General features: G+C 58.3%; 52 protein-coding genes and 1 tRNA gene (1 of these 53 running past the window's edge). 30 read left to right on the forward strand and 23 right to left on the reverse strand.

Going from position 1 to position 57671, the window contains the following annotated elements:
* Together ACR0FG_RS16010 and ACR0FG_RS16015 are read left to right on the forward strand one after the other, a co-directional pair.
* Window positions 1–388: TRAP transporter large permease subunit (locus ACR0FG_RS16010; protein ID WP_480894028.1), on the forward strand; the 388-nt coding region annotated here is incomplete at its 5' end.
* 9 nt (window positions 389–397) lie between these two features.
* Window positions 398–2011, forward strand: a complete 1614-nt coding sequence (locus ACR0FG_RS16015) for an N-acyl-D-amino-acid deacylase family protein (RefSeq protein WP_480894029.1) — start codon at window positions 398–400, stop codon at window positions 2009–2011.
* Window positions 2012–2064: 53 nt separating this feature from the next.
* Here ACR0FG_RS16015 and ACR0FG_RS16020 read toward each other — a convergent pair whose 3' ends face one another.
* Window positions 2065–3642, reverse strand: a complete 1578-nt coding sequence (locus tag ACR0FG_RS16020) for a bifunctional metallophosphatase/5'-nucleotidase (protein WP_480894030.1) — start codon at window positions 3640–3642, stop codon at window positions 2065–2067.
* Window positions 3643–3750: 108 nt separating this feature from the next.
* Here ACR0FG_RS16020 and ACR0FG_RS16025 point away from each other — a divergent pair, with 108 nt between their 5' ends.
* From ACR0FG_RS16025 to arsC, 4 genes are read left to right on the forward strand one after another with little or no spacing between them, the layout of a single operon-like run.
* Window positions 3751–4089, forward strand: a complete 339-nt coding sequence (locus ACR0FG_RS16025; RefSeq protein WP_170713510.1) for a DUF952 domain-containing protein — start codon at window positions 3751–3753, stop codon at window positions 4087–4089.
* The gene (locus ACR0FG_RS16030) at window positions 4086–4517 is read left to right on the forward strand and encodes a DUF1330 domain-containing protein (RefSeq protein WP_480894031.1); all 432 of its coding nucleotides are present in this window, start codon (window positions 4086–4088) and stop codon (window positions 4515–4517) included. The genes ACR0FG_RS16025 and ACR0FG_RS16030 overlap by 4 nt, the downstream gene beginning before the upstream one ends.
* Window positions 4514–5572, forward strand: a complete 1059-nt coding sequence (locus ACR0FG_RS16035; RefSeq protein WP_480894032.1) for a quinone-dependent dihydroorotate dehydrogenase — start codon at window positions 4514–4516, stop codon at window positions 5570–5572. Before ACR0FG_RS16030 ends, ACR0FG_RS16035 begins: the two co-directional genes overlap by 4 nt.
* Window positions 5569–5910 carry an arsenate reductase (glutaredoxin) gene (arsC, locus tag ACR0FG_RS16040; RefSeq protein WP_480894033.1) on the forward strand — a complete coding sequence of 114 codons (342 nt, stop codon included), beginning with the start codon at window positions 5569–5571 and terminating at the stop codon, window positions 5908–5910. Before ACR0FG_RS16035 ends, arsC begins: the two co-directional genes overlap by 4 nt.
* Here the strand turns inward: arsC and ACR0FG_RS16045 are convergent.
* The 3 genes from ACR0FG_RS16045 to ACR0FG_RS16055 are packed head-to-tail and all read right to left on the reverse strand — an operon-like array spanning window position 5907 to window position 8165.
* Window positions 5907–7223, reverse strand: a complete 1317-nt coding sequence (locus tag ACR0FG_RS16045; RefSeq protein WP_480894034.1) for an MATE family efflux transporter — start codon at window positions 7221–7223, stop codon at window positions 5907–5909. The two genes, arsC and ACR0FG_RS16045, sit on opposite strands and share 4 nt — an antisense overlap.
* A 2-nt stretch (window positions 7224–7225) precedes the next feature.
* Window positions 7226–7744 carry a PaaI family thioesterase gene (locus tag ACR0FG_RS16050; RefSeq protein WP_480894035.1) on the reverse strand — a complete coding sequence of 173 codons (519 nt, stop codon included), beginning with the start codon at window positions 7742–7744 and terminating at the stop codon, window positions 7226–7228.
* 1 nt (window position 7745) lies between these two features.
* Window positions 7746–8165 carry a PaaI family thioesterase gene (locus ACR0FG_RS16055; RefSeq protein ID WP_480894036.1) on the reverse strand — a complete coding sequence of 140 codons (420 nt, stop codon included), beginning with the start codon at window positions 8163–8165 and terminating at the stop codon, window positions 7746–7748.
* Window positions 8166–8280: 115 nt separating this feature from the next.
* On the opposite strand from ACR0FG_RS16055, the gene ACR0FG_RS16060 reads away from it, so the two are divergent.
* The 8 genes from ACR0FG_RS16060 (at window position 8281) to ACR0FG_RS16095 (ending at window position 16148) form a co-directional block, all read left to right on the forward strand.
* Window positions 8281–8649: a MerR family transcriptional regulator gene (locus ACR0FG_RS16060; RefSeq protein WP_480894037.1), complete on the forward strand. Its 369-nt coding sequence runs from the start codon at window positions 8281–8283 to the stop codon at window positions 8647–8649.
* A gap of 186 nt (window positions 8650–8835) precedes the next feature.
* Complete coding sequence (locus tag ACR0FG_RS16065) at window positions 8836–9237, forward strand: MerR family transcriptional regulator (protein WP_170713493.1); 402 nt, start codon at window positions 8836–8838, stop codon at window positions 9235–9237.
* 42 nt (window positions 9238–9279) lie between these two features.
* On the forward strand, window positions 9280–11061 hold the full coding sequence (locus ACR0FG_RS16070; protein WP_480894038.1) for an acyl-CoA dehydrogenase C-terminal domain-containing protein: 1782 nt from the start codon (window positions 9280–9282) through the stop codon (window positions 11059–11061).
* A gap of 52 nt (window positions 11062–11113) precedes the next feature.
* A complete protein-coding gene (locus ACR0FG_RS16075; protein WP_170495439.1) occupies window positions 11114–11326 on the forward strand; it encodes a hypothetical protein in 213 nt (70 codons plus the stop codon).
* Between the two features lie 277 nt (window positions 11327–11603).
* The gene (locus tag ACR0FG_RS16080) at window positions 11604–12242 is read left to right on the forward strand and encodes a glutathione S-transferase (RefSeq protein WP_170713489.1); all 639 of its coding nucleotides are present in this window, start codon (window positions 11604–11606) and stop codon (window positions 12240–12242) included.
* Window positions 12243–12254: 12 nt separating this feature from the next.
* Window positions 12255–13466, forward strand: coding sequence for an acetyl-CoA C-acetyltransferase (locus tag ACR0FG_RS16085; RefSeq protein ID WP_480894039.1), 1212 nt, complete (start codon window positions 12255–12257; stop codon window positions 13464–13466).
* The gene (locus tag ACR0FG_RS16090; protein WP_480894040.1) at window positions 13466–13954 is read left to right on the forward strand and encodes a cupin domain-containing protein; all 489 of its coding nucleotides are present in this window, start codon (window positions 13466–13468) and stop codon (window positions 13952–13954) included. Before ACR0FG_RS16085 ends, ACR0FG_RS16090 begins: the two co-directional genes overlap by 1 nt.
* The gene (locus ACR0FG_RS16095; RefSeq protein ID WP_480894041.1) at window positions 13947–16148 is read left to right on the forward strand and encodes a 3-hydroxyacyl-CoA dehydrogenase NAD-binding domain-containing protein; all 2202 of its coding nucleotides are present in this window, start codon (window positions 13947–13949) and stop codon (window positions 16146–16148) included. Before ACR0FG_RS16090 ends, ACR0FG_RS16095 begins: the two co-directional genes overlap by 8 nt.
* A 58-nt stretch (window positions 16149–16206) precedes the next feature.
* Here ACR0FG_RS16095 and ACR0FG_RS16100 read toward each other — a convergent pair whose 3' ends face one another.
* Complete coding sequence (locus ACR0FG_RS16100; RefSeq protein WP_480894042.1) at window positions 16207–16896, reverse strand: Hint domain-containing protein; 690 nt, start codon at window positions 16894–16896, stop codon at window positions 16207–16209.
* Between the two features lie 414 nt (window positions 16897–17310).
* Here ACR0FG_RS16100 and ACR0FG_RS16105 point away from each other — a divergent pair, with 414 nt between their 5' ends.
* The gene (locus tag ACR0FG_RS16105; RefSeq protein ID WP_480894043.1) at window positions 17311–18324 is read left to right on the forward strand and encodes a hypothetical protein; all 1014 of its coding nucleotides are present in this window, start codon (window positions 17311–17313) and stop codon (window positions 18322–18324) included.
* Window positions 18325–18326: 2 nt separating this feature from the next.
* On the opposite strand, the gene upp is transcribed toward ACR0FG_RS16105, so the two are convergent.
* The 7 genes from upp to ACR0FG_RS16140 all read right to left on the reverse strand — a co-directional run bounded on the left by upp (window position 18327) and on the right by ACR0FG_RS16140 (window position 24649).
* Window positions 18327–18959, reverse strand: a complete 633-nt coding sequence (gene upp, locus ACR0FG_RS16110) for a uracil phosphoribosyltransferase (protein WP_480894044.1) — start codon at window positions 18957–18959, stop codon at window positions 18327–18329.
* Window positions 18956–19942 carry an adenosine deaminase gene (locus ACR0FG_RS16115; protein WP_480894045.1) on the reverse strand — a complete coding sequence of 329 codons (987 nt, stop codon included), beginning with the start codon at window positions 19940–19942 and terminating at the stop codon, window positions 18956–18958. The genes upp and ACR0FG_RS16115 overlap by 4 nt, the downstream gene beginning before the upstream one ends.
* Complete coding sequence (locus ACR0FG_RS16120) at window positions 19939–21150, reverse strand: phosphopentomutase (RefSeq protein ID WP_480894046.1); 1212 nt, start codon at window positions 21148–21150, stop codon at window positions 19939–19941. Before ACR0FG_RS16120 ends, ACR0FG_RS16115 begins: the two co-directional genes overlap by 4 nt.
* Window positions 21147–22454 (reverse strand): thymidine phosphorylase, encoded by a 1308-nt coding sequence (locus ACR0FG_RS16125; protein ID WP_480894047.1) that lies wholly within the window; start codon window positions 22452–22454, stop codon window positions 21147–21149. The genes ACR0FG_RS16120 and ACR0FG_RS16125 overlap by 4 nt, the downstream gene beginning before the upstream one ends.
* Before the next feature lie 4 nt (window positions 22455–22458).
* Window positions 22459–22851 (reverse strand): cytidine deaminase, encoded by a 393-nt coding sequence (locus tag ACR0FG_RS16130; RefSeq protein WP_480894048.1) that lies wholly within the window; start codon window positions 22849–22851, stop codon window positions 22459–22461.
* 102 nt (window positions 22852–22953) lie between these two features.
* Entirely contained in the window at window positions 22954–24051 is a 1098-nt protein-coding gene (locus tag ACR0FG_RS16135) for a cupin domain-containing protein (protein WP_480894049.1), read from the reverse strand.
* The gene (locus ACR0FG_RS16140) at window positions 24020–24649 is read right to left on the reverse strand and encodes a hypothetical protein (RefSeq protein WP_480894050.1); all 630 of its coding nucleotides are present in this window, start codon (window positions 24647–24649) and stop codon (window positions 24020–24022) included. The genes ACR0FG_RS16135 and ACR0FG_RS16140 overlap by 32 nt, the downstream gene beginning before the upstream one ends.
* A gap of 245 nt (window positions 24650–24894) precedes the next feature.
* On the opposite strand from ACR0FG_RS16140, the gene ACR0FG_RS16145 reads away from it, so the two are divergent.
* From ACR0FG_RS16145 to ACR0FG_RS16155, 3 genes are all read left to right on the forward strand, one after another.
* Window positions 24895–27168, forward strand: a complete 2274-nt coding sequence (locus ACR0FG_RS16145) for an NADP-dependent malic enzyme (RefSeq protein WP_170713468.1) — start codon at window positions 24895–24897, stop codon at window positions 27166–27168.
* 262 nt (window positions 27169–27430) lie between these two features.
* A complete protein-coding gene (gene prpE / locus ACR0FG_RS16150; protein ID WP_480894051.1) occupies window positions 27431–29320 on the forward strand; it encodes a propionate-CoA ligase PrpE in 1890 nt (629 codons plus the stop codon).
* 155 nt (window positions 29321–29475) lie between these two features.
* Window positions 29476–30909 (forward strand): amidase family protein, encoded by a 1434-nt coding sequence (locus ACR0FG_RS16155; protein ID WP_480894052.1) that lies wholly within the window; start codon window positions 29476–29478, stop codon window positions 30907–30909.
* A gap of 270 nt (window positions 30910–31179) precedes the next feature.
* Here the strand turns inward: ACR0FG_RS16155 and ACR0FG_RS16160 are convergent, their stop codons facing one another.
* Window positions 31180–31941 (reverse strand): NAD kinase, encoded by a 762-nt coding sequence (locus ACR0FG_RS16160; protein ID WP_480894053.1) that lies wholly within the window; start codon window positions 31939–31941, stop codon window positions 31180–31182.
* A gap of 166 nt (window positions 31942–32107) precedes the next feature.
* On the opposite strand from ACR0FG_RS16160, the gene glyA reads away from it, so the two are divergent.
* Window positions 32108–33403 carry a serine hydroxymethyltransferase gene (glyA, locus tag ACR0FG_RS16165; protein ID WP_480894054.1) on the forward strand — a complete coding sequence of 432 codons (1296 nt, stop codon included), beginning with the start codon at window positions 32108–32110 and terminating at the stop codon, window positions 33401–33403.
* 64 nt (window positions 33404–33467) lie between these two features.
* Here glyA and ACR0FG_RS16170 read toward each other — a convergent pair whose 3' ends face one another.
* Window positions 33468–33842, reverse strand: a complete 375-nt coding sequence (locus ACR0FG_RS16170; RefSeq protein WP_480894055.1) for a hypothetical protein — start codon at window positions 33840–33842, stop codon at window positions 33468–33470.
* A 47-nt stretch (window positions 33843–33889) separates the two neighbouring features.
* Here ACR0FG_RS16170 and ACR0FG_RS16175 point away from each other — a divergent pair, with 47 nt between their 5' ends.
* A complete protein-coding gene (locus ACR0FG_RS16175) occupies window positions 33890–34690 on the forward strand; it encodes an alpha/beta fold hydrolase (protein ID WP_480894056.1) in 801 nt (266 codons plus the stop codon).
* A 103-nt stretch (window positions 34691–34793) separates the two neighbouring features.
* On the opposite strand, the gene ACR0FG_RS16180 is transcribed toward ACR0FG_RS16175, so the two are convergent.
* The 6 genes from ACR0FG_RS16180 to ACR0FG_RS16205 all read right to left on the reverse strand — a co-directional run bounded on the left by ACR0FG_RS16180 (window position 34794) and on the right by ACR0FG_RS16205 (window position 43866).
* Entirely contained in the window at window positions 34794–34982 is a 189-nt protein-coding gene (locus tag ACR0FG_RS16180) for a hypothetical protein (protein ID WP_480894057.1), read from the reverse strand.
* A 106-nt stretch (window positions 34983–35088) separates the two neighbouring features.
* Window positions 35089–35460 carry a rhodanese-like domain-containing protein gene (locus ACR0FG_RS16185; protein WP_480894058.1) on the reverse strand — a complete coding sequence of 124 codons (372 nt, stop codon included), beginning with the start codon at window positions 35458–35460 and terminating at the stop codon, window positions 35089–35091.
* Window positions 35461–35544: 84 nt separating this feature from the next.
* Window positions 35545–36891, reverse strand: coding sequence for an HlyD family type I secretion periplasmic adaptor subunit (locus tag ACR0FG_RS16190; protein ID WP_480894059.1), 1347 nt, complete (start codon window positions 36889–36891; stop codon window positions 35545–35547).
* Window positions 36888–39194 carry a type I secretion system permease/ATPase gene (locus tag ACR0FG_RS16195; protein WP_170713459.1) on the reverse strand — a complete coding sequence of 769 codons (2307 nt, stop codon included), beginning with the start codon at window positions 39192–39194 and terminating at the stop codon, window positions 36888–36890. The genes ACR0FG_RS16190 and ACR0FG_RS16195 overlap by 4 nt, the downstream gene beginning before the upstream one ends.
* 38 nt (window positions 39195–39232) lie before the next feature.
* Window positions 39233–41191, reverse strand: a complete 1959-nt coding sequence (locus ACR0FG_RS16200; RefSeq protein ID WP_480894060.1) for a type I secretion protein — start codon at window positions 41189–41191, stop codon at window positions 39233–39235.
* Between the two features lie 128 nt (window positions 41192–41319).
* Complete coding sequence (locus ACR0FG_RS16205; RefSeq protein ID WP_480894061.1) at window positions 41320–43866, reverse strand: hypothetical protein; 2547 nt, start codon at window positions 43864–43866, stop codon at window positions 41320–41322.
* A gap of 617 nt (window positions 43867–44483) precedes the next feature.
* Between ACR0FG_RS16205 and ACR0FG_RS16210 the strand changes: the two genes are divergently transcribed.
* A complete protein-coding gene (locus tag ACR0FG_RS16210; protein ID WP_480894062.1) occupies window positions 44484–45245 on the forward strand; it encodes a response regulator transcription factor in 762 nt (253 codons plus the stop codon).
* On the forward strand, window positions 45238–45735 hold the full coding sequence (locus ACR0FG_RS16215; protein ID WP_170713453.1) for a hypothetical protein: 498 nt from the start codon (window positions 45238–45240) through the stop codon (window positions 45733–45735). Before ACR0FG_RS16210 ends, ACR0FG_RS16215 begins: the two co-directional genes overlap by 8 nt.
* 27 nt (window positions 45736–45762) lie before the next feature.
* On the opposite strand, the gene ACR0FG_RS16220 is transcribed toward ACR0FG_RS16215, so the two are convergent.
* Window positions 45763–45848, reverse strand: a tRNA-Leu gene (locus ACR0FG_RS16220).
* 303 nt (window positions 45849–46151) lie between these two features.
* On the opposite strand from ACR0FG_RS16220, the gene ACR0FG_RS16225 reads away from it, so the two are divergent.
* The 7 genes from ACR0FG_RS16225 (at window position 46152) to ACR0FG_RS16255 (ending at window position 54368) form a co-directional block, all read left to right on the forward strand.
* The gene (locus ACR0FG_RS16225) at window positions 46152–47297 is read left to right on the forward strand and encodes a M24 family metallopeptidase (protein ID WP_480894063.1); all 1146 of its coding nucleotides are present in this window, start codon (window positions 46152–46154) and stop codon (window positions 47295–47297) included.
* A complete protein-coding gene (locus tag ACR0FG_RS16230; RefSeq protein WP_480894064.1) occupies window positions 47294–48007 on the forward strand; it encodes a maleate cis-trans isomerase family protein in 714 nt (237 codons plus the stop codon). The genes ACR0FG_RS16225 and ACR0FG_RS16230 overlap by 4 nt, the downstream gene beginning before the upstream one ends.
* A 132-nt stretch (window positions 48008–48139) precedes the next feature.
* A complete protein-coding gene (locus ACR0FG_RS16235; protein ID WP_480894065.1) occupies window positions 48140–49240 on the forward strand; it encodes an ABC transporter ATP-binding protein in 1101 nt (366 codons plus the stop codon).
* A gap of 102 nt (window positions 49241–49342) precedes the next feature.
* Complete coding sequence (locus tag ACR0FG_RS16240) at window positions 49343–50434, forward strand: extracellular solute-binding protein (RefSeq protein ID WP_170713393.1); 1092 nt, start codon at window positions 49343–49345, stop codon at window positions 50432–50434.
* A 70-nt stretch (window positions 50435–50504) separates the two neighbouring features.
* Complete coding sequence (locus ACR0FG_RS16245; RefSeq protein ID WP_480894066.1) at window positions 50505–51779, forward strand: ABC transporter permease; 1275 nt, start codon at window positions 50505–50507, stop codon at window positions 51777–51779.
* A gap of 5 nt (window positions 51780–51784) precedes the next feature.
* Window positions 51785–52996 (forward strand): ABC transporter permease, encoded by a 1212-nt coding sequence (locus tag ACR0FG_RS16250; protein WP_480894067.1) that lies wholly within the window; start codon window positions 51785–51787, stop codon window positions 52994–52996.
* Window positions 52997–53156: 160 nt separating this feature from the next.
* Entirely contained in the window at window positions 53157–54368 is a 1212-nt protein-coding gene (locus ACR0FG_RS16255) for an aminopeptidase P family protein (RefSeq protein ID WP_480894068.1), read from the forward strand.
* Window positions 54369–54500: 132 nt separating this feature from the next.
* On the opposite strand, the gene ACR0FG_RS16260 is transcribed toward ACR0FG_RS16255, so the two are convergent.
* Window positions 54501–55322, reverse strand: a complete 822-nt coding sequence (locus ACR0FG_RS16260) for a LysR family transcriptional regulator (RefSeq protein ID WP_480894069.1) — start codon at window positions 55320–55322, stop codon at window positions 54501–54503.
* Window positions 55323–55462: 140 nt separating this feature from the next.
* Here ACR0FG_RS16260 and ACR0FG_RS16265 point away from each other — a divergent pair, with 140 nt between their 5' ends.
* Window positions 55463–56770 (forward strand): aminotransferase class I/II-fold pyridoxal phosphate-dependent enzyme, encoded by a 1308-nt coding sequence (locus ACR0FG_RS16265; protein WP_480894070.1) that lies wholly within the window; start codon window positions 55463–55465, stop codon window positions 56768–56770.
* Window positions 56771–56894: 124 nt separating this feature from the next.
* On the opposite strand, the gene speB is transcribed toward ACR0FG_RS16265, so the two are convergent.
* A protein-coding gene (gene speB, locus ACR0FG_RS16270; protein ID WP_480894071.1) for an agmatinase crosses the window boundary here: on the reverse strand, window positions 56895–57671 show its 3' portion. Its footprint extends 195 nt past the window's final position; the window shows 777 of its 972 coding nt (coding positions 196–972); the start codon falls outside the window, past its right edge — the gene reads right to left on this strand; its stop codon occupies window positions 56895–56897.

Here is a 57671-nt window from a genome sequence, read left to right on the forward strand (position 1 = left end):
CTCATCTCCACTCCTTGGCGGTTACGATGAGCCAGAAACCCTCTCTTATCAAATCGACCTAAACTGTCCCATTGGTGCTGACGTCAGACAGTCGTTGGCCCAGATCGTCCTGTTCACCGCCGTGTTCCTGCCGCTGGTCAGCTCTCTGGGTGTTGATCCGGTGATGTTCGGCATCTTCACCGTTATCACCTGCGAGATCGGGTTCCTTACACCGCCTTTGGGCGCGAACCTGACAGTCGCGGCGCGGATATCCGGGATATCCATCGAACGCATATCCGTCGCTGTCCTGCCCTTCATTCTCGCCTATATCATCGGCATGGTGATCCTGATATTCTTCCCCGACCTCACCACCTTCCTGCCCGACTGGCTGTACGGAGAAGCGAAATAGGAGGCCCCCATGTTCGATCTTGTTCTGAAAGGCGGCACCATCGTCGATGGCACGGGACAAGATGGCTTTGTCGGCGACGTGGCGGTCACAGGTGAACAGATCACCGCAGTGGTTCCTGCCGGAGAGCTACCGGTGCAGAAGGCCGCGCAAGAGATCGACGTCTCAGGTCTGGTAGTCGCGCCCGGGTTCATCGACATGCACACCCATTCCGATTTCACCCTGATCGCGGATGGACGCGCCGAAAGTCAAGTGCATCAGGGCGTGACGACCGAGGTGATCGGCCAATGCGGCATCAGCTGTGCGCCGGTCAACAGTCCCGGTGACATCTGCCGTGTCGCGCCATGGTACACAGATCAGGCAAAGCATGACACATGGCTGGGCTTCGGTGACTATCTGGACGTGCTGGACGCCACAGATCTGGGCGTGAACGTGATGGCCTTTGTCGGCCACGGCACCGTGCATCGCGCGGTGCTGGGCGATCAGCTGCATCCGGGTGAGGTCGAGGAGGTTGCCGAAATGGCACGTCTGGTCGATCAGTGCATGGATGAAGGCGCGGGTGGCTTTTCCTCGGGTCTGGAATACTTCCCCGGCAGCCTCGCCGCGCCCGAACATCTGGTGCCGATGTGCGAGGTCGCGGCCAAGTACAAACGCCTCTACGCCACCCATGTGCGCAACCGCGACACGCATTATGATCTGGGCTTTGCCGAGGCCATCGCGACCGCACGGCAATCCGGCGCAAAGCTGCAGATCAGTCATATTCAGCCCAAATTCGGCGCGCCGGATTATGCGATGAACCATACGCTTGAGATGATCGACCTGGCGCGCAAACATGATGTCGATATCGCCTTTGACGTCATCCCGCATGACTGGAACCATACTCTGATGGCCGCGATCTTGCCGAAATGGGCACAAGCCGGGTCAGTCGATGATGTGCTGAAACGGCTGGCCGATCCCGAAGCCCGTGAAAAGATCAAAGCCAATCCACAGCCCATGTGGTTGATCGTCAAAGCTGAGAAATGGTCGGACATCATCCTGCTGAACGCCACCGTCAACAAGGACATCGTCGGCGCCGACTTTGCCGAGATCGGACGGATGCGCAACTGTCATCCCTATGACGCGGTACTGGATATCCTGCTGGAGGAAGGTGAGAACCTGATGGCCTGTATGTGGTCCTCCAAGTCCTTCCGCAACTCGGATGTGGAACTGTGTCTTGAGCAACCGGAATGCGCGGTGATTTCAGATACTGTGGCGATCGCGAACGAGGGTATCCTGAAGGACCATATCGGTTCGCTATCAGGTTACGGCTGGGCGGCGCGGTTCCTGCAGTACTACGTGCGGGATCGCAGCGCGCTGACGCTGGAACAGGGTATCGCCAAGCTGACGTCGATCCCCGCCAATCGGCTGGGGCTGGGAAATCGCGGCTATTTGCGAAAGGGACAGCAGGCGGATATCTGCGTGTTCGATCAAGCCAATATCGCCAGCAACGCCACAGCGAAACATCCGCGCCGATACGCCTCGGGCATTGCGCATGTATTGGTGAACGGGCAACTGGCTATGAAAAACGGCCAGCGCACATCGGTCAATTCAGGTCAGGTTCTTCGTGATTTCAGCATGTCTGCCTGAAACAAGATAGAGGCCGCCCAGATCAGGCGGCCCCTCGGTAGATCAAACACAGATTATTTCTGCTTGATGCGCCCATCCAGATAGGGCTGATATGGCGCGTTCGCGGCCAGATACTCGGCCGTTACATCCGCCAGATCGGGTCCGAAGTCATAGGCGTTCTTGTCATCGCCCGCGAACATCTTGTAGCCGTCACCGCCATTGCGCACATAGTTGTTGGTCACAACCAGATAGGTCGCTGCGGGATCAATCGGTTCAAAGCCATCACCTTTAGCGACCAGCACCTCGACGATGCGGCCTTCGTTCGGTGCGACCGATGGGTCCCAGGTAAAGGTCATGCCGGCAACCTGCGGAAAGCGGCCTTTAACCTCTTCAACCTGGCTGACACCGTTTTCCAGCGCGTCGATGACACCCTGACCGCTGATCTCGAACGTCGACAGGGTGTTCTGGAACGGCAGCACGGTCAGCACCTCGCCCATGGTCACGTTGCCCGGATCAATCGAGGCGCGCAGGCCACCCGAGTTGGCAATGGCCAATTGCACGCCCTGATCCGCGACCCGGTCCAGCATGGCATCGGCCACCAGATTGCCCATCTGGCATTCCTGCACACGGCAGACAGCACGATCGCCCTCGATCGAGTCCCCTGCGCTGGCCACAACCTTGTTGCGGATTTCCTCAAGTGGCACCGCCAGCTCCGCGATGCGATCCAACGCGGCCTGATCCTCGGTCACTGTGTTGTCCATGATCAGCGGCTCACCCGTGGCCTCGACCACATTGCCGTCGTCATCGAAGGTCACGTTCAGCTCGCCAAGGAATTTGCCATAGGCATAGGCCTGAACGATCTGCACACCATTTACCACTGTCGGATAAGGGCCAGCCGCCTTGTCTGATACGTTCGACAGATAGGTGTTCGAGTGCCCGCCAACGATAACGTCGACACCCGTCGTCTCTTGCGCCACACGCTGGTCGACGCCGAAGCCCGAATGGCTGAGAACGATGATCTTGTTGACACCTTCGCCGGTCAACCTGTCGACCTCGGCCTGAACCGCCGGTACCGGATCAGAGAACGAGATATTTGGACCAGGCGACGCCAGATCATGCGTATCTTCCGGGGTCAGGCCGATCAGTCCTATTTTTTCACCGCCAACCTCGATCACCGTGGATTTCTTGATTTTGTCGGTCAAAAGCTCTTCGTCGGCAATATTCGCATTCGACATCAGAACCGGAAAATCAACCGAATCGATAAAGCCACGCAGCACTTCGGGGCCATCGTCAAATTCGTGGTTGCCCACGGTCATCGCGTCATAGCCCAGCTTGTTCATGAACTCGGCCGCGACCTTGCCCTTGTAGTAGGTGTAGAACAAAGACCCCTGAAACTGATCGCCACCATCCACGAGGATCGAGTTCTCGGCCCGGCCACGGGCATCGTTGACCGCAGTCACAAGGCGCGCTGAGCCGCCAAAGCACTTGCCTTCGGCGTTGTCTTCGTCGCCGCAACCACTGTCATACTTGTTGATCGGCTCAAAACGCGCATGAAAGTCGTTGGTATGCAAAATGGTCAGCTTGTATTCGGCAGCGGCCATGCCTGCCGTCAGACCCAGAACCGCGACCGAGGTCAGAAATCGGGTAAACATCGAAAGACTCCCTGTTATTGATTGCCCAGATCGTGCGACGCCAGCGGCAAAGAGTCAAAGGGGGAAATCCGCCTTGATTCCGTGGCCCGTCCGATGCATCACCGCACCATGCTGATCTACAAGATTTTTCGGGCCGATGAGTGGGCCACGCTTCAGGCCGATGGCGCATCAGATGGTGCCCCGATTGATGTGTCTGACGGCTTCGTACATTTCTCGACGGCCGAACAGGCTGCCGAGACTGCTGCAAAGCACTTTGCCGGCGTCGAAGGGCTGACCTTGCTGGCCTGTGACTCTGACGCGATGGGGGTTGATCTAAAATGGGAAGTGTCGCGCGGCGGCGCATTGTTTCCGCATCTCTACCGCCAGATCCGAATGACCGATGTGACATGGGCACGGCCCTTGCCCTTTGACGGACAGTCGCATGTATTCCCCGAGGAGATGCAATGACGGGTTTTGTCGATCCCGAACGCGCGCAGTTCGAAACGTTCAAAGCGCTGGACCGCGACCATCCGATCGAGATGCTGAACCTTGTGCGATTTCGCGAACGCGCAGACTATCCTGCGGGTCACGAACTGGCCGATGCCGGATTGTCAGGAGCTGAAGCCTACCAGAAGTATGGTGCCGAAACCGCGCCAATCATCGCGCGACTGGGTGCATCAATCCTTTGGCGCGGCGCGTTTCAAACGCTGTTGATCGGCCCAGCGAATGAAATGTGGGACGAAGTGTTTATCGCCCGCTATCCAACTGCCCATGCGTTTTTGGAAATGGTGACTGACCCGGTCTATCAGAACGCTGTCATACATCGGCAGGCTGCGGTTGAAACCTCGCGCCTGATCCGTTGTGCCCCAAGTCAGGCTGGAGATACTTTCGGATGAAACTAACCGAGAAACTGGGGCTTGCCGCCTTGCACAGGCTGGATCCAGAGACAGCGCATGGGCTGTCGATCAAAGCGTTGAAAGCAGGGCTGGCGCCGATGCCGGGGCCGGTAAGTTCGCCCCGTCTACGGACTCAGGTCGCCGGTTTGGACCTGCCAAATCCCGTGGGGCTGGCCGCAGGTTTTGACAAGAATGGCGAGGTGTTGGGCCCGCTGTCACGCGCTGGATTCGGGTTTATCGAGGTTGGCGCAGTCACGCCCCGGCCGCAACCGGGCAATCCAAAGCCTCGACTGTTTCGATTGACCGAAGACAACGCCGCAATCAACCGGTTCGGCTTCAACAACGACGGGATGGATGTCATGGCCCGTCGCCTTGCCAATCGCCCAAAAGACGCGGTCATCGGCCTTAACTTAGGGGCCAATAAAGACAGCGATGACCGGCCCGGCGACTTTGCCAAAGTGCTTGCCCATTGCGCCCCGCATCTTGATTTCGCGACGGTCAACGTATCCTCACCCAACACCGAAAAGCTGCGGGATCTGCAGGGCAAAGCGGCGCTTGGGGCTTTGCTGGGTGGCGTCATTGCAACGCGTGATACATTGGCCCGTCCAATTCCGATCTTTCTGAAAATCGCACCTGACCTGACCGAGGCTGAGCTACGGGACATTGCCGACGTCGCTCGTGAAACCGGAGTGGACGCGGTGATCGCCACAAATACTACTCTGTCACGCGACGGTTTGCGCAGTTCACACATGGAACAGGCCGGTGGTCTGTCGGGGGCTCCGTTGTTCGAAAAATCAACGCGTGTCCTGGCACAGCTCAGCCAGTTGACTGATGGCCAAATCCCTCTGATCGGCGTTGGCGGCATAAGCAATGCGCAGCAGGCCTACGACAAAATCTGCGCCGGGGCCTCTGCGGTTCAGTTCTATACCGCGATGGTCTACGGCGGCCTCTCTCTGGCTGCAAAAATTGCCAGCGGACTGGACGAGCTGTTGGCGCGCGATGGCTTTGACTCGGTGGCGCAGGCTGTAGGCAGCAAACGAAAGGACTGGTTGTGATCGAATATTGGCATAACCCGCGCTGTTCCAAATCCCGCGCCGGATTGGCGTTGCTTGAGGAACAGGGCGCAGAAATCAGCGTACGGAAATACCTTGAAGACGCGCCTACGGCGCAAGAACTTGGTGATGCGCTGTCAAAGTTGGGACTTTCTGCCATCGAAATGATGCGAACTGGTGAAAAACGTTTCAAGGAGCTGGGCCTGACCAAAACCACCCCCGAAGCCGAGCTTATGGCGGCCATGGTTGAAAACCCCATCCTGATCGAACGACCGCTCGCGATTTCAGGTGACAAGGCCGCGATCGGACGTCCGCCCGAGGCACTGTTGTCGTTGCTCTAGGCTATCTGAGCCTCAAGACGCGGATAGCGCCATCCCAATGTCAGACCGCGCATGATGTTCAGAACCATCAGCGCGGCCCATAGCCCATGGTTGCCAAATGCGGGCACCAGAATGAACAAGGCAACGACATAGACAAGCACAGACTGGATCATCGCGTTCCGCATCGCGCGGGTCCAGGTTGCGCCGATATAGATGCCGTCGAACATCCAACTGGCCACGCCAATCACCGGGGCCAGCGCAGCCCAGAACAGGAATTCGCGCCCTGCGGTGCGGACTTCAGGCGCGGTTGCCATCAGGTCGATCAAGACAGGCCCGGCCAAGAAGAACACCAGTGCCAACAGGATTGCACCGCCAACACCCCATTGCGACGCCATGATCGAGGCTTGGTGCACGCGCGCCCGATCCCGTGCCCCGACAGCGCCGCCAACCAGAGCTTCGGCGGAAAATGCGAACCCATCGAGCGCAAAAGCGGTGATTTCCAGAAATTGCAGCAACACCTGATTGGCGGCAAGATTGACGTCACCAAGGTCAGAGCCCACAAACAGGAATGTCGTGAACGAGCCCGTCAACAGGACCGAGCGTACCATGATGTCGCCATTGACCTGCATCATCCGGCGTAGTTTGGAACCATCAAAGATACGCGGCCAATCACGCCACTGATTGCCTGCAAACGCGTCACCACACAGCCAAAGGCCCAGAGCCAGACCGGTCCATTCTGCGATCAATGTGGCGATTGCGACCCCTTCGACGCCCCATCCCAGCCCGAGGACGAACCATAGGTCCAGCAGAATGTTCAGCCCATTCATCCAGACTTGCAGAACAAATACGCCTTTGGTGCGCTCAACCGCGATCAGCCAACCTGTAACGGCGTAAAGTGCGATGGTTGCGGGTGCGCCCCAGATTCTGATCTCAAGATAGCTGCGGGTCAGTGCCTCGACCTCGGGGCTTGCGGGGGACAACGCAAATGCGCCCCAGAAGACCCAGACCTGAGTGACGACAAAGACCAGACCAGCCGCCGCGCCTAGCAAAAGCCCTCGCATCAGCAAGGCTCCGGTTTCTGCCATGTCCCCTGCCCCGCGCGCCTGCGCTGCAAGACCGGTTGTGCCCATCCGCAAAAATCCGAAAATCCAGTAGATCGCCGAGAGGATCACCGCCCCCATGCCCACCGCTCCAATCGGTGCAGCCAGTCCGATCTGACCGACGACGCCGGTGTCAACGGCCCCAAGAATGGGAACGGTCGCGTTAGACAGGACAATCGGCGCGGCAATTTTCAACACGCGGCGATGGGTGATGGGCGCGGCAGTCTCTGCCATGATCAGGCTTTGGGCGCCTTATCCTGAGGCATGAGAAAGTGGCCGGTGCCTTGTGCGAATAGTTTCGCATGATTGTCCTGCCACGCCTCGACCCGGACAGATGCATATCGCCGCCCGGACCGGTTGATGAATGCCCGCGCATAAGCATCACGCGGCAGGCCTGAGCGCAGATAGTCGACGGTGAAGTCAATCGTCTTGGGAAACCGGATGCTTTCATCCGTCACGATGTCGTTGGCGTCGATCTCGCCGCTTTCGATTTTTGGAAACATGCTTTCCCAACTCAGCGTGATAACCGCGGTCACTTCTAGAAAGGCCGCCGTCACACCGCCGTGGATAGCGGGCAGAAACGGGTTCCCGATCAGTTTTTCATCGAAATTCAAGACGCCGGTCAGTTCATCCCCTCGCCGGTCGAATGTGATGTCGAGGAACCGGATATAGGGCACCCCGTCGACCAATGCCGTCAGCGCAGCGTCACGCCGTTGTTTGACCACTTGCATGGGTTCGGGACGAGCGCGCGCCATTTCAGCGACCCTCGACCGTGAAGGCGCCCGAGGCGGTGGCAACAGGCCGGTCGGTATCATCATCGGTCGCCGTCGCGCGAACAAAGGCGACATTGCGGGTGATGTGGTAGCAGGTCGCGCGCGTTCGGATGCGCTGCCCCGGTGTGGCCGCACGCATATAGTCAATGCGCAGGTCAATCGTTGCCGTTGCTCCGGGGGCTGACGGGTGGCTCATGACCGCAGCACCGCAGCAGGTATCCAGCATGGCCGACACCGCACCACCATGGATCACTCCGGTTCTTGGGTCGCCAATCAACTGTTCGTTGTAGGGCATCGAGATTTCGGCCTCGCCCTCGCCGATATGGGTCAGATCCAGCCCCAGCGCCTTGGCATGGGGGATCGCCTCGATGAACTGGCGCGCTAAAACTGTCTTTTCGACCATGGTGTCGTGTCCCGTTCTGTGCCCGCCCTTTATGAGCCGCACCCCAGCCCAAGGGCAAGCCCACCTGTTGCGCTTGTCGCGACGACGCCCTAGGTTGCTGCCGAGGAGGCCGGGAATGTCCAACAACCGTTTGTCATTCAAAGAGATGTGCGCCGAGTTCGACGTGACCCCGCGCACCCTGCGCTATTACGAATATATCGAATTGTTGAAACCGGACCGCGAAGGCCGGTCGCGGTTCTATGGTGCGCGGGAACGGGCGCGCATGAAGCTGATCATGCGGGGCCGAAAGTTCGGGTTTCAACTGGAAGAGATTCGTCAGTGGCTGCTGATCTATGAAGATCAGGGCAACGAGGCGCAAATGGCCGCATTTGTTGAAATGGCCGACCGCCAGATGGAAGAACTGCGCAAGCAGCGTCAGCAACTGGACGAGGCGATGGACGCATTGCAGCAATTGCGCGACCAGACAGCCAGGTCGCTGGGCTGATCCCGGATCGGAACATCGCTGACGTGACGGCAACAAAATTACCAAAACCTCTGCTAACGTGTACGGAAGTTACGTCAACTTCGTTGTGACGTAGCGTTCGCATTACGTAAACGTCATCTACGTGTTGTAACAGGCCCATCAACTGCGCAAATCATGCTCACGACGCCAGTGATGAGAGTTTGAACCATGACCGAAGATCTGATGACCATCCGCGAAATGTGCGAGACCTACGACGTCACGCCCCGCACCCTGCGGTTCTACGAGGCCAAAGAGCTTTTGTTTCCGATCCGTGAGGGCCAGAAGCGGCTGTTTACGAAAAGCGACCGCGCGCGCCTGAAACTGATCCTACGCGGCAAGCGCTTTGGGTTCAGCCTCGAAGAAATCCGCCAGCTGCTGGACCTTTACCATGTAGGCGACCAGCAGCTGACTCAGATTTCACGCACCTATGAAATCGCGTGCGAACGTCTGGAAGACATGGAAGCGCGCCGTGAAGAACTGACACAGGCCATCGACGACCTGAAAGAGCAGCTGCGCTGGGGCGAAAAGGTTATCGCCTCGATGAAAAACGAAAAGAAGGCAGCCGAGTAACCTCGCCCTGCCCTCCGGACATCTGAATTAAGGGAGCTTCACATGCCCGTCTACACCGCGCCAACCAAAGACACACAGTTCATCCTGCACGACGTTCTGAATGTCTCGCAGTCGGATATTCCCGGCTACGACGAACTGGAACCCGAGTTTACCGGGGCGGTTCTGGAAGAAGCCGGTAAGGTTGCCAGCAACGTGTTGCACCCGCTGAACGTGGTGGGCGACACCGAAGGCTGCCGGTTGGAGAACGGGATCGTGTACACCCCGACCGGGTTTAAAGATGCCTTCGAGCAGATGAAGGAAGGCGGCTGGACTGGCCTCGACATGCCGGAAGAGTATGGTGGCCAGAACATGCCCTATGTCATGGGCACCGCGGTGGGCGAGATGTTTTCGGCCGCGAACCAGGCATTTGTGATGTACCAGGGCCTGACCCACGGCGCGGCGTCGGCCATTCTGGCGCACGGAACCGACGCGCAGAAGAACAAATATCTGCCAAACATGGTCAGCTGCGAATGGACCGGCACCATGAACCTGACCGAGCCACATTGCGGCACCGATCTGGGTCTGATGCGGACGAAAGCAGAGCCACAGAGCGATGGCAGCTATAAGATCTCGGGCCAAAAGATTTTCATCTCGTCCGGCGATCACGACATGGCCGACAATATCATCCATCTGGTGCTAGCCAAAATCCCCGGCGGCCCCGAGGGGATTAAGGGCGTGTCGCTGTTCATCGTGCCCAAGTTCATCGTCAACGAAGACGGCTCGCTTGGTGAACGCAACGGCGTATCAGTCGGCAAGATCGAAGAGAAAATGGGCATCCACGGCAATTCGACCTGCGTCATGAACTATGACGAGGCCACGGGCTGGTTGCTGGGCGAAGAACACAAAGGGATGCGCGCCATGTTCACCATGATGAATGAGGCGCGTCTGGGTGTGGGTATGCAAGGCCTGTCGCAGGCTGAGGCTGCGTATCAGAACGCTTTGGAATACGCCAAGGACCGCCTGCAAGGTCGCGACGTGACCGGCGTGAAAAACCCCGACGGCCCCGCCGATCCGCTGATCGTGCACCCTGACATTCGCCGCAACCTGATGGATCAGAAAAGCTTCACCGAAGGCGCGCGCGCTTTCATCCTCTGGGGAGCGACCATGATCGACAAGGCGCACCGCTCGGGTGATAAGGACGCGGACGGGCTGATCTCGCTGCTGACGCCGGTCATCAAAGGGTTCCTGACAGATGAAGGTTACGACATGACCGTTCAGGCACAGCAGGTCTATGGTGGTCATGGCTACATCGAGGAATGGGGCATGTCGCAATACACCCGCGATGCCCGTATCGCGATGATCTACGAAGGCGCAAACGGCGTTCAGGCGCTGGACCTTGTTGGCCGCAAACTGGCACAGGATGGCGGCAAGCACGTCATGGCCTTCTTTGAAATGGTCAAATCCTTTTGCAAAGAGAACGGCGGCAAGGACGAAGCCTATGACAAGGCCTTCATCGAACCACTGAAGGCCGCGTCCAAGGATCTGCAGGCCGCAGGCATGTACTTCATGCAGGAAGGCATGAAGAACCCCAATAACGCGCTGTCGGGTTCCTATGACTTCATGCACATGTTCGGCCATGTCTGCCTGGGCCTGATGTGGGCACAGATGGCGAAAGCCGCTCAGGGCGCGCTGGACGGTGGGGCCTCGGATACCGAATTTTACAAAACCAAGATCAACACCGGCCGGTTCTACATGGCCCGCCGTTTGCCAGCGACGGCCATGCATCTGGCCCGCATCCAGTCAGGCGCGGACACGGTGATGGCCCTGGACGCCGCGAATTTCTGATCTCAGTGTGGGCTTGGGTTTGACCGCCCGAGCCCACCCCGGAGGAGAAACAATGCCAAAACGCTTCCGCCTGACCCGCCGTTTTCCGGTCGCCATGACCGAAGATGGCTATCGCAAGCTTCGCGGATTCGCCCGCGAAGCGGGACTGGACGAAGGCGAGGCGCTGTCGTTCCTGTTTGAAAACTTCAACAGCGTGATCAACGAGGAGAACCTGACCCACCGCCTGCGCATTTTCAATTCCGAGTTGGAGGCACGCAAGCGTTGAAAACTGAACTCAAATCAACCGGCATCACATGCTTTGACGGCAGATGCCTCCGGCGGGAGTATTTTTGAAAAGATGATGATGCGATGCGTCCCTGCCACCGGGCGCTCTCGCCATCAGGACAGGGACGTCTTCACCTTTTGCGGTCATCGGCTCTCCAGCCTGTACCGCCAGACTATCAAGACAGAAGTTCGTTAATTGAACGTTACGAAGACAACTTCATCTTTTCAAAAATACTCAATTCCGACCTAACCACACACGCCACGGGAGGGGCGATCATATGACCATAAAACTGCATTGCTTCGGAGAAAGCGGGAATTCCTACAAAGCAGCGCTGGCGCTTGAGATGTCCGGGTTGGAGTGGGAGCCGGTCTTTGTCGATTTCTTCAACGGCGTGACACGCACCCCCGAGTACCGTGCCGAAGTGAATGAGATGGGCGAGGCCCCCGTCATGATCGATGGGGATTTTCGAACCAGTCAATCGGGTGCCATCCAAGCCTATGTAACCGAGAAATCCGGCAAGTTCGGCGGCAAGAACCGCGATGAGAACTATGAGATTTTTCGCTGGGTCCTGTGGGACAACCACAAGCTTAGTTCGATGGCGGGTCTGACCCGGTTTCTGATCAATTTCCTGCCCGAACAGCACCGCAACCCGGATGTGATCGCGTTCAATCAGGGGCGCCTTAAGGCCGCCTATCAAACGCTGAACGCCCATCTTGAGGGCCGGGACTGGATCGTTGGCGACGGCGTGACCAACGCTGATATCAGTTGCTGCGGGTACCTCTATTACCCCGAACCATTCGGCTTTGATCGCGCCGACTGGCCCCATATCGACGCCTGGCTGACGCGCCTTAGCGAGCAGCCAGGCTGGAAACACCCCTATGACCTGATGCCCGGCAACCCGTCGGATCGAGCTTAAGGAGAAGACCCCATGACCGAAGCCTATATCTATGACGCCCTGCGCACACCGCGTGGCAAGGGTCGCAAGGATGGCAGCCTGCACGAGGTGACCTCGGTGCGCCTGTCCGCCCTGACCCTGAATGCGATGAAAGAGCGGAACAATCTGGAAGGTCACGCCGTTGAGGATGTGATCTGGGGCAACGTCACGCAGGTGATGGAGCAAGGCGGCTGTCTGGCGCGCTCCGCCGTCCTCGCCTCGGATCTGGATGAATCGATCCCCGGTCTTGCGATCAACCGGTTCTGTGCCTCGGGTATGGAGGCCGTGAACTTGGCGGCCAATCAGGTCAAGGGCGGCGCAGGCGAGGCCTATATCGCGGGCGGTGTCGAAATGATGGGTCGCGTGGCCATGGGCAGCGACGGTGCCGCAATTGCGGTCGACCCGACACTGGCGATGGAGACCTATTTCGTGCCGCAGGGGATTTCGGCGGATATCATCGCCACGGAATATGGGTTCAGCCGGGATGATGCAGACGCGCTGGCGGTTGAATCGCAGAAACGGGCTGCTGCGGCTTGGGAAGACAACCGGTTCGAGAAATCGGTGATCTCAATCAAGGATCAGAACGGCCTGACTATTTTAGACCGCGATGAATACATGCGCCCCGGTACTGACATGCAATCGCTGGGCGCGTTGAACCCATCTTTTGCAATGATGGGCGAGCAGATGCCGGGTTTCGACAAGGTCGCGATGATGAAATACCCGCATCTTGAGCGGATCACCCACATCCACCACGCGGGCAATAGTTCGGGCATCGTGGATGGGGCCGCGGCTGTGCTGATCGGCAACAAGGAATTCGGTGAGAAATACGGCCTGAAGCCGCGTGCGCGCATCAAGGCGACGGCCAAGATCGGCACCGACCCGACAATCATGCTGACCGGTCCGGTTCCGGTAACCGAGAAAATCCTTGCCGACAATGGCATGAAGATCAGCGATCTGGACCTGTTCGAGGTGAACGAAGCCTTCGCCTCGGTCGTATTGCGGTTCCAGCAGGCGTTCGACGTTGACCCCGAATTGGTGAACGTCAACGGCGGTTCCATAGCAATGGGGCACCCGTTGGGCGCGACCGGCGCAATGATCATCGGCACCCTGCTGGATGAGTTGGAGCGTCAGGACAAGGAAACCGGCCTCGCAACCCTCTGCATCGCGTCCGGCATGGGTGCGGCGACTATTATTGAGCGTGTATGATGCCCAAAATTGATCTTTCCAAAATCCCGTTTCGCAACGGGTCCGGCTATCCCGGCAAATTGGCACGCGCTGGCGATGACCGTTACGTGCAACCCTTGGGCGACGCGAACGGTCTGACGCAATTCGGGGTCAATATCGTGCGGCTGGAGCCAAACGGCCTGTCCTCGCTGCGACACTACCACATGGAGCAGGACGAGTTCGCCATCATGCTCAGTGGCGAATGCACCTTGATCGACGACGATGGTGAGCACCAGATGCTGCCCGGTGACTGCGCTGCATGGCCTGCGGGTGAGGCCAATGGCCACCACCTTGTAAACAAAACCGATACGCCCGCGACATTCCTAGTGGTGGGCACCCGGACCCCGACCGAGACCGGCTATTACAGCGATATAGACATGATGGTGAAGTTCGACTCCGATGGTTTCGCCTTTACCCGCAAAGATGGCAGCCCGCTGACGGCTGACCAGATTGGAGAGGATAATGACTGATTTCACTCTGACCAAAGACGCGGACGGCGTCGCCTTCATCACCTGGGACGCGCAGGGCAAATCCATGAATGTCCTCACCCGAGAGGCATTTGAACTGGTCAGCGCGCTGATCGATCAGGCATTGGAGGATGAGGAGGTCAAGGGCATCGTTATCGCAAGCGGCAAAGAAGGCTCGTTTGCCGGTGGCATGGACCTGAACACTCTGGCGACGATCCGTCAGGAAGCTGGTGACGAACCGGCGCAGGCGCTGTTCGACTTTGTGATGAACGGCCACCATATCCTGCGCAAACTGGAACTGGCGGGCATGGACCCCAAGACCAAAAAGGGCGGCAAACCCGTGGCTTGCGCCATCAATGGCACATGCGCTGGGATCGGGACCGAGATCGCGCTGGCCTGTCATCACCGCGTCATGACCTCCAATCCGAAATCCAAGATCGGCCTGCCGGAAATCATGGTTGGCATCTTCCCCGGCGGCGGCGGCACCATGCGGTACAGCCGTATGGTGGGCGCGATGGCCGCGGCCCCTGTCCTGCTGGAAGGCAAGATGATGGACCCGAAGAAGGCCAAAGGCGCGCAGCTGATCGACGCGGTGGCGGATGATCCGGTTGCTGCTGCGAAGGAATGGGTTCTGAACGCCACCGACGCCGATCTGGTCAAGCCATGGGACGCGAAGGGCTACAAAATGCCCGGCGGTGCGCCATATCATCCCGCTGGTTTCATGACCTTTGTCGGCGCCAGCGCCATGGTGAACGGCAAGACTCAAGGGGCCTTCCCAGCGGCCAAGGCTCTGCTGAGCGCAATCTACGAAGGCGCGCTGGTCGATTTCGACACCGCCCTGCGGATCGAGGCCCGCTGGTTCACCAATGTTCTGATGAGCCCGTCCTCGTCTGCGATGATCCGGTCGCTGTTCCTGAACAAGGAAGCGCTGGAGAAAGGCGCGGTGCGGCCAAAGGATGTGCCCGATCAGCGGGTCAAGAAGATCGGCGTTCTGGGCGCGGGCATGATGGGGGCTGGCATCGCTCTGGTCTCGGCACAGGCCGGGATGGAGGTGGTTCTGATCGACCGTGATCAAGAAGCGGCCGACAAGGGCAAGGCTTATTCCGAGACCTATATGGACAAGGGCATCAAGCGCGGCAAATCCACGGCTGAGAAGAAAGAGGCCCTGCTGGCACAGATCACTGCCACCCATGATCTGGAGCATCTGAAGGGCTGCGACCTGATCATCGAGGCGGTGTTCGAAGACCCCGGCGTCAAGGCCGAGATGACCAAAAAGGTCGAGGCCATCATCCCCGAAGATTGCATCTTTGCCTCGAACACCTCGACCCTGCCGATCACCGATCTGGCCAAGGCCAGCGTGCGGCCTGAACAGTTCATCGGCATCCACTTCTTCTCACCCGTTGAGAAGATGTTCCTGGTCGAGATCATCAAGGGCAAGGAAACCGGGGATCGTGCGGTGGCCAAGGCGCTGGACTATGTGCGCCAGATCCGCAAGACGCCGATCGTGGTCAACGATGCGCGTTTCTTCTATGCCAACCGCTGTATCATTCCCTATATCAACGAAGGTCTGCGGATGATCACCGAGGGCGTCAGCCCCGTGTTGATCGACAATGCCGCGCGACAGTTGGGTTTCCCTGTCGGGCCGATCCAGCTGAATGATGAGACCTCGATAGACCTCGGTGCCAAGATCGCTCGGGCGACCAAGGCTGCGATGGGCAATGCCTATCCAGAAAATCCGGGTGATGATCTGATCTTCTGGATGGAGGAACAGGGGCGTCTGGGTCGCAAGGCCAATGCCGGGTTCTTTGACTATGACGACAAAGGCAAGCGCGTCGAATACTGGAAGGGTCTGCAGGACAAATACCCCCATGCGGAACAACAACCGGACTTGATAGAAGTACAGGAACGCCTGATGTTTGCGCAGGTTCTGGAAGCGGTCCGCGCCATGGAAGAAGGTGTTCTGGAAGATATCCGCGAAGGCGACGTGGGTGCAATCCTGGGCTGGGGCTTTGCGCCGTGGTCTGGCGGTCCGCTGTCATGGCTGGACATCATCGGCACGCCCTACGCGGCGGAACGCTGTGACCAACTGGCCGAGACATATGGTGAGCGTTTTGCCTGCCCGCCACTGCTGCGTGAGATGGCTGAAAAAGGCCAGAGCTTTTATGGTCGCTTCAACCCGGAAGCCAAAGCCGCGTAACAAAAAAGCCGGCGCATGCCCCCACATGCGCCGGCTTCTCAGGCCCCCACCTGCGAAATTATTCCTGATGGGTGATCATCATCCATTCTGGCTTTAGAAACAGGGTCGGCATGGGCGGGCGACCCGGGCGCCCGGGACGCCGATAGCCTTTGGGCGGACGAACGGGAAAAATCGGCTCGTCCGAAATCGGTGCGGGCAAAGCGCCCAGCGGGTTTGTCATTGCCGAGAGATCGCCACTTATTGCAATCTTATCAATCCACTCGGCGGCGTCCTTATCGTCGAGAACCGGATAGTGGTATTGGTCTGTCACCGACCGCAACCCGATCCGCCCGGACGAGCAGAACGCCTGCAAACCGCCTTCGATAAAGATCACTTGGTCCTGATCAAAATACAGGCTGCTGACGTCAAACGTGCGCCCCGGTGCGCGCGACCTAAGCCGACCCGCTCCGCTGAGCAGTCTTGCCGGGATCACCGAGATACCGTTGCTGGTCGGATCAAGCTTGCCTTGGTCCAGCGCGACGCCCTGTTCCGGCATCAACCAAAGCGGCCGACCATTATATCCCGCGCCAGACGGAACCTGCACCGGCAGATTTTCGGGCCGGGATTCATCGGGGGATATCGTGATCTGGTCCGAGGATATCCTGCGAACTTCTTTGAAGCCGTTGTTCAACGTGCGAATAAGATCGCCGACCTTTATCCGCTCGATCTTTTTCCAACCGCTGGTCGTGGCGATCTTTGTGCCATGCACAAAGCCGCCCCTGCGTGCAGTCTGGACGCGTGCCCCCACCCTGGGCTGAACGCGAACGGGCTGATCTGTAAAACTCGAAACACTCACTACTTTCAACACGCGCCGAACCCCCTTCTGGCACAAACACAACAACCACTTAGTGCTAGCATGGAAGTTGGTGGGGCGACTTAGTTTTGACACATTTGGGCCCAAATGAGGCCCGGTTTGGTTAAGACCACCCCAAAACCCTGAACAACCCCTGTCTCGATCTGCGCTTTGATGCCGTGCAGGAAACTGTGTGCAGACAAGCGGTGCAGTTCCGGATGATTCTGTTCAGGTGGTGTGGAAATCATGCGTGAACGGTTGCAAGCCGTTTGCGTGGCGGGTTTTCGCCATGCTAGGATCGGGCAAAATACTACCGAGCAGCATTACCAAATGACCGCATTGAAACAGTACCAGCGGATCGAAGCCACCGGTCTGTGGCGCGCCTCGCCCGACGAACAACGGCGCGAGGTCGTGGTTTCGATTGGCGAGGCAACGCTGACGGTATCGGATTTCAACGACCGCGCATTGACGCATTGGTCCCTTGCCGCGCTGGTGCGTCAGAACCCGGGCGCGTTTCCGGCAGTGTTCAGCCCCGACGGTGATCCTGACGAAACGCTTGAGTTGGCAGAGACCGAAGTCACGATGCTTGAGGCGATCGATCGCCTGCAACGCGCAATCGACAGGTCACGCCCGCATCCCGGCCGGTTGCGTTGGGCCTCGGTCGCCTGTGTGGCGCTGGCAGTGCTTGCGGTGCTGATCTTCTGGCTGCCCAGCGCCTTGCAAAGCCATGTGGTCAGCGTTGTGCCCGAGATCAAAAGGCAGGAAATCGGCTCCGCTATCCTGCAACGGATTGAAAGAGTGTCAGGCAAAGCCTGTACGTCACGGGACGCGCTGGCCTCGCTTGAAAGTCTTGCAGAAAGAACTGGTGTCCGCCAAATCGTAATCCTGCCCGCTGGCGTTCCTGACAGTCTGGGGCTGCCGGGAGGTACGGTTTTGCTGAACCGGGCTTTGGTTGAAGACCATGAAGATCCGGCCGTTGCCGCCGGTTATGTCATCGCGGCACGCGCGCGGGCGCAGGTCCAGGATCCATTGGACGACATGCTGGACCGGACCGGACCAACTGCCGCCTTTCGCCTGCTCACCACCGGCGAACTGACCTCAGCCATCATCGACAGCTATACCGAGCAAGTTCTGGCCGGGGCGCGCAGCGATCTTTCCGACGATGATCTGTTGTCAGTATTTGCGCAGGCCGCCCTGCCCTCGACCCCTTATGCCTATGCTCGGGATATCACCGGAGAATCCGTATTGGGCCTGATCGAGGCTGACCCGATGGCAGGTCGCACGCTGGAACAGGTGCTGCCGGACCGCGATTGGGTCCAGCTGCAGAACATTTGCGGTCAGTAAGTTTACTTGGTCCCGAACATCCGATCCCCGGCATCGCCCAGACCCGGCATGATATAGCCTTTTGAGTTCAGCTCACGATCCAGCGCAGCGGTGACGATCTTGACGTCCGGATGCGCCTCTTTCATGCGCGCGACACCCTCGGGCGCGGCCAGCAGGCACAAGAACCGGATATCGCTGGCCCCTGCTTCTTTGAGCAGGTCAATCGCGGCGGCCGAGCTGTTGCCCGTTGCCAGCATCGGATCGACCGCTATGACCAGACGGTCCTTCAACCCTTCTGGCGCTTTGAAATAATACTGCACGGGCTTCAGCGTTTCTTCGTCGCGGTACAATCCGACAAATCCAACACGCGCGGACGGGATCAGTTCCAACACGCCGTCCAACATCCCGTTCCCGGCCCGCAAGATCGACACCAGCGCCAGCTTTTTGCCTGCGAGAATAGGCGCGTCCATCTCCTCCATCGGGGTTTCGATATGGCGCGTGGTCAGCGGCATCTCGCGCGTGACTTCATAGGCCAGCAGCAACGTGATTTCGCGCAGCAATTGCCGAAAAACGGCGGTGGAGGTGCCCTTGTCCCGCATGAGCGTCAGTTTGTGCTGTACCAGCGGGTGATCTACGACGGTCAGGTGTTCGCTCATGGTCTCTCCAGTCTTTTTTGCACCCGCGCGCGGGTCTCTTCATCGCAAAAGGCCGCATCCAGCGCGGTTTTGTTCAGGGCGGCGAAATCTTCGGCATCCCAACCGAACGCCTGGCTCAGCATCTCATATTCGCGGCGCATGGTCGTGTGAAAGAAGGGGGGATCGTCGGTCGAAACCGTAACCTTCACCCCCGCATCACGTAATCGAGCGATGGGATGTGCCCCAAATTCAGGAAACAGACCTAATACCACATTGGAACCGGGACAAATTTCAAGCGTGACGCCTCGATCCACCAACTCGCGCACCAGATCCGGGTCTTCGATCGCGCGGACGCCATGGCCAATCCGCTCGACCTCCAGATGCCGGATCGCATCCCGAACACTCTCGGGCCCGCCGAATTCCCCCGCATGGGTCGTCAGACGCAAACCCGCCTCACGGGCGCAATCAAAGGCCCATTTGTAATCGGCTTGCCCGCCAACGGATTCGTTGCCCCCCATGCCAAACCCGGTGATCCAATCCCCTGCCGTTTCAGCGGCGCAATAGGCGCTGCGCTTGGCCTGTTCGGGCCCGAAATGGCGCACACAGGTAACGACACCCCGAAGCGTTATGTCGAACTTACGTTCAGCCTCATCGGCGGCGTCCTGAATTGCATTCAGATAATCTTTCCAGGCGGCCAGATCGCCGCCACCGCAGAAATCGGGGCTTAGGAAGGTTTCGGAATAGACGACGCCGTTTTCAGCGCTTTCTTCAAGGATCGCCAGAGTGAGACGCCGAAAATCCTCGGGCGATTTCAGGACTTCACACGCGGCTTCATAAACGCTGAGAAAATGCGCGAAGTCGCGGAAATCATAAGAGCCATCGGGTTTGAAAATCCCGCTGAGATCCACCTTCTTTTCATGCGCAAGTTGACGAATAAACGCCGGAGGTGCAGCACCTTCGTGGTGCAGGTGCAATTCGACTTTGGGCAGATCAGCGACGCTCATAGAAAAGTCCTTCCCGGCCCTTGTGCCGGTATGTTCAGATGTTGGGCGATACTGGCGGCAATATCAGCAAAATCAACCTGACCTATCTGACCCGGACCAAGTCCCGCTATCAATAGCGGCACCTGTTCCCGCGTGTGATCGGTTCCGACCCAGCTGGGATCATTGCCGTGATCTGCTGTCAAGAGCATCAGGTCGCCGGGGCGAAGTTTCTTCAGGATCAGACCGATCTCGCGGTCAAACCATTCCAGCGCACGGGCATATCCGCTGATGTCGCGGCGATGGCCGTAAAGGCTGTCGAACTCGACAAAATTCGCAAAAGTCAGGCTGCCTTCGTCAGCCTTGTCCACAAGATCGGACAGGTACTGCATCAGGTCCGCATCCGACCCCTTGAACAGCGCATCGATCCCCTGCATCGAGAAGATGTCGCCGATCTTGCCCACCGCATAAACATGCCGCCCTGCATCCTGTGCCCAATTGGTCAGAACCGGCGCAGGGGGCAGGATGGCGAAATCCTTGCGGTTGGTTGTTCGCGTGAACCCTTGGTCCGGTGATCCGACAAAGGGCCGGGCAATGACGCGGCCTACTTTCATCTCGTGCAGACGCGGGGCAAGGGTGCGGCACATCTCAAGCAACCGGTCGAGGCCAAAGCTTTCTTCATGTGCGGCGATCTGGAATACGCTGTCGGCCGAGGTATAGCAGATGGGGCGGCCCGTCCGCATGTGTTCTGCACCCAATTCGGCGATGATCGCGGTGCCGGACGCGTGGCAATCACCCAGAATACCATCCGCGCCTGCAGCTTGCGCAGCAGCGCGGCTTAGTTCAGCGGGAAATGCGGGGGTGGTATCCGGGAAATAGTGCCAATCCCAAGGCACGGGCAGACCGGCCAGTTCCCAATGTCCCGATGGCGTGTCCTTGCCCGGCGAATGCTCGCGCGCGCAGCCCCATAGCCCTGTCGGTTCGACCTCAAGACCCGGTGTCTCAGCACTCGAGGCCAACCGGGTTGCCGCACCCAACCCCAAGGCATCCAGATTGGGCAGGTGCAACGGGCCAGAGCGTCCCTGCTCAGCCCCGCCTTCGGCACACGCCTGCGCGATATGCGCAACCGTATTCGCGCCGGTGTCAGGCGTCTCGCCGTTGAAAAAGCGATCCGCATCACAGGCACCGCCGATCCCGACCGAATCCATCACCACAAGGAACGCGCGGCTCATGCGGTGATCCTTTCATGGACAAGGTCGGGAATTTGCGCAGGCGCATCCGTGATGGAGATGGCGGCCAGAATGTCCAAAGCTGCCTTACGTGCTGCATCCTCGCGCGCGGCATGAACCACGGCGATGGGTTCACCTTTGGCGACGCGCTGCCCCAACCGCACAATCCCGGATATCCCGACGGCAGGATCAATCTCATCGCTTTCGACCTGACGACCACCGCCCAGCGCAACCACAGCCAGACCAAGCGCTTCACCGTTCATCGCCGCGACATATCCGTCCTGCGGCGCGGGAACCTCTTGAATCACATTGGCCTCGGGCAAGAACCGCGCCCATGTCTCGACAAATTGCACCGGGCCGCCAACCGCTGCCATCATGCGTCCGAACCTGTCTGCCGCGCGACCATCCCGGATCACTTCGGCAATCTTTTCGCGGCCTTCGTCCAGCGTTTTGCAGATCCCCGCATCGACCATCAGAACGCTGCCCAATTCAGCCGATATCTCAGCCAGCGGCGACGGTTGGCCACCTGTCAGAACTTTCATCACCTCGGCCACCTCCAGCGCATTGCCCAATGCCGGAGCCAGAGGTTGAGACATATCGGTGATCACGGCCGAGGTCCGACATCCCGCCGCGTTCGCGGTCTCGGTCAAGGCCACCGCGAGGCTGCGCGCCTCGTCCAGTGTTTTCATGAATGCGCCGCTGCCAACTTTGACATCCAACACCAAGGCGTCCGGGCTGACGGCGAGTTTCTTTGACAGGATCGAGGCCGTGATCAAATCCAGACTTTCAACCGTGGCTGTGACGTCGCGCACCGCATAGAGTCGCTTGTCCGCCGGTGCGATCTGCCCGGTCGCCCCAACAATGGCCGCGCCGGTTTCAATAAGAACCTGCGTCAGACGATCCTGACTGATCTGAGTGCTGACCCCCGGAATGGCTTCGAGCTTGTCCAGCGTTCCACCCGTATGTCCCAGCCCCCGGCCCGAGATCATCGGAACGAAAGCTCCGCACTCGGCCAATGCCGGGGCCAGCACCAGACTGACGCTGTCACCGACGCCGCCGGTCGAATGCTTGTCGATCACCGGCCCGTCCACGTTCCAGCTCAGGACTTCACCACTGTCGCGCATGGCCACTGTCAGATCAGCGCGGCCCTGTGATCCCAGACCGCCCATGCAGACCGCCATCGCAAACGCCCCGGCCTGTGCATCGCTGATGCCACCATCGGCCAAACCTTGCGCGAACCAGTTCAACTCCTCAGGCGTGGGCAGTTCATTCCGGCGTAGCTTTGCAATGATCGAGCGTGCGTCCATCGGGTCAGCTTTCCTCCATATGCGAGGCGTCGAATGCGCCGGGCAACAGTTGTCCGATTGTCGTCTGGAATTCCGCACCATCAACGGTTGCGAGCGTGACCTTGACGTCGTGGTCGCCAAATTCCGCAAGTTTCTGTCGGCATCCGCCACATGGCGGGACCGGCTGCGGGCTTGAAGCGACAACATAAACCGCGGTCAGCTTCTGCTGACCCGCTGCAACCATGGCGGCGATTGCGCCAGCCTCGGCACAGGTGCCTTCCGGGTAGGCGACATTTTCGACGTTGCACCCGGCAAATACCTCTCCGGATTCCGATCTTAGCGCCGCACCAACTTTGAAGTTCGAATATGGCGCATAGGCCTTTTCCCGGACGGACAAGGCAGCGTCTTTGAGCGACATGGCGATTCCCCGTTTTTTGATCAACTGGTCAGAAATACCAACCTAATGGAAAGCGCGAGGGGAGTTAAAGCCCCCGGCCCCCATTTCCTAACAGATTCGCGCCTATTTCGATGTTGTTTCGAAAGTGCCGGGCAACGTGACCTCAAGCAGTTCGATATCATCCGACGGGTCAGACAACCGGGTCAGCATCCCCGGCGGGATGACAAACGCATCGCCCTGTTCCAACCGGTAAGGCTCGCGCCCCTCGCCCTCAAGGGTTACTTCGCCGTTCATCACAAAGGTAAAGTGGATGTCCGTGTTGTGGCTGGCCCAGACCGGATCGCCCTGCCCGCGGCGCACGACCTGCACGCCCGCAACGCCTTTGGTGTTCTCGGCAATTGTCGTGTCGCGGCAGATATATCCGGGCAGGCGGAAGGGCTGCCATGTGGCGTCCTTGGCCCGATTGTAAACAAACCTTTGCCCCTGCCATTCGCGGTCCGGACGGTAATGCGGCGTGGGCAGAGCCATCTCGTGGTCAATCTCGGTCACATGCTCGGCAGGTACACCAATCTCGATGACTTGCACATTGTCCGAGGCCTCAAGAACACGATGGCGAATTTCCGGCGGCTGGATGAAGCAATCACCTGCCGTCAGACGCAGCTTGTCGCCCTGATCTTCGTAAACAACATCGACCCAGCCATGGATACAAAAGATCAGCTGAAAGCCTACTTTATGAAAATGCACCATATCGGGCACCGGCCCACCGTCGGGGATACGAATATGGCTGGCAATGATCGATCCGCCCAGACGGTCAGGAACCAGATCACGATAGTGCATCCCGGCCCGCCCGATGATCCAGGGTGCCTGATCCTTGAGACGCCGAACCACAAAAGAATGCACCGTATCTGGCAGCACCAACGGCGGATCGCGCTCTTCGATTTCGATCCTAGTGCCATTGGGGGCCGTCAGAACCCGCTGACCATCCGCGAATGTATCGGAATTGTCGGTCAGAATACGCAATGTTCCGGGCTGTTCTGGCGCGTCCTTTTCGATACGCAGTCTTATTCCATGCCCCGAAAACACCGCAACGCGCGGGTCATCCGCCGGATAGATCATGTCCATCCGCATCCCCAGAACCTTGGTGAAAAAAGGAAGGTCGTCGCGTAGTTCCTGCGTCGGCAGGCGAATTTCAGCGCAGGTTTGGTCGTAGCTCTGGGTCATTCGATGTCTCTTCAATCTCGGATTTTGGCCATCCGATCAGAACGGCGGCCAAAATGCCAATTGAAAAGAACATCTCGAGCGTTTCTTCCAGTACGAACAGGCGTACCATCATCGTTTCAGACAGGTTAACACCGGACATGCCCGACACTTCCTCGAAAAGCTGAGCGATGACCGCCAACAATCCCGAGCCAATGAAGATCAAAATAAACGGTGCGCGCAGCTTCAGCGCGCGCAAGGCGTTTGGAAGACCATGCCAGATAGCCCCACCGATCACGATCACCGCCAGAACCACGCGAACTGCGGTCAAGTCCAACAGCGTATCCAGACCGCTCAGTATACCGTAAGGGATGCTTTCGACGGGGTATATATCGGCTTCCAATTCACGCTCGGCCAAAAGCAGGCAGACCAAAGCGATATACAGGCGGCTGAGCCCGGGATAGCGCCACAGCGCCGCAAGCCCGGCCGAAACCAGTGCAGCGGCCGAGATCGTCTCAAACAACCCGCCTTCCTGATTAAAGGCCAGAGCCTGTTGCGGCCACAGGACCACGGCGGCAAGAACCAAGAAAACAATGGCCAGCAGCGCAAATACGGCAGGCATGCCTCGACCGCGGGACATAAGGCGTGCAGAGACTGCTAACCCAGCCGGGAAGTCGTCTTTTAAGCTCATGAGTGGCCTTCGCTGCTCGGTGCGTTGTTTTTTGGATTGGCCGAATGTAATTTTTCCATGACACTTTTCAACGGGTGCCCATCAGGCTTTCATGAAACTGTTGCAAAATGACCTTACGTCGCAAGGCAAACTGAAATAGTTTAGCCCTAAATCAATCTCACGGAGCTGAATCCTCGATGTCCGATACACCCAGCCTGCGGCAGGCCGCGCTTGATTATCACGCCCATCCGAAACCCGGAAAGCTTGAGATCAAGGCCACGAAACCGATGGCCAATGGCCGGGATCTGGCGCGGGCCTATTCCCCCGGTGTGGCCGAGGCCAGCCTTGAGATAAAAAGCGATGCGCATAACGCAGAAAAATATACCGCACGCGGTAATCTGGTTGCCGTCGTCTCGAACGGCACAGCTGTGCTGGGACTTGGCGATATCGGTGCGCTGGCGTCTAAACCAGTGATGGAAGGCAAGGCCGTCCTGTTCAAGAAATTCGCAGGCATCGATTGCTTCGACATCGAAGTTGATCAGCCGGATCCGGAAAAGCTGGCCGATATCGTCTGCGCGCTGGAACCGACCTTCGGTGCGATCAATCTGGAAGACATCAAGGCACCGGATTGCTTTATCGTCGAGAAACTGTGCCGCGAACGGATGAACATCCCGGTATTCCATGACGATCAGCACGGAACCGCAATCGTTGTCGGGGCCGCGGCCAAGAATGCCCTGCATGTTACCGGCAAGTCTTTTGAGGATATCAAGGTCGTGTCGACCGGAGGTGGCGCAGCAGGGATCGCCTGTCTTTCGATGCTGGTCAAACTGGGTGTCAAGCGCGAGAATATCTGGCTGTGTGACATTCACGGTCTGGTCTATGAGGGCCGGGCCGAGGATATGAACCCGCACAAGGACCAGTTTGCACAAAAGTCGGATCTGCGCACTCTGGATGACGTGATTGATGGGGCAGACCTGTTTCTTGGTCTCAGCGGTCCAAACGTCCTCAAGCCCGAGATGGTTCAACGCATGGCAAAGCGCCCGATCATCTTTGCTTTGGCAAACCCAACGCCAGAAATCTTGCCCCAAGCGGCCCGAGAGGTTGCACCGGATGCGATCATCGCCACGGGACGCAGCGATTTTCCCAATCAGGTCAACAACGTGCTGTGCTTTCCGTTTATCTTTCGGGGTGCATTGGATGTCGGCGCGACCGAGATCAACGATGCCATGCAGATCGCCTGCGTCGAAGGCATCGCGGAAATGGCCCGCGCCACCACCAGCGCCGAGGCAGCAGCGGCGTACAAGGGCGAACAACTGACATTCGGCCCCGATTACCTGATCCCGAAACCCTTTGACCCACGTCTTGTCGGGGTGGTGTCCTCGGCGGTGGCGCGGGCCGCGATGAACAGCGGGGTTGCCAAACGCCCCATCGACGACCTTGAGGCATATAAAGAACGCCTCAATCAAACCGTCTTCAAATCCGCCCTGCTGATGCGTCCGGTCTTTGAAGCGGCCGCTGTCGCCTCGCGCCGTATCGTATTTGCCGAGGGCGAGGACGAACGCGTGTTGCGAACGGCGCAAGCCATTCTGGAAGAAACCACCGAAACACCGATCCTGATCGGTCGCCCGGATGTGATCGAAACCCGGTGTCAACGGATGGGCCTGACGGTTCGACCCGGCGAGGATTTTCGGATCGTGAACCCGGAAAACGATCCGCGTTACTACGACTATTGGAACTCGTATTTTCAGATCATGCAGCGCCGCGGTGTAACCCCCGATCTGGCCAAGGCGATCATGCGCACGAACTCGACCGCGATTGCCGCCATCATGGTACAACGGGGCGAGGCTGACAGCATGATCTGCGGCACGTTCGGAGAATATCGCTGGCACCTGAGCTATGTCGAAAAGGTGCTGGGCACTGCCGATTTGCGCCCACATGGCGCAATGTCTCTGATGATCCTCGAAGACGGGCCCCTGTTCATCGCCGATACGCATGTGCGTCAGCTGCCCAACCCCGAGGAACTGGCAGAAATCACTATTGGCGCAGCGCGGCATGTGCGCAGGTTCGGGATCGAGCCCAAGATCGCATTCTGCTCGCAGTCGCAGTTTGGCAATCAGGCCGAAGGATCGGGCAAACGCCTGCGCGCCGCCATCGACATTCTGGATTCCGAACCGCGCGATTTCGTCTATGAGGGCGAGATGAACCTCGACGTCGCGCTGGATGCCGAACTGCGTGATCGTATTTTCCCGAATTCGCGACTGATCGGTTCAGCCAACGTGCTGATCTTCGCCCATGCGGATGCTGCCAGCGGCGTGCGCAACATTCTCAAGATGAAGGCAGACGGGTTGGAGGTGGGCCCGATCCTGATGGGGATGGGCAACAAGGCACATATCGTCACGCCCTCGATCACCGCGCGAGGATTGCTGAACATGGCGGCGATCGCAGGAACGCCGGTAACCCAATACGGCTGATCCTGCCAGAGCAGGTCGGGCGCCCGTTCGGGTGCCCGTTTGATTCTGGGTCGATTTACATCCAGAAATTTGCAGATTTGCAAATTGGATGAAAAATTACTGATTAGGTACGTATATTGCGTTGATTTGCAAAAATTAGCAGCCTTCTTGTTAGATTTCTGCAAAGTTTTTGCGATAAACTGACGCGCCGTAACCCGATCCGCTTGTTCCAATAGCCCCGCCTGCCTAACACATTGTCCAAGCAGTTTGGGAGGAGGACACCATGGCCTATCAGGACATTTACGACAGCTGGAAATCCAACCCCGAGGCGTTCTGGATGGAGGCTGCCAAAGGGATCGACTGGGTTCGCCCCCCGACCAAAGCCCTGTTTGACGACAACGCGCCGCTTTATGAATGGTTCAACGATGCGCGGGTCAACACCTGCTGGAACGCGGTTGACCGTCATGTCGAAGCCGGTCGCGGCGAGCAGGCAGCCATCATCTATGACAGCCCGATCACGCATACAAAGCGCGAGATTTCCTATGTCGAGCTGCGCAACCGCGTGGCAACGCTGGCTGGGGCGCTGCGGGCAAAAGGGATCGAAAAGGGCGACCGCGTCATCATTTATATGCCGATGATCCCCGAGGCGCTTGAAGCTATGTTGGCCTGCGCGCGCCTGGGTGCGGTTCACTCGGTCGTGTTCGGTGGTTTCGCGAGCAACGAACTGGCGGTGCGCATCGATGACGCAAAGCCCAAAGCGATCATCGCTGCGTCCTGCGGGATGGAGCCGGGGCGTGTGGTTCACTATAAACCCCTGCTGGATGGCGCCATCGATCTGTCCGACCACAAGCCTGATTTCTGCGTGATCTTTCAGCGCGAACAAGAGGTTGCCGAACTGATTGAAGGGCGTGATCTGAACTGGCATGGCTTTCAATACGGTGTCGAACCGGCTGAATGCGTCCCCGTCGACGGCAATGATCCGGCCTATATCCTTTACACCTCGGGCACCACGGGCGCGCCCAAGGGGGTCGTGCGCCCGACCGCAGGGCATCTGGTGGCGCTGAACTGGACGATGAAGAACATCTACAATGTCGATCCCGGCGATGTGTTCTGGGCGGCCTCGGATGTAGGTTGGGTCGTGGGCCATTCCTATATCTGCTACGCGCCGCTGATCCATGGCAGCACGACCATCGTATTCGAAGGCAAGCCAGTTGGCACCCCGGACGCGGGCACGTTCTGGCGCGTGATCTCCGAGCATAAGGTCAAAAGCTTCTTTACCGCTCCGACTGCCATTCGCGCCGTCAAGCGCGAGGATCCGAAGGCCGAGCTGATATCGAAATACGACCTCTCCTGCCTTGGTGCATTGTTCCTTGCCGGCGAACGAGCTGACCCCGACACCATCACCTGGGCGCAGGATGCGCTGAAAGTGCCGGTCATAGACCATTGGTGGCAGACCGAAACCGGCTGGGCCATTGCAGGTAACCCGCTGGGTATCGAAGAGCTTCCGACCAAGCTGGGATCGCCCGCCAAGCCGATGCCGGGCTATGATGTACAGATACTTGACGAAGGTGGCCACCCGATGAAACCGGGAGAACTGGGTGCGATCGCGGTCAAGTTGCCCCTGCCTCCGGGCACATTGCCGACATTGTGGAATGCGGAAGACCGATTCAGGAAATCCTATCTGGAACATTTCCCGGGATACTATGAAACCGGCGATGCGGGGATGATCGACGAGGACGGGTACCTCTATATCATGGCGCGCACGGATGATGTGATCAATGTGGCCGGGCACCGCTTGTCGACCGGAGGGATGGAGGAAGTTCTGGCCGCCCATCCGGATGTTGCCGAATGCGCGGTGATCGGTGTTTCTGATCAGTTGAAAGGCCAGATGCCGGTGGGCTTTCTGTGTCTGAATGCCGGGGCTGACCGCAACCACGATGACGTGGTGCAGGATGTGGTCAAGATGGTACGCGAAAAGATCGGGCCGGTGGCAGCCTTCAAGAAAGCGGTTGTGGTGGATCGGTTGCCCAAAACCCGCTCGGGCAAGATTCTGCGCGGCACGATGGTCTCGATTGCAGACGGTGCCGCCTACAAGATGCCTGCCACCATCGACGATCCCGCCATTCTTGATGAGATCACCGAGGCCCTGCAGACCATCGGGTATGCGCAGTAAATCAACAGGATGCGCCTTACGGCACGCCCGATCTGCGCCGACGCGCCTGTGCAAGGCTCTGCCTCGCGCTCCGGGATATTCAAACAGGCGAAAGGCGGATCAAGGGCTTGCCATCAGATACCCGTCGCCCCAGGTTGATGTTCGGGAGGAATGTCATGGGCGATGGCGATATCTGGCGTTTGACTGCTACTGAATTGGCCGCGCTGACACGCGCGGGTGATTTGAGCGCAGAAAGTGCTGTTCAGGCATCGATCAACCGGATGCATCGGATCAACCCGGAACTGAATGCGGTTGTCGAGGATCTGAGCCAGGAGGCTTTGGAACGGGCAAGCGGTCTGGATAAGGCCCGTGCCGATGGTGCAGAACCAGGGCCGTTGCACGGGGTTCCGGTGACGATCAAGGTCAATGTCGATCAAAAGGGCCATGCCACGACAAATGGCGTAGTTGCCCTGAAAGACCTTGTGGCACCCGATGATGCGCCGGTTGTGGCGAACCTGCTGAATGCAGGCGCGGTAGTGATCGGGCGCACCAACACGCCCGAGTTTTCATTTCGTGCCGATACCGACAACCCCCTGTATGGCCGAACGCATAACCCATGGGGTCGGCATATCTCGCCCGGTGGATCGTCTGGTGGCGCAGGGGTCGCCGTGATGGCGGGCATCGGGGCTTTGGGCCATGGCAACGATATTGGCGGCAGCCTGCGATTTCCGGCAGCGGCGAACGGAGCGGTGACGGTCAAACCCGGACTTGGCCGGGTGCCCGCCTGGAACCCAAGCCAAACAGCTGAGCGCGGTATGCTGGCTCAGTCCATGTCGGTTCAGGGTCTGATCGCCCGCTCTGCGGCTGATCTGCATCTGTCAATGCCCAGCCTGATTGCCGCAGACCCGCGCGATCCGTTTCACGTTCCGATGTCTTGGCGCGGTGCAGCTCCGGAGGGGCCTATCAAGGTTGCCTTTAGCAGGAACACCTATGGGTACGCACTGCACCCCGAAGTTGAAAAGGCATTGGAGACTGCCCGTGACGCCCTGATCGACGCGGGCTATGACGTGACCGAGGTCGAACTGCCGGATGTGTTCGAAAGCGGCCGCGCCGGGTATCGCGCTTTGATGGGAGAAGTTCTGACCCTGATGCAAAGCGATATCGAGGCAGCCGGATCACAGACCATTCAGGATATCTTTGCCGTCTATTTTCAGGAGTTTCCACCGATTGTCGGAACCGAACTGATCCAGATGCTGGCAAGACGCACCCATTATGCCCGCGAATGGTCGCTGTTTCTGCAGGACTATCCTCTGGTCCTTTGCCCTTTCCTGCCGCAGCCGTTTTTTGGGCCAGATCGAGATACCGAGGGTGCTGATGGCGTGCACGAGGTTTTGGGCTGCGCGGTCTATTCCTACGCCATGAATTTTCTGGGTTTACCTGCCGCGAATGTTCCCGCGCGGTTGGCAAATTTGCCGAATGGGCCACAACCGATCAACGTTCAGATTGCCGCGCAGCGCTGGCGCGAAGATCTGGCCGTGGACGCGGCAGCCGCAATCGAAGAACGTGTTGGATCAATGGCGCCAATACTCTGGGAAAAGATGGCGATCTGAGCGTCTGATCACGACAGTTCACAAAAATAGACCCCGGGTTTTTGTGCCCGGGGTCCGCATACTAAAATATGCCCGGAATTCAGATGACAAGCGTAGCACCACCTACCCTCGCCAGCGCGTAAACTGCGCAATCATTGGAAAACACCATTGGGTGGCCACTCACTTCCACCCCGGCGTGTTCTCCGGGCATGATCAGATTAACAAAGGGTTTCGTCCATTCATGTGAACTTGTTCACACAAGGATAAAGAAATTCTGAAAATTGGCGTAAGTTAATTAAATTGCTCGGAAAAAATACGCTCTTCCAGGCCGTGACCGGGGTCAAAAAGGATCCGATGGGCAACCTTTGGCTCGGATCGGATCTCGACCCAGTCGATATCCGTGATCGAAATCGAATCTGCATCAGCCATCACAGGGCGTTTTTTGGCATCAAGAACGTCGAACCGAACCTGAGCGGTTTTCGGCAGCAGAGCCCCACGCCAGCGTCGCGGGCGAAAAGCGGCGATGGCCGTCAGGGCCAGAACATCCGACCCAATCGGCAAGATCGGTCCGTGCGCCGAGTAGTTATACGCAGTTGACCCGGCGGGCGTGGACAACAATGCGCCGTCGCAGACCAATTCCGCCATGCGTTCGCGGCCATCCACGCTGATTCGCAGACATGCGGCCTGCGGACCGGCCCGCAGCAATGAAACCTCGTTGATGGCAAGCGCCTCGTGCGTTTTGCCGGACTGATCCATCGCGGTCATGACCAGCGGGTTGATGATCTCTTCTTCTGCCGCATCCAGCCGGGTCAGCAAGTCAGCCTCATCGTATTCGTTCATCAAGAACCCGATGGTCCCGCGATTCATTCCATAAACGGGCGTATTCAGGTGCTGTATGCTGTGCAGCGTGCGCAGCATGAAACCGTCTCCGCCCAGCGCAACAACGACATCGGCATCCCGGGGCGCCACATTGCCGTAACGCGCCACCAGGGCGTCCCGCGCAGTTTGTGCCACGTCCGCGTCGTTCGCTAGAAAGGCGATTCTTTTGGTCATCTCTTCCGGTTTCCGGTGCTGCACATTTGGTTCCGAAACAAACATACCTTTCCCCATTAGGCCAGACTTGACGCCATAGCAGGCCAATTCGTCGCTTTACGCCTTTTGCCACCAAAGCGTTTCCGATAGGAAATCCGCAAGTTTTCCCTGCCATGTGGAGCCTCTCATGAACGCCAATCTCCGTGACACCGGATTTTTCACCCAGTCCCTTTCGGACCGTGACCCAGAGCTGTTTGGCTCGATCACATCCGAGCTGGGTCGTCAGCGCGACGAAATCGAGCTGATCGCATCCGAGAACATCGTCTCTGCCGCCGTGATGGAAGCGCAGGGTTCGGTCATGACCAACAAATATGCCGAGGGCTATCCCGGTCGCCGGTATTATGGTGGTTGCCAGTTCGTCGACATCGCCGAGAACCTGGCCATCGATCGCGCCAAGGAACTGTTTGGCTGTGGCTTTGCCAACGTGCAGCCGAACTCCGGCTCTCAGGCCAACCAAGGCGTGTTCCAGGCGCTGATCCAGCCCGGCGACACCATTCTGGGCATGAGCCTTGATGCTGGTGGTCACCTGACCCACGGCGCGCGTCCAAACCAGTCGGGCAAGTGGTTCAACGCTGTTCAATACGGTGTACGCCAGCAGGACAACATGCTGGACTATGATCAGGTCGAAGCGCTCGCCAAAGAGCATAACCCCAAGCTGATCATCGCAGGTGGTTCTGCGATCCCGCGTCAGATTGATTTTGCCCGGATGCGTGAAATCGCCGATATGGTTGGCGCTTATCTGCACGTCGACATGGCACACTTTGCCGGTCTGGTTGCAGCGGGCGAACACCCCTCGCCTTTCCCACACGCGCATGTAGCAACGACCACAACGCACAAGACCCTGCGCGGCCCACGCGGCGGCATGATCCTGACCAATGACGAAGATATCGCCAAGAAAGTGAACTCGGCCATCTTCCCCGGCATTCAGGGCGGCCCCCTGATGCATGTGATCGCTAGCAAGGCCGTGGCCTTTGGCGAGGCGCTGAAACCTGAATTCAAAAGCTACATCCAGCAGGTCGTGACCAACGCGCAGGCGCTGTCGGATCAGCTGATCAAGGGCGGTCTGGACACCGTGACCCACGGCACTGACACCCATGTGGTTCTGGTCGACCTGCGCCCCAAAGGCGTCAAGGGCAACGCGACCGAAAAGGCCTTGGGCCGGGCGCATATCACCTGCAACAAGAACGGCGTGCCGTTTGACCCGGAGAAACCGACCATCACCAGCGGCATCCGCTTGGGCTCCCCCGCCGGCACCACGCGCGGCTTTGGTGAGACCGAGTTCCGTCAGATCGCAGACTGGATCATCGAGGTTGTTGACGGTCTGGCCGCCAATGGTGAGGACGGCAATGGCGCGGTTGAGGCAAAGGTGAAGGCCGAAGTCGCAGACCTTTGTGCACGTTTCCCAATCTATCCGAACCTGTAAGGCTTGGAAATAACAAGAAAACGGCGCCCCATCGGGCGCCGTTTTTCGTTGCAGATCAGGGGTCTCAGATAAATCCGCGCCAGCGCAAAACGATGACCGCAAGAACCGCCAGCGCCAGCACCCCCAAAGCGACCGAGCCCAGAAAACTCAGAAACCAGCCCCAGCGCCGATCGGCCAGATTGATCGCGTTCAGATGGGCATGAACCTCTTCTGACGCCTTTTCCAGTTTTGGAGTGTCCAGAATCAGCCGCAGCTTGGGATGTTCGGCCATCTTCTCAGCATGGGCCAGCACCAGAGCCTGCTTGTAAATGCGACGCGGCAAACGCCGCTTGGCCCGTTTGACCGACTCGGCCAGCGTCTTGTCGCGCAGACCCAGCTTTTTGCGCATCAAAAGGATCGTTTGCGCAATCTGGATCTTAATATCTATTTCTTGCGACATGGGCGCCTCCTGACGGGGCAATGTAACCTTGGGTGGAACCGGCGACAATGGGACTGGTTGTTCGATGCAGCGGCAGGTATCACAAGGCCATGCTGAACACGATCATCCATGGCGACCCGACGGACCAACCACCCCTGCTGATTGCACATGGCCTTTATGGCTCGGCCCGAAACTGGGGCGTTATCGCGCGCAGGCTATCGGATGAACGGCAAGTAATCGCCGTCGATATGCGCAACCATGCCTACAGTTTCTGGGACGCGCATCACAGCTACCCCGATCTGGCTCGGGATCTGGCCGAGGTGATCGACAAGGTAGGTGGTAAAGCGGATATCGTCGGGCATTCCATGGGGGGCAAAGCCTCGATGATGTTGGCGCTTGAACACGGGTCAAAGGTTCGAAAGCTGATCGTCGCCGACATTGCACCGGTTGCCTATACGCACAGCCAGATCCAGTTCATCGAAGCCATGCGGGCCGTCGACATGACCAAAGTCGCGCGGCGTTCAGACGCCGAGCAACAATTGGCCGCGCTTGGCGTGGAAAAAGCACTTCAGAGCTTTTTCACGCAATCGCTGGATGTTGAGAACAAGCAATGGCGCCTGAATCTGGACGTCCTTGCAGAGCAGATGCCCAACATCATGGGTTTTCCTCAGATCGACGCATCGTGGGATGGACCAACTTTATTTTTGTCGGGCGGGGCGTCTGACTATGTGCTGCCCGAACACCGTGGCCAAATTCGGGCTTTGTTTCCCAAGGCGCGTTTCGCGAAGATCCCCGGCGCAGGCCACTGGCTGCACGCAGAAAAGCCGCGGGAGTTCGAAGCCTCTGTCCGCGCTTTTCTGAACGCCTAAAGCGTTTCGAGTTTACGTTGAATCGCTTGTTCGCTGCCTCTCCCTTCGGTCGAACGCGAAAAGCGATGCATGGGTGTTTCAACAAAAACCCGAAACGCTATAATCAGGCCGATCCCTGATACAGCTTTTTCGCAACGGCCCATGAGACGGGCGCGGCCATAACGGCCCCTGTTGCGGCGGCGGAAAAAATCGCCAGAGCGGATACAAAACCCGCAGTCAGAACGGCGATCACGGCGGTCCCCGCCAGAGCAGTGGCGATCAGTGAATACAACACGGATGTAAGGCGTAGCATGGCCGGTTTTCCTTTTTGGGTACAATCGACCATGACATAGAATAAACTGAATATAGCGGGCTTTGATCTGCGTCAGATCAGCGGATTCCGCGAACGGCTTTTACGATCAGGCAACCTCGCCACCGCCGTTAACCCAGTCAGAGAAGCCGCCAAGGTTGTAAACCTGACTATAGCCCATGTCCTTCAACAACTTACCTGCCAACGCCGCACGGCCACCAGAGGCGCAATGCAGAACAATTGGCCGATCCCGACGCAGTTCCGGATCATGAGAAGGCAGGTCCGGGTCGGCTCGAAATTCCAGCATTCCACGCGAAATGTGATGAGACCCTGCGGCGCGTCCGGTTTTATCCAGTTCCGCCGCATCGCGAATATCCAGAAGCAACGCCCCCTGCCCGATCAATTCTTTGGCACGCGCGGCGTCGATACGTTCGACCACGGCATTCGCGGCCTCCATCATGGCTTTTACAGTCAACGGCATGTGTGTCTCTCCTGTTTCGGTTTTTCAGGATGTTAACATGCAGTTTTTGGAAGATGTAGCCAGCGCAAGACGCTGGCTATCACGTTAATGTTCGCGGAATGCCCGAGACATGCTGTCCGTTACCGGTTTTGCGATATAGGCCGCAAAGGTGCGTTCCTCGGTCTGGATCATGATCTCGGCGGGCATACCCGGTGTGGGGATGAAACCGCGCACCCGATTGGTTTCATCTGAAGTCAGCGAAATACGAGCAAGGTATACCTCTTGCGGAATTCCTCCTGCGTCCTCAAGCAAGGAGTCGGCTGAGATATAGAATACCTCGCCGTAAAGAACGGGCGTCGTGCGCTGGTTCAATGCAACCAAACGCACAGTGGCGGTTTGCCCTGTGACGACACTGTCAATTTCAGTTCGTGGAATTTGCGCCTCGATAATCAACGGCGCATCAGCGGGCAGAATCTCGGCGATCGGTTCGCCGGTTTCAATCACGCCTCCGGGCGTGTGATGGTGCAATCGAACAACTGTGCCTGTGACCGGCGCCCGCACAACCGCGCGGTCCAGAACGCTGCGCGCCTGACGTGCCTTTTCCCGGACGCTTTCAAGATCGGCTTCTATCACGCCCAGCTCGTCCAACGCCGCTTCGCGATAAGCAGACCGGGTGCGCGAGATCTGTTCGTCGTACTTGAGCAGCATCTGGTTCACTTCCGCCGTTTCGGCCCGCAAGCGCGCCAATTGGCCTTCGGCTTCGGCTTGAACCCGGCGGATGGTGTTCAGATCACCCTTGCGCACCAAGCCCTTGTTGAACAGCGCTTCCTTGGTGTCATACTCTTCCTGCAGGATATCCGACCGGCGCTGCATACTGGTCAGTTGTGCCTCGAACCCTGTTGCACGGATACGCAGCGCTTCCATATTGCGTTCCAGCAAGGCGATGTCATTCAACAGCGTCTTGCGCGATACGTCAAAGCTCAGCTTCTGGCTGTCAAGGATCGTCATGACTTCAACGTCATCCGAGGCCTCGATCAAATCCGGGGAAAAGACCAGCCGCTCCTTTTCGCTATGCTCGGCGAGCAGGCGCTCGGTCATCGCCTGAAGGCGGATTTTGCGGATAAAAAGCTCGCGCTCATTCGCCTCGGCCGAAGTCTGGTCCAGCGTCATGAGAACTTGCCCGGCCTGAACGGCCTCACCTTCGGATACAAGAATGTCCTCGATAATGCCGCCTTCAAGGTGCTGAACGATCTTGTTGCGGCCCGTGGCGACAAAACTACCCTGAGCGATCACCGCCGCCGCAAGCGGCGCTCGAAAGGACCAGACGCCGAAGCCACCGAAACAAACGACCAGCATCACGAGGCCCAGAATGATCTGCTTGTGAATCGAACGCGGAACTTCCGAGTACCATTGCTGCGGTTCGGGTTCTTGAACCTTTACCAGTTCATTCATTGCTTATCCCCCTTGCCCTGCAGCTCGGGCTTTGGACGCGGCCCATTGAGCTGTTCAAGCACTTGCTCGCGCTGACCGAACAGGGCAACGCGCCCATCCGTCAGCAGCATTATCTTGTCCACAACGCTCAGCAGCGTCGGCTTTTGGGTTATCACGACCACGGTAATCTTGCTTTCCTTGGCCTGCGCAATCGCCCGTGCCAGCGCCTTGTCCCCCGCGACATCAAGGTTCGAATTCGGCTCGTCCAATACGACCAGACGCGGATTGCCAAAGAACGCGCGCGCAAGTGCGATGCGCTGTTTCTGACCGCCGGACAGCGGTGCGCCATCTGCCGCCACGACCGTTTCATACCCTTGCGGCAAGGTTGCGATCATGTTGTGCACGTCGGCCAGAACTGCGGCATCGTGGATTTGCTCATCCGTTGCATCCGCCCGCATCCGACCGATATTGTCCTTGATGGTGCCGGGGAACAGTTGCACGTCCTGTGGCAAATAGCCGATGCTTTCACCGAACTGGCGCGGATCCCAATTGCGGATGTCCATCAGATCCAGCCGCACGCTGCCGGACGTGGGCAAGATCGAACCTACCAGAGTTTTGCCCAGTGTCGTCTTGCCTGCACCGGAATTGCCGATGATGGCCAGAGTTTCACCCGGGTTCAGCGAAAACGAAATTCCGTTCAAAACAACACGCTTGGTTCCGCCGGGCACAAACAGCAGACGTTCGACGTCCAGCCGCCCTTCGGGGCGCGGCAGGCGCAATTTTTCAAATTGCAGAGCCGAGTTCGACAGCAGATGTTGAATCCGCCCAAATGCGCCGCGTGTCAGTAGGAAGGTGTTCCAGCCTTCGATAGACCCTTCAATGGGCGCGAAGGCTCGACCGGCGATAATCGACGCCGCAATGACCATGCCACCGGTGATCTCTCCCTGAAGGGCGAGGTAAGCGCCCCAACCGAGAATACCGATCTGGGTCAACAGCCGCACAGCGCGCGAAATGGCAGCAAAAATCACGTTGCGATCCTGCGCTTTGACCTGCCATGTCAGTGATTGCGCGGTATCGCGACCCCAGATGCGAACCGCTTCGGGGATCATGGCCAGCGCGTTGATGATCTGGCTGTTCCGCGCCATCGAATCCAGATGCTGATTGGCCAGCGACTGTGCCATATTTGCCTTTGCAAAGGGTTTGGCCGTCATTTTCTGGTTGATCAGAGCGATCGTCATCAACAGCAAGGCAGTGACGATTACGATCATGCCAAGCTGTGGATGCACCAGAAAGATCATCAGGATGAATAGCGGCGCGAAGGGCACATCGAGGAAGGATATCAGAGTGCCCGAAACCAGGAATCCGCGCACCTGCTGCAAATCACCCAATGTCTGGTATTCACGCCCGTTGCCATGCAACGAGGCATGAGCCGCAGCGCTCAGAACCGGTGCGCCAAGTCGGGCGGCGACCTCGACCGCTGTACGCATGAGCATGAACCGCCGTACCGCGTCGAACGCTGCCTGGAACACAACGGCCCCCGCCACAATCGCGGTCAGCATGATCAGCGTGTCGAGCGATCGGCTGGTCAGCACGCGGTCGCTGATCTGGAACAGATAGATCGGGATTGCCAGAATCAGGATATTCGTCGCGCAGGTCAGCAGCAACACGAAGGCCAGATTGCGCCAGATCGCCTTGAGCGACGTGCGCAGCGTCTTTTGAAAATCTTCGGGCGGGGTGCGCTTGTGAAACGTATGGGGCGGCCCTTTGCCGTCGCCTCCACCCGAGGTGGAGCGAACGAGCGGCTCATTTGCCTTGCCTTCAATCGTCGTGCCAAAACGCTCCCCATCACCTGACGGCGCAGAGGGGGTCATACGCGCGGTCGATGGCTTGGCAGGATCACGATCAGGGTCTGCGGCATCGGCCACCCCATTGTCGCGACCCGCAAGTTCTTTGTCTTGCGCGGGTCGCGACTGTGCGCGCCGAAGGGGAGAGCCAGCGCGCGGTTTTTCGGTATCTTCGGTTTCAGGTTCATGGGTTTCGGGTTCACTCGGCTGGTTTACAAACCGGGCACAGGTCTCGCCCGCCTCCGGAATTTCTGATTTCACCCGTTCTGCGCCCTTCGGGTCAGATGCCCCTGGGCATTTCCCGGGGTCCGGCACGCGCATATCCTCGGTCAGGTTCAGACGCGCGGCAATTTTTGGCGCGTCAACACGCGGCGACCCTGAAGCCTGCTCGCCAGGCTTCAGGGTCAGAGAACCTCCGCCACCATGCCGGTCCAGAGGGCTGGCAAAACGGGTGCGGCGTGACGAAAAAACGATCGACATAAATAAACCTTCGGGTCACTCGTAACTTACAGGAAAGATCAGGCCAGCATGGTTTGCAGACCATCGTCGGCAGCCGCCATTTCACCGGGCGTCAGGTCGGCACCTTTTGGTCCGATGCCGGTTTCGTCGCCGGGCATCGACATTTCCTCCATCATCAAGGCAATCGCTTCATTGGCGATATCCTCGATTTCCTCGTTGGTCGGCACGTCGATCAGGCTTGCCTGATGCAACAGCAAATCGGAAAACTCGCCATTTGCCGCCATCACGTTCGAGTCGACACCGGCCTTGGTGATATTCGCCGCATTCAACATCGCATTGCTGCCCGAAATGACTTCGGTCGCCGCCGCGTCAGGGCCATGCAGATGCACATCATCCTGGTCCGACAGTACCGTGGTCTGTTCGATCATGTTGACCTGAAGCAGATCACCCTCGATGTTCAGCACGCGCAGCTGCTCCATCCCGGCAAAGGTCGGGTCATTCAGCAGCGCCTCTTCCAGCGCCTCCATATTGTCTTCGGTCAGGTCCAGCGCCGCCGTCAGGTTTTCCTGCAGCTCTTCATGAACATCCTCACCGATTGTGTTGATCGACGCCTGATTCATCATCAGGTTCTCATCCGCCCCGGCCTCGGCCCCGGCCATACCGCCAGTAACCACATCGTCGTCCATCAGGACCAGCGTCTGCATCACCATATCGACCGAGATCATGTCGCCGCCGATCATGATCAGATCATAATAGGACCCCAACTGGACGATATCGCTGACGTTGACCATTTCGTTGTCGCCCATCGCATAAAGGGTCGACGTCGCCGAAATCTCGGTTTCGATGTGGTCGATGTCGGTTGCATCGATCACTTGCTGGATGAAATTCGTGACCACCAGATCGCCGTAAATCCAATCGACGTTGATCATGGCCGGTTGCGCGTCACCGTCGCTTTCCTGATCGATCCAATGGGCCGCATTCCCCTCGACCGCGATTTCCGATGACTGCACCACATTGGTTCCGGATTCGTGACCCGGCGCGCCTTCGTCCATGTCGGAGACAACCGCGACCTGGCTGACAACGGTCAGGTTGACCGACTTCCCCCCAACCGCGATGTAGGGCGCATCAACCCACGAGACGGTTGTGTTCACCTGATTGATCGCAAGGTTCCCGCCCGTGACAACCGAGTGACCGTCCCCGAATTCGGGGCCCTCATCCTGATCCCACTCGGCTGGCAACGGGTCCGGAGTGTTGTCTTCATCCTCTTCTTCGGGTTGGTGATAGGCGGGCAGAAGATCATCCCATGCGGGCGCTTCGTCCACATATTCGCCGTTCACGATAATACCCAGTGCGTCGGCCCCGTGGAACTGATGCACGACAACGCCTTCGACATCAGCGTTGATCGGCGCCATCATTTCCTGTGCCAGCGCTTCGATGTAATCTGCAGACAGATAGTCGGAAATCGCAAGCGACGGCACCGAGACCGCATGAAGCGTCGCCGCAAGTTCAGCCGCCGCTTCGGTTTGCGCCATCAGTTCTTCCACATCGCGGAAGTCGCCTTCGCCCACAACGTCATTGTCGCTCAGGATCAAGGTCTGGAAAGTATAGGTCACCGCCGACCCGATCAGTTCTGTTACAATCTCAGGCGGTTCGGCGACCATGTTGAACTGAAGCTCCTGCCCACCCCCCAGTTCATACTCGGGCAGAACCGGCACACCGATAATGGGCGGGTTGACAATGACCACCGGTGCATCGACAGCGCCGCCGAAATAAGACGGCGGCGTTGGATCATCCGGCGGTGTCATGAATTTATATGGCAGAGGTTTGTAAACGCCGGGATCCAGGTCCAGCTTGGCCTTGATCCGGATTGTCGTCGGATCTTCCAGTTCGTCCAGTTCGGCCTTGCGCCGCTGCGCGGTGAACTCTTCGTATTGATCCCTCAGGCGGGTCTGCTCAATCGTTAGATCAAAGGCTCCAATAAAGTGTGCAATCTTTTCGGTAACGCTGTCGAACGACATAAAATGATCCTCAACCACCGTACCGGCCGCAATTTCCGGTTTGGCTTTGCTGGGCCGAGGCCACTTGGGGCGGCCTCGGCGATTTCGTTAATGCGGGGGCCGGAAATGCGGCCCCCGAAACACGCGCCTTAGACGTCAGTGTCGTCGCTGGTGTAGGTCGAGGTCATCGAGCCACCAACCATGGTCGTATCGACCGAGTTACCAAGCACGTTGGCACCCATGACGATCGACTGGTTGAAGGCCGACGTGTCGACCACAGCTGCCGCTGATGCATAGGATTCACCGTTGACGATACCGTCGCCACCGTTGTTCGAACCCCAGGCACCGCCATTGCCACCGGCACCGCCAGTACCCGAATATGCGCCGGACGCTTCACCACCGGTGTTCATCGCACCAGTTGTCGCACCGCCGGTCGAGCTGCCCATGACGTCACCGCTGGTTCCGCCATTGGCCGCTGCCGCGCCACCTGCGCCACCTGCGCCGGACATTGCAGTGCCGGTTCCGGAACCTGTTCCGGTCGACGTTGCATCGTTGTCGGACATGGCGTCGCCACCGTAACCGGCAATCGCTTCGGCAAGGCTTTCGGCGTAGCCGTCATTGGCTGCATCCGACCAGGATTCGGCGTCGCCACCGTCTCCGGCTTCGTTGGTCGCATCCGCAGAACCTGCGCCGCTTCCTGCCGAGCTTGACGTCGGGCTGACCGTTCCGCCAGCACCGCCGACACCGTCTGCAGTTGCCGTACCGCTACCGTCAGCATCTGCCATACCGTTGGTGGTGTTGGTTCCACCGTCACCACCGGAACCGTCCGGCGTCTGCATGTTGGTGGCGGTTCCCATGATATCGCCAGGGCTCTGGTCAATATCGGGGCCGGTGGCACTTTGATCGCCTACGCCTTGTGCGTCTGCATCAGCGTCGGCCATGCCGCCACCTGCGCCGCCGTCACCGGAACCACCGGATCCATTGCCGCCGTCGCCGTCACCGCCGGGTCCGTTGCCACCGTCGCCGGAGCCACCAGATCCGTTGCCGCCGTCACCGTCGCCGCCAGGTCCGTTGCCTCCGTCACCGGCACCGCCCATTCCTGAAGCACCGGCACCTTGGCCACCAGCTCCATTCGCGTCACCGGTCGAAATGCCAGCTGCGGATTCGTCGTCACCCTCTTCGTCTTCATCACCGGGCTCTTCTTCCACCAGCGAGACTGAGCGCAGGAACGGCAGGGATTCTTCGATCGTACCAGTGTTTCCACCAGCTCCGGGACCACCGGTTCCGTCACCGCCAGGTCCGTTGCCGCCGTCTCCGGAACCACCGGATCCGTTGCCGCCGTCACCCGAACCACCAGGTCCGTCGCCGCCATCACCGGCTCCGCCGTTGCCATTGCCGCCGTCGCCCTGGCCGCCATCACCCTGGCCACCATTGCCGTTACCGCCGGAACCGTCATTGGCACCCAGTGCACCCGCACCGGCCAAACCAAGACCAATGTTTCCGCCACTTGCCGAGTCATTGGCTTCGTTGGTGCCTTCGCTGTTGTTGTCAGCGTTGCCGCTTGTGTCAGCATCACCATCGCCACCATCAGCGCCGTCCGCGGACGAGTCGTTTCCGGCCAGTCCCAGACCTGCTGCAAGTGCGCCAGAGGCGTTGTCGCCACCGCTTGCGTCACCCGAAGCGTTCGAGCCTGACAGACCCAGACCCAGACCCAGACCAATCGATCCTGCGTCACCGCCATCACCACCGGTAGATTCGGAATGTGCACCAGCCGCGCCAAGGTTGACCGCACCAGAATCGTTGTCAGCGTTGCCGCCGGTTCCGCCCGAGCTGTCACCGTCCGCGTGCGCGCCCGACATGCCCATACCAACACTAGTATTGTTGGCACCGCCAGATGCTGCACCGTTACCGCCCGATGCGGTTCCGTCTGCGTGTCCGGATTCACCACCAAGCGCGAAGGAATGGCTGCCGCTGGTGTCGCCATAGGCTTCACCACCATAGCTCATGCCACCGTCGCCCGAATCTCCGCCGTCGGCGTTTACGTCAATGCCGTCTTCGGCATAGGCGTGGCCACCATGGGCGTCGCCATCCTGACTGAACTCGCCTTCATTGCGAACCGTTGCGGCACCAATGCTGTCACTGTCTTCCAGAGACGCCATCTGGTTGTTGATGGAGGAAAAATCGTTGCCGGGTCCATCCAGCGAGATATTCAGGTTCAGGTCATCGCCCGGATCATAGTCCAGATTGTCCCCGGCAGTGATGACATCACCATTCACGTCGCCGTTGTTGTCGATATCCACGTCGACCTTGTCGTCGTCACGTGGAATCCACTCGCCGCCACCAAAGTCGATATCGACGGTCGCGGTGTTGTTGTTGGTGTTGCTGTCGTCACCACCATTGGTCTGTGAGTTGCTGTCGTTACCACCGTTGGTGTTGCTGTCGTTACCACCGTTGGTGTTGCTGTCATTACCACCGTTGGTATTGCTGTCGTTGCCACCATTGGTATTGCTGTCATCACCACCGTTGGTGTTGCTGTCGTCGCCTTGCTGCTGCTGTTGCTGCTGCTGTTGCGCGTTCAGGTCGTCAACCGCGACAACCTCTTCTTCCAGTTCGGGCGCGTCTACCGCCGGATCCTGATCAGTTTCACGACCATCGTCACCGGTAGGAGTCACTGCTGTTAATCTGCGATCTGACATAATAATTTCCACTCATCCTTAGAGCACCTGACCGCTATTCATCTATAACGCGGTAACTGCGGTGCGGTTAAAACAACTTTCACGCATCAAGCGGCTAACCATGCGCTTGTGCGGCAGAGTTTTTGTCTGTGCGGTCTGTCACCCCCTTTCTCGGCCAAGCCGACAACGTGTCCGCCAGAGAATCGCGTGAATGCGCGAGGTGCAGGCACGTTAGGAACTACGATGCTTCGACTATTGAAGCCCGATCATGGTTGCAGCGGGACGCGGGGATGCATAGCTGCCCGAAAGCATTAAATTGGGCAACATTATGACAAAAAACGAGTTTTTTTGGACAAGCGGTATTTTCGCGCTGTTTTGGCTTAAAAAGATGCTGGAGATTCCGCCTAAAAAATAAATTTCATAATTTCAGCAGGTTACCAACAATCAAATTCAGATAACCTGATCGAAAGTTCTAGACCGAATTGCCCAGAGCGGCCCGCTCTATTGCTGATATCTGCACTTTGGGCTATGATCACAGCTAATTTTGAAGTTTTCAGTTATCATTGTGCGGCGCCAAAAATAGCACCAAACCCTACAAGATTTTCATTGGCATCGCTGGTATTCATGAGGGTGGATCAATGAGCTTTTCATTGAGCGACGATGTTCGTGACGAAATGAATTATACCGAAGAGTTGTCCATTATTTTTATTGGAAAAGAGCTTTTTTATTCAAACCAGACATTAAGAAGTGTCCAAAGCGAATTCGGCGTACAGGCGAAACGCTATGAAAGTCTGGACAAGTTCCTGTCTGAAACCACGGGCCAAAATCCATCCGGGCACATCGTGGTCGTTGATCAGATGATGCTCGAGGATATGCTGACGCGGCCCTCGGAATATGCCCGGTTTGCGGATACCGGGTGTCTGGCATTTGCCTACCGTAAGGAAAGCTCGGCCCGGATCCTGTTCGAAAACTGGGATCGCGCCCGGTTTGGTGATGTCGGGTACTTGCCAATGAACGTGGCGCCAGATGTCTGGCGGGCGATCCTGCGATTGCTCATGCATGAGGAACTGCATCTGCCTTGTTTTTTGGCAAATTCCGTCCCTGTGGGTCAGGAAATTCCCAAGCAACCTGCCCAGCAGCAGCGAAGCGCGCAGGCCGATGCATCGGATAAACTGCCTTTGTATTCCAAGCTGACCAAACGCGAAAAGCAGGTTTTGCGCCTTGTATCCCATGGCGAAAGCAACAAGACCATCGCGTCGAAACTGGGTATTACCGAACACACGGTAAAGCTGCATATGCATAACGTGTCCGGTAAAATCGGTGTCAGCAATCGAACGGCTGCGGCGCATTTCTATTTCGAGGTCGCCCCGGAAGAAATGCGCGACCCAAGCTTTGACTGAGCCGTTCGAATCCCGGTTTGATCGCCTGATCCTGCTGGTCGGGCGTCTGAACTATATGTGGACAAACACCGAAAGCCTGCTGATCCATCTGATCGCTGGCTTGACCGGTGCCAACAAGGATGTGGCCGTCATAATCTTTCTAACGCTGAACACCACCCGGGCACGGATCGATCTGGTCGAGCGGTTGGCCAAAATGGATGGGCGCGCGCCCGAGGTTCGGGATCCGATTCTTGAACACACCCAAAGACTGTCCCGCCTGTCCTCGATCCGGAACAAGTACAATCATTGCATTTATTCCTTCGATCCAGAAAGCGGTAACCCCAAAACGATCCTGATGCGCATTGCGGACCGCAAGACGGGGATCAAATTAGGCCGGGAAGACACCGTGGACGATCAAGCCATGCAAGAGATCGAGGATGTGGTCAAACAGCTGTCAGACGCCAATCGCGACATTTGGAACCTGATCAAGAAACTGGGGTTCCCGGTTTAAATTGCTCTACCGCAAGAGCCTGTTCAGTGGTGCGGGCGGTGGGACTCGAACCCACACGGCACTAAGGCCTTCGGATTTTAAGTCCGATATGTCTACCATTCCATCACGCCCGCTTGCCTTCCCATGCACCCCAAAGGAAAGAACCCGTGATTTCGGGAACACTTACCGCGTCAAAATCCGATTGAAAAGACACTGGATTGAGTCCTCGTGCAAAAGATCTAAAGCGCCGGTCGTCAAGCATTCGTCCCGAGTGCAGCTTTGCAGCGCTTGACACAAACCGCATGTTCCGGTCACGTCTGCGCACAAGAATGGGTACAGGCGATGCGCATCGAAATCTCTCCGCTATTAAACCAAACGAACCCGCACACTGACTGTAATGTCGCTCGATCGGTGCCTCTCAGAAACGGGAACGTGTCATGACCGGTTTCAGCAATGCCGAGTTTGAAGCGCGCACGAAACAGGCGCAAAATATGATGGACGCCGCCGGCGTGTCCGCCCTGTTGCTGACCACCGAGCCCGAGTTACGGTATTTCACCGGCTATCTGACCCGCTTCTGGGAAAGTCCGACGCGCCCTTGGTTCCTGATTGTACCACTCGCTGGCAAGCCGATTGCCGTCATCCCTTCGATCGGCGCGGCCCTAATGGGGCAAACCTGGGTCGACGACATACGCACCTGGAGCGCACCGGATCTAGGCGATGACGGAATCTCGCTTTTGGCCGACACCTTGTCCGAGGTTATCCCGGACGGGGAGCGGATCGGAGTGCCGGACGGGCACGAGACCCATGTACGGATGCCACTGGCCGATCTGAAACGGCTGGAGACGCTGATCGGGCGGCGACAACTGGTCGGCGACACGGGCATCCTGCGCAGCTTGCGGATGATCAAATCCGATGCAGAGATTGCGAAAATTCGAACCGCTTGTCAGATCGCGACCCGCGCCTTTGCGCGTGTGCCCGAAATCGCTGCGCAAGGGACACCTTTGGATGAAGTGTTTCGACGATTTCAGATGCTGTGCCTTGAGGAAGGCGCGGACTGGGTGCCCTACCTTGCCGGAGGTGCCGATCAGGGCGGGTACGAGGACGTTATTTCCCCCGCAAGAAACGTACCTCTTGCGCATGGCGATGTACTCATGCTGGATACCGGGCTGGTGCGCGATGGGTATTTCTGCGATTTCGACCGCAACTGGTCCGTCGGCCCGGCAAGTACCGCAGTGCGCGACGCACATGCGCGCTTGGTTGAAGCGTCTGACGCGGCGTTCCAACATGCGCGACCGGGCGCAACTGCGGCCGAGCTGTTCCATGTCATGAACCGGGTGCTGACGCGCGACGCCGTAGGCACCGACGCTGGACGTTTGGGGCATGGTCTGGGTATGTCGCTAACTGAATGGCCTTCACTGATCCCGACCGATCACACTGAGCTGCAGCCCGGTATGGTTCTGACCTTTGAGCCGGGCATCGCAGTAAACGGGAAAATCCTTGTGCACGAGGAAAACATCCTGATCACTGAAGGCGCTCCGGAATACCTGAGCGACCGCATCGGACCGGAGATCCCCGAGTTATGACCAACCTGCCCTATTCTCTCGACCCTGATGATCCCGCGGCGATTCCGATGGGCCTGATCGTTCTGCAGACGGACGAAACGATCGAGCCCGAGTTTCGTACGCTGTTTGCAGATGACAAAAGCCCGCTTTATGTCAGCCGTATCCCCAGCGGGGCCGAGGTCAGCACCGATATGCTGGCCCGGATGGAGACCGATTTGCCCGCCGCTGCCGACTTGCTGCCCAAGGCACGACCCTACCGGGTTGTGGGCTATGGCTGCACGTCAGCCAGTTCTGTCATCGGGTCCGAACGAGTCGAACAGATGGTCAAACAGACCTGCGATGTTCAGACCGTCACCAACCCGCTGCGCGCCGCGGCGGCCTGCGCCGCAGACCAAGGCGTGTCGCAATTCGCCCTGCTGTCGCCCTATGTCGAAGAGGTGAATACCCCGTTGCGAAAAGCGTTTGCAGAGCAGGGCATTTCAATGGACGTATTTGGCACGTTTGGCGAGGCCGAAGAATCCAAGGTGGTGCGCATCTCGACCGAATCCGTGATCGACGCTGCCGTTAGGCTGGGATCTGATACGGCGGTCGAGGCGGTCTTTCTTAGCTGCACCAATCTGCGCACGCTGGCTGCGATTCCCCAGATCAGGGCGCAGATCGACAAGCCGATCCTGTCCAGCAACCAAAGTTTAGCCTGGCATATGAAACGCCTGAACGTGTCGCAAAATTGAGGAAATGTGACGCTGCAGAGGGCTCAATCGCTTTACGGGCTTGCGACCATTTGTTAGCCTCGGCAACAATGCACGAGAAGATCAGTGAAATCCGGAGCAACCGGATAATCATTTGACGCAACAGGGGGTCTTGTGACCGACACAAATAACGACGCCGCGTTTGTTGAATTTCAACGCGTTCAAAAATCTTATGACGGCGAGATTCTTGTCGTCAAAGATCTCAACCTGGCGATGCCAAAGGGCGAATTCCTGACCATGCTCGGGCCGTCCGGATCGGGTAAGACGACCTGCCTGATGATGCTTGCCGGATTTGAAACTGCCACCCATGGCGAGATTTTGCTGGATGGCAAACCCATCAACAATATCCCGCCGCACAAGCGCGGCATTGGGATGGTGTTCCAGAACTATGCCCTGTTCCCGCATATGACCGTGGCCGAGAACCTCTCGTTCCCGCTGGAAGTCCGCAAAATGGATAAATCCACGCGCGAGGCCAAGGTGAAGCGTGCGCTGGACATGGTGCAGATGGGTGCGTTCGGCAATCGCCGTCCGGCGCAGCTTTCAGGCGGTCAGCAGCAGCGGATCGCGCTGGCGCGTGCGCTGGTGTTTGAGCCCGAGTTGGTGTTGATGGACGAACCGCTGGGCGCGCTCGACAAGCAATTGCGTGAACATATGCAGTTCGAGATTACCCGCCTTGCGCATGAATTGGGCATCACCACCGTCTACGTGACCCACGACCAGACCGAAGCGTTGACCATGTCGGACCGCGTCGCCGTGTTCGACGATGGCCGAATTCAGCAGCTGGCCCCACCGGATCAACTGTATGAAGAACCCGAAAACAGCTTCGTTGCGCAATTTATCGGTGAAAACAACACGCTGGAAGGCGTAGTTAAATCCATCGACGGCGATACCTGCCTTGTTCAACTGGATGACGGCTCGGAAATCGACGCGGTACCGATCAATGTTCACAATGCGGGCGAACGTACCAAGGTCTCGATCCGCCCAGAACGTGTGGAATTCAACAAGGACCGTCTGCACGCCGATGCGCATACGCTGAAGGCGACGGTCAAGGAATTCATCTATATGGGTGACGTGTTCCGCTTTCGCATGTCGGTGGCAGGCAATGACGAGTTCATCGTCAAGACACGAAACGCCCCCGATGCCATCCGCCTGAAACCCGGACAAGAGATCGAGATCGGCTGGCTGGCACAGGATTGTCGTGCGCTTGACGCATAGACCAAACCGCGCGGTACAAGCGCGGTTTCACTGAGGGACCGGCTGGCGAAAACCCGTGCGTCAGCTGACCATACAACAAACGGGAAGTACTGGGAGTAACACATGAAACCAACAAAAACCCTGCTTACGGCAGCTGCTCTTGCGACGGCGGCCGGTGGCGTTACCGCCGAAGAGATGACCATCGTCTCGTGGGGCGGTGCCTATTCCAAATCGCAGCTCAAGGCGTATCACGAGCCCTATTCGGAAAAAACCGGCGTCACCATTTTGAATGATGACAGTTCAGCCGAAGCGGTTGCAAAGCTGCGCGCGATGAACGAAGCAGGCAACATCACATGGGACGTGGTGGACGTTGTGGCAGCGGACGCGATCCGTCTGTGCGACGAAGGTCTGGCGATGGAAATCGATCCCGACACCATGCTGGCCCCTGCGCCCGATGGTACCTCGGCCGCGGATGATTTCGGTGACCTGCTGGTCAGCGACTGCTTTATCCCGCAGATCGTTTATTCGACCACTTTCGGCTATCGCACCGATCTGGTTGGGGATACCCCGCCCAGCGATATCTGCGCTGTATTCGATCTGGAAGCCTATCCCGGCAAGCGTTCGCTGGAAAAGCGCCCGATCAACAACATGGAATGGGCGTTGCTGTGTGACGGCGTCGCCAAGGACGACGTTTATGACGTTCTGGCAACCCCCGAAGGACAGGAGCAGGCTCTGGCCAAGCTGGGCACGATCAAGGACAGTGTCGTGTGGTGGTCTGCCGGTGCCGACACGCCGCAGCTGCTGGCCGATGGCGAAGTCGTCATGGGCTCGACCTACAACGGCCGTCTGTTCAGCGTGATCGAAGAGCAAAAGCAGCCCGTTGCCATGCTGTGGGACGCGCAGGTGTTCGACCTTGACGGCTGGATCATCCCTGCCGGTCTGAGCGAAGAGCGTCAGAAGCGCGCACTGGACTACATCATGTTCGCGACCGACACCCAGCGTCTGGCGGATCAGGCCAAGTACATCTCGTACGGTCCGGCCCGTGCCTCGTCGGCACCGCTGGTGGGTCAGCACGCGGAACTGGGCATCGACATGGCGCCGCACATGCCAACCGATCCGGCAAACGCCGAGAACACGTTCCTGTATAACTACGAGTTCTGGGCAGACTACCGCGACGACATCGACGCCAAATTCCAGGCATGGCTGGCGCAATAAGCGTCTGATTTCCTAAGAATGTCGGGGGCGGTGCGCCGCCCCCGGACCAAAGAAAACCCAAGGGGCACCGATGACTGACGCAAGCCAAAACGCCGGACCAATGCTGGCAGCGGACGGAACGCCGCTCAAGCAATCGCTGGCACGTTCATTGCGGCGGCAAAAGCTGCGCGCGCTGATGCTGGTGGCCCCTCTGCTGCTGTTTGTTCTGTTCTCATTCATCGTGCCGATTGCGTCGATGCTGTTCCGGTCGGTGGAAAACAGCATTGTGCAGGAAACGCTGCCTTTAACAGTCGAAGCCTTGCAAAACTGGGATGAAACCAGTGGCGAGCTACCGGATGAGGCGGTCTATGACGCCTTTGTCCGCGACATGGTTATCGCCGTCGACAACAAGACCCATACCCGGCTGGGCTCACGTCTGAACTACGAAGAAACCGGCATGTCTTCGATGTTCCGCCGCTCGGGTCGGAAAATGGGCAAGCTGGACCCCGAGACCGATGGACCGTTCAAAGATCAGGTCATCGAGATTCACGAAGGCTGGGGTGAGCCGCAGACTTGGGCCGTGATCAAGACGCACTCGCCTGCTGTCACCAATGGTTATTTCCTGAACGCGGTCGACATGCGCCGCACGCCCGAAGGCGCGCAATCTCAGCCTGAGGACAAGCAGATCCTGATCAAGCTGTTCGGGCGCACGCTGTTTATGTCGCTGGTGATCACCGCATCCTGTATCCTGCTGGCCTATCCGGTCAGTTATCTGCTGGCGACGCTGCCGATGCGGGTATCTAACCTGCTGATGATCCTTGTCTTATTGCCCTTCTGGACCTCACTTCTGGTGCGAACCTCAGCGTGGAAGGTGATGCTGCAGCAACAGGGTGTGATCAACGAAACGCTGGTCTGGCTGGGGCTTGTGGCTGACGACGCAAGGCTGGTGATCATCAACAACCAAATCGGCACCATTATTGCAATGACGCATATCCTGCTGCCGTTCATGATCCTGCCGATGTATTCGGTGATGCAAACCATTCCGCCGTCCTACACCCGTGCGGCAAAATCCATGGGTGCGACCAACTGGACGACCTTCTGGCGCATCTATTTCCCGCAATCCATCCCGGGCATCGGCGCGGGCTCGATCCTCGTGTTCATTCTGGCGATCGGCTACTACATCACGCCTGAGATCGTAGGCGGCACCAAAGGCGTCTTCATCTCGAACCGGATCGCCTATCACATTTCGTCCTCGCTGAACTGGGGGCTGGCCGCAGCATTGGGGACAATCCTTCTGGGTGTCGTGTTGCTGCTCTACTGGGTCTACGACAAGATCGTCGGCATTGATAACGTGAAGCTGGGATAATCGACATGGCCGCACTTACTCCGATATCCCGCAAACCTCTGTCCATGGTCCTGCCGAGTGTCGCACTGGCAGGGGCCTTCGCCGGCGTCTTCGTCGGCGCGGGCAATGGCTCGGTCCTTCTTGGCATCATCGGCGGGGCCGCCCTGATCGCCGCACTTGCCTGGATCTACATCACGGTTCTGAAGAACGAGAAACTTGCCCGCTGGATCACCATTCTTGGCTTTGGCATCGCAGGTTTTCTGTTCTCCGGCCCGATGGGCGGTGTTCTTGGCCTGCTGGGCGGCTGGTTCTTTTCGTGGTTCATCTATTGGCTGTACGAAGGCCGCTATCGCCGCAAACTTCTGCCCTATCTGACGCCGAAGCAGGTGTTCTATCACTACCTGTTCCGGGTGATCTGTGGCGCGATCTTTGTGTTCCTTATCACACCGATCCTTGTGGTTCTGCCGCTGTCGTTCAACGCGCAGGACTTCTTTACCTTCACGCCGGAAATGCTGCGGCTGGACCCCGAGGGATACTCGCTGAAGCATTACCGTGACTTCTTTACCAACAATGAATGGCAGCGTAGCTTCAAGAACTCGCTGATTATCGCGCCGATTGCGACGGTTATCTCGGTATCACTGGGCACGCTGGCGGCTATCGGCCTCAGCCAAAGCCACGTTCCCGGTCGCCGCGCCATCATGGGCATCCTGATCTCACCGATGATCGTACCGCTGATCATCTCGGCCACCGGCATGTTCTTTTTCTACAGCGATATCGGTCGCTTCATGGAAGGCACGCTGGGCATGAACAAGAACTTCGTGGGCTATGTGAAAGTGATCCTTGCCCACGCCGTTCTGGGTATCCCCTTCGTCATCATTACCGTGACCGCAACGCTGGTGGGCTTTGACCGCTCGCTGACGCGGGCAGCGGCGAATATGGGTGCAGGTCCAGTGCGGACGTTCTTTTCGATCCAGATGCCGCTGATCTTGCCGGGCGTAATCTCGGGCGGACTGTTTGCCTTCATCACCTCATTTGACGAGGTGGTCGTGGTGCTGTTCGTCGGTTCGGCAAGCCAGAAGACGCTGCCATGGCAGATGTTCACCGGCCTGCGCGAACAGATCAGCCCGACCATTCTGGCGGTGGCAACGATCCTTGTGGTCATCTCGATCGCGCTGTTGACCACGGTCGAATTGCTGCGCCGCCGGTCCGAGCGTTTGCGGGGTCTTTCACCCGCTTGACGCAAGCGCACGGCTGATCTAACGATTTAACCGTTCATCCCAGCCGCGATGGCGTCGCGGACGCACTGGGATGATCGGCTCTCGGACCCCGAGACCGCCTGTCCTGAACGCCGGGACAAGTGGCCGGGTTTGCCGCCCGGCAAAGATGAGAGACCAGACAATGACAAATCGCCCCGAATTCTTCACCTGTCACAATGGCGACAAAGCGCCCCTGCCCTTCAGCAAGGGCGAATATGACCGCCGTCTTGCCAAACTGCGCGCCATCATGGCAGCGCGGGATATTCCGGTGGTCCTGCTGACCTCGATGCAGAACATCGCCTATTACTCTGGCTTTCTGTATTGTGCCTTTGGCCGCCCCTACGGCTGCGTTGTCACGCAGGACGCTTGCACGACCGTTTCGGCCAACATCGATGCAGGTCAGCCGTGGCGCCGTTCGGTCGAGGACAACGTGATCTATACCGATTGGAAGCGCGACAACTACTGGCGCGCAGTGGCCAGCTTGATTGGCGGCGCGAAACGGATCGGGATCGAGAGCGACCACCTGACTCTGGCCGCGCGGGACACCGCTTTGGCGATGCTGGGTCAACCTGAAATGGTTGACATCGCACCCGACACCATGGCTGCCCGGATGGTGAAATCCGCCGAAGAGATCGAGTTGATCAAAGGTGGTGCCCGCACCGCTGATGTGGGCGGGGCCGCCATCCACGCCGCGATCCGTGAAGGCGCGACCGAGATCGAAATCGCGATGGCAGGCCGCGACGCGATGGAGGCCGAGATTGCCCGCGCCTACCCGGATGCCGAATACCGTGACACTTGGGTCTGGTTCCAATCCGGCCTGAACACCGACGGCGCGCATAACCCAGTCACAAAACGCGTGCTGCAAAATGGCGATATCCTGTCGCTGAACACCTTCCCCATGATCTCGGGCTATTACACCGCGCTGGAACGCACCCTGTTTCTTGGAGAGCCGGACGCCGAAAGCCTACGCATCTGGAAGGCCAATGTCGCAGCACATGAACTGGGCCTGAGCCTGATCAAACCCGGCGCGACCTGCTCGGGCATCACCGCCGAAATCAACCGCTTCTTCGCAGATGAGGGCCTGCTGCAATACCGGTCCTTCGGGTATGGCCATTCCTTCGGCGTTCTCAGCCACTATTACGGGCGTGAGGCCGGTCTGGAGTTGCGCGAAGATATCGACACCGCGCTGGAACCCGGCATGGTCGTGTCCATCGAACCAATGCTGTGGATACCCGAAGGCCAACCCGGCGCGGGCGGCTATCGCGAGCACGATATTCTGGTGGTCGGCGAGGGCGGAGCCGAGAACATCACCGGTTTCCCCTATGGTCCCGACCACAACATCATCGGGGCCTGAGAAAACACGTAGGATCAAAGCCACCCCCCTGCCGCATGTGGTGCAGGTAAGCGACAACAAAGCTCGGAGCGCATTGCCGCTCCGTAGCCCAAAGTGCCGGATGCCGAAGCACGCTCGAATGGCAGGTTTTTTCTAGAAAAGCAGTGAGACGACTTGTTCCGTTTCAGGCCTCCGTCGCACCTTGTCGGGCAGTTGGGCACACAAATAAAGATCTGTCTTGCACGTATCGTGGCTGGCGAGTTCGAGCGAACCATTCGCGAGGGCGACTTCGATCAGGCAAAGATGTCCGATCAACAGTCCGGCACCTGCCTTCGCTTCTTCAACCGCGAGGCTGTAAAGCGAAAACGTCGGGCCATGGTGCGGGTCGCCTACTGGGGTGCCGGTCTTCTTAGACCACAAAGCCCAATCGTCTGCCCATGTCCGATCGTGCAGCAGCGGTAGAGTCTCGAAATCCAACCCGCGCATCCTGAGATCAGGCGCGCAGACGGGCACAATTTCGTCGCTACAGATTCGCACCTGATCGGGTGATCCATTGGTGTCATCGAAGAAAATCGCCAGATCGAACAAATCCCTCGATAGGTTGGGCGGGTTTTCCATGGCCGTGACCGAAAAAGTGATCTGCGGGAATTGCGCCCTGATTTTGCTGAGCCTGCTGGGTAACCAGAGCTGAGCGACGGAAGGCAGTGCCGCGATTTGAAAATCGACGGCGGGATCAAGGTTGCGCAGGGCCAGTGTTGCATCGGCCAATGCGTCAAAAGCAGATGTAAACCGTAACACGAGCGACGCCCCAGCCTTCGTCAATTCCACCCCTTGGGCATTGCGGCGGAAAAGAGATGTGCCTGCCCAGCCTTCAAGGGTCTTGATGTGCTGAGAAATTGCGCCGGGCGTAACGCCCAGTTCGTCCGCGGCGGCGACAAAGCTCACGTGTCGCGCGGCAGCTTCAAAGGCGCGCATGGCGTTCAGAGGTGGGCCTTTCGGGCGTTTGGGGGCGACACTCATAACTTAGACTTAGTTTTTCTACGCCAAGAAATAGCAAATCTGCTTTGCGCTGTCACGATTCAGGCGTCAGATTGGCGTAAACAGGAGGATGGTGGATGACACTTGCACAGCGAAACTGGGTTCCCGAAACAAGCGAAACACTGGTTCAGGAGATTGCTAATTCAGCTGCGTCTATGTCCTCGGCCGATCTTCTGGCCCGGGTTCAGACACTCGCGGAACGGAACCGTGTGATCCACGAGGAAGAATGCTTCAACCTTAACCCGGCGACCAATGTCATGAACCCGAAGGCCGAGGCGCTTTTGTCGTTGGGTATCGGCTCACGTCCGTCATTGGGCTATCCCGGCGACAAGTACGAAATGGGATTGGAAGCGATCGAAGAGATCGAGGTGATCGCCGCGCAGCTTTGCGCAGAGGTGTTCGATGCCAGGTTTTCAGAGGTCCGCGTGCCCTCTGGCGCGATTGCCAACCTCTATGGCTTCATGGCGACGTGCAAACCAGGCGATACGATCATCGCGCCCCCTGCATCGATTGGCGGGCATGTCACGCATCATGTCGCGGGCTGTGCCGGACTTTTTGGTCTGCGTACGGTTGAAGCGCCGGTAAATGCGGATGGATACACGGTCGATCTGGATCAGCTTCGCGCATTGACCCTGGCCGAACGACCCAAGCTGATCACCATTGGCGGCAGTCTGAACCTGTTTGAGCACCCCGTGGCCGAGATTCGTGCCATTGCAGACGAAGTTGGCGCCAAAGTCATGTTCGACGCGGCCCACCAATGTGGGATCATCGCAGGGCGAGCGTGGTCGAACCCGCTAAAGGAAGGCGCGCATTTCATGACGATGAGCACTTACAAAAGCCTCGGGGGACCGGCTGGGGGGCTGATTGTGTCCAACGATGCCGAGATCGCTAAAGCGCTTGATGCCATCGCGTTCCCTGGGATGACTGCCAATTTCGATGCAGCAAAGACGGCCGCTTTGGCGGTGTCCATGCTGGATTGGAGAGACTTTGGGGAAGCCTATGCCAAGGAGATGATCGCGATGTCGCAAGCATTGGCGACCTCATTGGATTCAGAAGGTGTTCCGGTCTTTTCTACCGCCGAAGGCTTTACGAACTCCCACCAGTTCGCCGTATTGGCCGAACCCTTTGGTGGCGGTCAGGCGGCGTCGAAAAAGTTGCGCCCGAATGGGTTCCTTTCTTGCGGCATCGGGTTGCCGACAACTCCTGTTGATGGCGATTTGAACGGATTGCGCATTGGGACGCCAGAACTGGTCCGTTGGGGCATGACGTCGGCTGATGCTGGTCAGCTTGCCGCGCTGATCAAGCGTGGGCTTCTTGGCGAGAGTGTGGGTGAAGAAGTTTCATCGTGGAGGCGAAACTTCAACAAACTCTGTTTTGTGCACTGAGACAGAAAAAGCGGCAATTTGTGGTTTCTTCGCAAACAGCAGCTTTGTCCGCTTTGCAGACATCTAACACCGAGGAGGCTCGCCCTAGCTGCGCGAGATGCGAAAGGCTGGGGCGACAGGCCCCCTACCGCCGGGCGCGTTCGTGAAAAATGAACCCCAGAAAGTTCAGCAACAGCTGTGCCGCCAGAATCTGAGTGCTTTCAGTCGGGTCATAGGCCGGGGCCACCTCGACCAGATCGATGCCGACAACATCACCACGTTTGGCCAAACCCTGCAGAATCTCCAACACATCGTAGTAGAGAAACCCGCCATGGCTGGGTGTGCCTGTCCCCGCCGCAATCGATGGGCAAAACGCGTCGATATCAATCGTCACATAGTACCGTGCCCCTTGCGGGATGCGCGCCAAAACCACCTCGGTTCCCAGCTTGCGCACCTGCCGCACCGACAGGATATCCGAGCCGCGCGCGCGGGCATCCTCGTACCCTTCCTTCGCGGTGGACGAGACATTGCGGATGCCCAACTGCGTCATGCCCGAGACATAGTCTTTTTCAATCGCCCGCCGCATCGGGTTGCCGTGCCCGGCGGTCACGCCGTGGCGTTCATCGACAAAATCCAGATGCGCATCAATCTGCACCACATGGATTGACCCGTTCTGCGCACAATCCTCGGCGAAGGCGTTGATGCAGGGGATGTTGATCGAATGATCCCCACCGATGGTCACAGGCAATGCCCCCGCTTTCAGTATCTTGCTAACCCCCAACGCGATATTTGCGTGGCTTTCTTCGGTCTTGGTGTGGATGATATCGGCATCCCCCAGATCAACCATCCGCACCGAGCTATCCAGATAGGTCGCATCATCCTCGTGATCATAAGCCCCTGCATGGCCAAAACTGAACAGGGT

It is taken from the genome of Ruegeria sp. E1 (genome assembly GCF_056534225.1).

Bases quoted from the DNA above. Each gene is read 5' to 3' on its own strand.
- ACR0FG_RS16015 (WP_480894029.1), top strand. From the start codon at position 398: ATGTTCGATCTTGTTCTGAAAGGCGGCACCATCGTCGATGGCACGGGA.
- ACR0FG_RS16020 (WP_480894030.1), bottom strand. From the start codon at position 3,642: ATGTTTACCCGATTTCTGACCTCGGTCGCGGTTCTGGGTCTGACGGCA.
- ACR0FG_RS16025 (WP_170713510.1), top strand. From the start codon at position 3,751: ATGCTGATCTACAAGATTTTTCGGGCCGATGAGTGGGCCACGCTTCAG.
- ACR0FG_RS16030 (WP_480894031.1), top strand. From the start codon at position 4,086: ATGACGGGTTTTGTCGATCCCGAACGCGCGCAGTTCGAAACGTTCAAA.
- ACR0FG_RS16035 (WP_480894032.1), top strand. From the start codon at position 4,514: ATGAAACTAACCGAGAAACTGGGGCTTGCCGCCTTGCACAGGCTGGAT.
- ACR0FG_RS16045 (WP_480894034.1), bottom strand. From the start codon at position 7,223: ATGGCAGAGACTGCCGCGCCCATCACCCATCGCCGCGTGTTGAAAATT.
- ACR0FG_RS16050 (WP_480894035.1), bottom strand. From the start codon at position 7,744: ATGGCGCGCGCTCGTCCCGAACCCATGCAAGTGGTCAAACAACGGCGT.
- ACR0FG_RS16055 (WP_480894036.1), bottom strand. From the start codon at position 8,165: ATGGTCGAAAAGACAGTTTTAGCGCGCCAGTTCATCGAGGCGATCCCC.
- ACR0FG_RS16060 (WP_480894037.1), top strand. From the start codon at position 8,281: ATGTCCAACAACCGTTTGTCATTCAAAGAGATGTGCGCCGAGTTCGAC.
- ACR0FG_RS16065 (WP_170713493.1), top strand. From the start codon at position 8,836: ATGACCGAAGATCTGATGACCATCCGCGAAATGTGCGAGACCTACGAC.
- ACR0FG_RS16070 (WP_480894038.1), top strand. From the start codon at position 9,280: ATGCCCGTCTACACCGCGCCAACCAAAGACACACAGTTCATCCTGCAC.
- ACR0FG_RS16075 (WP_170495439.1), top strand. From the start codon at position 11,114: ATGCCAAAACGCTTCCGCCTGACCCGCCGTTTTCCGGTCGCCATGACC.
- ACR0FG_RS16080 (WP_170713489.1), top strand. From the start codon at position 11,604: ATGACCATAAAACTGCATTGCTTCGGAGAAAGCGGGAATTCCTACAAA.
- ACR0FG_RS16085 (WP_480894039.1), top strand. From the start codon at position 12,255: ATGACCGAAGCCTATATCTATGACGCCCTGCGCACACCGCGTGGCAAG.
- ACR0FG_RS16090 (WP_480894040.1), top strand. From the start codon at position 13,466: ATGCCCAAAATTGATCTTTCCAAAATCCCGTTTCGCAACGGGTCCGGC.
- ACR0FG_RS16095 (WP_480894041.1), top strand. From the start codon at position 13,947: ATGACTGATTTCACTCTGACCAAAGACGCGGACGGCGTCGCCTTCATC.
- ACR0FG_RS16105 (WP_480894043.1), top strand. From the start codon at position 17,311: ATGACCGCATTGAAACAGTACCAGCGGATCGAAGCCACCGGTCTGTGG.
- upp (WP_480894044.1), bottom strand. From the start codon at position 18,959: ATGAGCGAACACCTGACCGTCGTAGATCACCCGCTGGTACAGCACAAA.
- ACR0FG_RS16115 (WP_480894045.1), bottom strand. From the start codon at position 19,942: ATGAGCGTCGCTGATCTGCCCAAAGTCGAATTGCACCTGCACCACGAA.
- ACR0FG_RS16120 (WP_480894046.1), bottom strand. From the start codon at position 21,150: ATGAGCCGCGCGTTCCTTGTGGTGATGGATTCGGTCGGGATCGGCGGT.
- ACR0FG_RS16125 (WP_480894047.1), bottom strand. From the start codon at position 22,454: ATGGACGCACGCTCGATCATTGCAAAGCTACGCCGGAATGAACTGCCC.
- ACR0FG_RS16130 (WP_480894048.1), bottom strand. From the start codon at position 22,851: ATGTCGCTCAAAGACGCTGCCTTGTCCGTCCGGGAAAAGGCCTATGCG.
- ACR0FG_RS16135 (WP_480894049.1), bottom strand. From the start codon at position 24,051: ATGACCCAGAGCTACGACCAAACCTGCGCTGAAATTCGCCTGCCGACG.
- ACR0FG_RS16140 (WP_480894050.1), bottom strand. From the start codon at position 24,649: ATGCCTGCCGTATTTGCGCTGCTGGCCATTGTTTTCTTGGTTCTTGCC.
- ACR0FG_RS16145 (WP_170713468.1), top strand. From the start codon at position 24,895: ATGTCCGATACACCCAGCCTGCGGCAGGCCGCGCTTGATTATCACGCC.
- prpE (WP_480894051.1), top strand. From the start codon at position 27,431: ATGGCCTATCAGGACATTTACGACAGCTGGAAATCCAACCCCGAGGCG.
- ACR0FG_RS16155 (WP_480894052.1), top strand. From the start codon at position 29,476: ATGGGCGATGGCGATATCTGGCGTTTGACTGCTACTGAATTGGCCGCG.
- ACR0FG_RS16160 (WP_480894053.1), bottom strand. From the start codon at position 31,941: ATGACCAAAAGAATCGCCTTTCTAGCGAACGACGCGGACGTGGCACAA.
- glyA (WP_480894054.1), top strand. From the start codon at position 32,108: ATGAACGCCAATCTCCGTGACACCGGATTTTTCACCCAGTCCCTTTCG.
- ACR0FG_RS16170 (WP_480894055.1), bottom strand. From the start codon at position 33,842: ATGTCGCAAGAAATAGATATTAAGATCCAGATTGCGCAAACGATCCTT.
- ACR0FG_RS16175 (WP_480894056.1), top strand. From the start codon at position 33,890: ATGGGACTGGTTGTTCGATGCAGCGGCAGGTATCACAAGGCCATGCTG.
- ACR0FG_RS16180 (WP_480894057.1), bottom strand. From the start codon at position 34,982: ATGCTACGCCTTACATCCGTGTTGTATTCACTGATCGCCACTGCTCTG.
- ACR0FG_RS16185 (WP_480894058.1), bottom strand. From the start codon at position 35,460: ATGCCGTTGACTGTAAAAGCCATGATGGAGGCCGCGAATGCCGTGGTC.
- ACR0FG_RS16190 (WP_480894059.1), bottom strand. From the start codon at position 36,891: ATGAATGAACTGGTAAAGGTTCAAGAACCCGAACCGCAGCAATGGTAC.
- ACR0FG_RS16195 (WP_170713459.1), bottom strand. From the start codon at position 39,194: ATGTCGATCGTTTTTTCGTCACGCCGCACCCGTTTTGCCAGCCCTCTG.
- ACR0FG_RS16200 (WP_480894060.1), bottom strand. From the start codon at position 41,191: ATGTCGTTCGACAGCGTTACCGAAAAGATTGCACACTTTATTGGAGCC.
- ACR0FG_RS16205 (WP_480894061.1), bottom strand. From the start codon at position 43,866: ATGTCAGATCGCAGATTAACAGCAGTGACTCCTACCGGTGACGATGGT.
- ACR0FG_RS16210 (WP_480894062.1), top strand. From the start codon at position 44,484: ATGAGCTTTTCATTGAGCGACGATGTTCGTGACGAAATGAATTATACC.
- ACR0FG_RS16225 (WP_480894063.1), top strand. From the start codon at position 46,152: ATGACCGGTTTCAGCAATGCCGAGTTTGAAGCGCGCACGAAACAGGCG.
- ACR0FG_RS16230 (WP_480894064.1), top strand. From the start codon at position 47,294: ATGACCAACCTGCCCTATTCTCTCGACCCTGATGATCCCGCGGCGATT.
- ACR0FG_RS16240 (WP_170713393.1), top strand. From the start codon at position 49,343: ATGAAACCAACAAAAACCCTGCTTACGGCAGCTGCTCTTGCGACGGCG.
- ACR0FG_RS16245 (WP_480894066.1), top strand. From the start codon at position 50,505: ATGACTGACGCAAGCCAAAACGCCGGACCAATGCTGGCAGCGGACGGA.
- ACR0FG_RS16250 (WP_480894067.1), top strand. From the start codon at position 51,785: ATGGCCGCACTTACTCCGATATCCCGCAAACCTCTGTCCATGGTCCTG.
- ACR0FG_RS16255 (WP_480894068.1), top strand. From the start codon at position 53,157: ATGACAAATCGCCCCGAATTCTTCACCTGTCACAATGGCGACAAAGCG.
- ACR0FG_RS16260 (WP_480894069.1), bottom strand. From the start codon at position 55,322: ATGCGCGCCTTTGAAGCTGCCGCGCGACACGTGAGCTTTGTCGCCGCC.
- ACR0FG_RS16265 (WP_480894070.1), top strand. From the start codon at position 55,463: ATGACACTTGCACAGCGAAACTGGGTTCCCGAAACAAGCGAAACACTG.